Raw genomic sequence first — 41537 nt, 5'->3', positions numbered from 1 at the left:
CGCCTCGACAGCCGCTTGTCCGATGACGAGCGTGCCTACGATGGAGACGGCTGCCCCGATATACTTTGGCATGCGGACGCCGGCTTCTCGTAATATTTCAAAAGTCAATTCCATCATGAGCGCTTCGACAAAGGCGGGAAAAGGAACGGCCTCCCGCTGTGCCGCCAGACCGATCAGCAATGAGGTTGGCAGCATTTCCTGATGAAACGTAGTGATGGCAACATATAAGGACGGACCAAGCAGGGAAATAAAGATCCCAGCGTAACGAAGAAGCCGGATGAAGCTGCTGATGTCGGCACGCTCATAATAATCCTCCGCCGCATGCAGGAAGGAAACAAACAGCGCGGGTACGACAAGCACAAACGGGGTTCCATCCACCAGGATCGCGATCTTTCCTTCCAGCAGCTCGGCGGCGATGACGTCCGGGCGTTCGGAATTGTATACTGTCGGAAAAGGGGTAAATGTTTCGTCCTGGATTAACTCCTCGATATACCCGCTTTCAAGAATGCTGTCTACATCAATGCGATTCAGCCGCTCATGCACTTCTTCGACCAATTTGTTGTTCACGATTCCCTTAATGTACATCACAGCGACATCGGTCTTGGTCACGCGGCCGATTTGTTTTGTTTCCAGCCACAAATTCGGATCTTTAATCTTACGCCGGATCAAGGCCGTATTCGTGCGTAGTGCTTCAGAAAATCCTTCCCGCGGCCCACGGACGACATTTTCTGAGGCAGGTTCGGTGACCCCGCGATCTTTCCATCCTCGTGCGCTGGCCACGATTCCCTGCGTCTCACCGTCAACCAAAACGATTGCATCTCCGGATAACAGAGCGTTATATAAGGTTTCAAAGTCAGTAACATTCCGGATATCTCCGATGGTCAGAGCGTAATCTTTCAAAATTTGCATGACATTAGAGGAGGTTTGAATCTTGTGCTCCACGTCCCCGGACAAGCCGCTATCCAGCATCATCGACTCCATGATGAAGTCGGAGACTACATTCGTATCCGCCAAGCCGTCAGTATAGAGAATAGCAATGTTTTGTTCACCATCCTTGCCGATACGAACTTCTCTTATGATGATGTCGGTGCTGTTACCGAGTGTTTGTCTGATCCGCTGAAGATTTGACCCGATATTTGCACTGAGCTGCGCCTCTGAATGTGCAGGCTTACTCTCGGTGTGCTGGACAGGTGGCTTTTTAAACTTGTTGTGGCTGCTTCTTTTCCGAAAACGCATGAATGTTCGCCCTCTCCTTGCGGATGCTTTTTAATCCAGTATGGACGCATTGGGCTTCTGATAAACTTACTATTCGAATTTCGATGGTATCGGCAGGAAGGATAGCAAACTGAGTTTTTGTAATTAATAATTTTATTAAACAATTCATATAAATATAAAATTAAATATTGAATTTTCCATATTGTTTGCATAATATAGAGGTACGGTTCACAGTCAGGTTTGAGCCGCCCTTCTTAGAGAGAAGGGTTTTCATTTTTAAACAAATTGAAAGCGCTTTAATACCTGCCGGGGGTGATGATGAGTATCTATTTCAAGAGGGAAATAAACGAATCAAAATACAATAGAAGCCTGACCGCTGATTAACCAGGTTTGTTCAAATCGAGAGGAGATTAGTTAATGAAACGATTATTTTTCCGCAAAGTAACGGCAGCTTCTCTGGCAGGTGCTTTGCTGTTACCTGCCTCTTTTGCAGGCGCGGAGCAAACGCTCGACCCGAATACAGATGGGATTCAGAATGCGGGACAGCTTACACTTCAAGATCAGAGTCAGGAGAACGTTACAATTCAGAGCAAAAAGGTGGCGGCCTCTTTCAAGGAAACCTCCGTGCATGATCCTTCCATTCTGAAGGTGAACGATACCTTTTATATTTTTGGCTCTCATTTGGCGGCTGCCAAGTCCAAGGATCTCATGAATTGGGATACGATTGCTACAGGCGTAGCAAATGGCAACGTATTGATTCCGAACGTCAAAGAGGAATTAAAAGAAGCGCTAGAATGGGCGCAGACTGATACGTTGTGGGCAGCCGATGTCATTCAACTGGCGGACGGCAAGTTTTATATGTACTATAATGCCTGCAAAGGTGACTCTCCGCGCTCTGCGATGGGTGTAGCGGTGGCTGACAAAATCGAAGGACCCTACAAGAACAAAGGGATTTTCCTGAAATCCGGCATGTGGGGACAACCGAGTGAGGACGGAACCGTCTATGATGCGACTAAGCATCCAAATGTCGTGGACCCGGACACCTTTTATGATAAGAACGGCAAGCTGTGGATGGTATACGGGTCCTTTTCAGGAGGCATCTTTATTCTGGAAATGGATGAGAAAACGGGGAAGCCGCTGCCCGGACAAGGATATGGGAAAAAGCTGACAGGCGGTAACCATGCCCGTATGGAAGGGCCATACATACAATACAGTCCGCAAACAGACTATTATTACCTGTTCCTGTCTTATGGCGGCTTGTCGGCAGATGGCGGATACAACCTACGTGTGGCTCGCTCCAAAACACCGGATGGTCCTTTTTACGATGCTGAGGGCAACGACATGATCAAGGTCAAGGCGAACCCTGACAAACCTCTTTTTGATGACGCTTCCATTGAGCCATACGGTGTCAAGCTGATAGGGAATTACCTGATTACAAGGGAAGTCGGTGATCCGGGTACAGGACTGGGTACAGGCTATGTTTCTCCCGGACATAACTCGGCTTATTACGATCCCAAGACCAAGAAGCATTTTCTGATCTTCCATTCCCGTTTTCCGGGACGGGGCGAGCAATTTGAGGTACGCGTGCATGAAATGTTCATGAACGCTGACGGTTGGCCCGTAGTTGCTCCTTATCGTTATTCGGGAGATGAGGATTCTCTTAAAAAGTTGTCGGAAAAGGATGTCCTTGGTCAATACTCGTATGTAAATCACGGAAAAGAAATTTCGGCCAATATTAAGCAAGCTCTGACCGTCAGTTTGGATAGCGGTGGCAAACTGTCCGGCGGAGCGAACGGTACATGGAAGCTTGGCACAGGTAACCAGCTGGAGATTACAGCGGATGGTACAAAGTACAAAGGCGTGTTCCTGCGGCACCTTGATCCAGATACGGGCACCAAGACGTTTGCTTTCACTGCGCTATCCTCCAAGGGTGTTGCGGTATGGGGTACGCTAAAGCCTGAACTGAAGGCCAGCAAGATTGTGGCTGCTGTGCAGAAGGATCTGAGTCTGGGCGATTTGAGCAACGTTTTTTATAATCTGACGCTGCCTACTCAAGCTACACAAGATACCACCATTTCGTGGGAGTCCTCACGTCCTGAGAACATTTCCGTGACAGGTGAAGTGTACCGTCCAGAAGCGGGTTCCCAGCCTGCAACGGTCACATTGACTGCGACCATTAAAAAAGGCAAAGCAACGGCGAAGAAAAACTTCCAGGCCGTTGTTCCCGAGCAGGCTCAAGGTCCGCAGCTCGCGCACTATTCATGGAGCGAGGATCAAGGGACACGGGTCGTGGACAGCACATACAACAACTATGATGGCAAGGCATTCGGTGGAGCCACATGGGACAAGGAAGGCAAATCCGGTGGAGCTCTTGCTTTAAACGGCAAGGATGGCTATGTGCAGCTACCGGGCACGGTAACAGATGCGGAGGACTTTACTTTTTCCGCTTGGGTAAACTGGAAGGGCGGCGCAGCCTGGCAGCGAATTTTTGACTTCGGAAATGGGCAGAGCCGCCATATGTTCCTGACCCCATCCCAAGGAAGCGGTGTGCTACTGTTTACGATCCATGAAGGTACGGATCAAAGCTTGCTTTCCAAAGCACCGCTACCCTTGAACCAGTGGACGCATGTAGCGGTTACACTGGAGGGGAATACAGGGAAGCTGTATGTAAACGGTGAAGAGGTAGCTGTTAATGACAGCGTTACCATTAATCCGAGAGAGCTGCTGACGAGCGAGGCTTATCTCGGTAAAAGCCGCTTTGCCGCCGATGCTAACTTTAATGGAAGTCTGGATGAGGTTCAATTGTATAATAAAGCGCTGACAACAGATGAAATTAAGGCATTGGCAGGTCTTTGATGCTGGTTAAAAGGTAACGTAACGGAGTGGATGCAGAAGACGGCTATTTTGAAAAAGTTCGTCTTCTGCATAATGTTTTGTATATTTATTTTTCATTTGCTGGTATAATAAAAAGCAGTTGCGGATATACTGTTTTAAGTAGGCGTTGATGATTGACTATCGCCTGATGAATACAGCTTGAACATATAAATAGAGGACAAGAGCACTCTGCATAATTTAAATTTCACCAGTGCTTGCGTTTTCAATACACTTATGGTAATATGAGTATATTGAAATTGTGACCTGAGATTCGCATATTGTAGAGGGCTATTGTTTTAGGTTGAAATAACCTTGTGCAATATGTGAATTTTTATTTGTAAAAAATAAAGGTCATATAAATACATTTTGGAGGTAATTCCATGCAAACAGGTACAGTAAAATGGTTTAACGCAGAAAAAGGTTTTGGTTTCATCGAGGTTGAAGGTGGAAGCGACGTATTCGTACACTTCTCCGCAATCCAAGGCGACGGCTTCAAATCTTTGGACGAAGGCCAACGCGTAGAATTCAACGTAGTTGAAGGAAACCGTGGACCACAAGCTGAGAACGTTGTAAAACTGTAATTTAAAATTACAGCCTACTTCAGATGCCCCGAACATAGCGTTTGGGGCATTTGTTTTTATCTGTTCACAAGGCCGTTTTTGAACTGATTACATCTTATCGCTTTATAAATCATGAAGAAAGAGGGATGTTTATGTACAATTCACGGAAAAAGCCAATGGATGAGATTCCTGAGGAAATTACAACTGTCTGGAATTGCGCCAGCGATACGTGCAATGGATGGATGCGGGATAACTTCGCTTTTTCTGTCGAGCCGACATGCCCCATTTGCGGTTCTGCCATGGTGAAGGGCGAGAAAAAGCTGGCCGTTTTGAATAATACGAGCTTTAATCATACCAAACAATCCTAATGGGATATATGTTTGTAGTGAAGGATGCCCCATAGCCGCTAACGGCGCTGAGGCGTCTTTTTTGTTTTTTGGAGAACGCACCGCAAGATGCTATTTTTTTTGCACATATGAATGTCCTGGTTCTCCGATTATGGCATAGGGGAAGGTTGAGATAGTATGCTCAGTAAGGTGGAATTAAATACGGGGAGCGCATCGTAGAATACAGCATGACCGCTGCGTTCAAAAGGAATAAGCCTTGACCCGGCAATTCCACCTCGATATAATATCCCAATGCGTTTACCCCTTGGAGTCACAAAAATTCGTTCTTTCTCACATATATGTAGTCAGGGCTTAGCTCATTCTAAAAAGGGATAGCAGCGGTCACGATTTAAACATATTGATTGTTAAAAAATGTATGTCACCCCGTATAGCGATAAGATATAATGATGGGATGAAATAGCACCGGGAGAGTGGAACAATGGCACCATCAAAAACTTTAAAATGGATTACGGGCGGTTTAGAGCTATTTTTAGCTATTCCTGTTTTGGGCGGACTCATCGTTGTAAACTCCGTGTATACCGTGTTGTTCTTTATGATGATTCTCCATATTGTTACATTAGTGCTATCTGTGGTAAACAAGGAGGCCTATTATGGATCTATCTTGGGCATCGTGACCTCTGTTGTTGGATGGATTCCGTTCGTGGGTTGGTTGATGCATTTGCTTTCAGGTATATTTTTGATGGTTACAGCAGCTCAACAGCCGCGTTATCAAGATCGTAACTCCTATGATGATTATCGCTACTAAGTTATACACGGCATGAAATGATGAAAGATCCTGATAATACAGGGTCTTTTTTTTCACCCCTTAAATCTTCCCATTATAATGGTGCCTGAGTTTTGTCTACAATTGGAGCCTTCTCAGGTGTAGTTGAAGCAGTATGGGCTGCGCCAGTGGAGTACAGTGCTGTCTGAGCGCAAGCTGAGCATTTGCTGAATAGGTTTTTGAACGGTATGACTAAAATTTCAACTAAAAATATACTTGTGTTGCGTGTATTAAGTGATATAATACACTATATGCACGATAGATGCAGCGGATTAGGGGGAAATACCCATGGAAGAGCAAAGGGTTGGCTCGCTTCGGTTTTTAATTGATTTTAGCCAGCCATTATATGAACAGATATTAAATCAGGTACGAAGCTCCATTGCCAAAGGGGAGATTGAAATGGGAAGCAAAATGCCGTCCGTTCGTGATCTGGCACAGGAATTGCGTATGAATCCGAATACAGTGATGCGGGCTTATCAGGAGCTGGAGCGGGACGGACTGACCGAGAAGCGGCGCGGCTTGGGAACCTATGTTACGTCGTCCAGTGAGCGGGTAGACAACTTTCGGGAACAACTGGCCCTGACGTATATAGATCAGTTCCTGGGACAGATGAGCAGTCTGGGGCTGTCATGGGAGGATGTGCAGCGGTATATAGCAAGCAAACAGAACAGGAATGATGAGGAAGGAGGCGAAGGGGCATGACGGAATCTATTGTGGTTGCGAACCATATCACGAAGCAATATGGCAGTAAAAAGGCGCTGGATCAATTGGATGTCGTCATTCCTGCGGGCCGCATTGTAGGGGTGCTTGGGCCCAATGGCTGCGGTAAGTCCAGCTTTTTCCGGGCGATCACCGGATTGATTCAGCCGGACGGAGGCAGTCTTGAGGTGCTGGGGCAAAGACCCGGCTGGGAAACCAACCGTGGCATATCCTACCTGCCTGACCGGGCTCGCTGGTACCCCAATCATACGGTGCAGCAGACACTGGAGTGGGGACAGTCCTTTTTGCCTGGCTTTAATATGAAGGATGCGCATAAGCTGGCTGATCATATGGACGTGGAGCTGGAGTTGAAAATGGCCGGGTTGAGCCGCGGGCAGGAGGCACGTGTGCTGCTGATTCTGTGTCTGGCGCGTGAGGTTCCGCTCATGATCCTGGATGAACCGTTTGCGGGTATTGATGTCCTTTCCAGAGAAGCAATCGTGGCTGGTATTATTGATTATTTGGAGGATCGGCAGCAATCCATACTCATGAGTACGCATGATATTCAGGAAGTGGAAGGCTTGTTTGACTACACGGTGATGATGGACCGCGGGCGGGTGATATGGTCCGGTGATTCGGATGATCTGCGTGGAGAGCATGGATCACTGAATCAGGTGTTCCGCAATTTGTACAAAAAGGAGTGGAAGGTGTGAATTCATCAGGGCTGTTCAAAGAATTGATACGCCATGAATTTCGAAATAAAGGTAGCTGGAGAAAGCAGAGCCGGAATCGACTGCCCAGATCATGGAGACTTGTTTATTTCTCGCTATTTCTAATTGCGGCGTTCGTTATTTCCTTGTATTTCGCGCTTCACAACCAACTCGAATTGACAAGGCTGTGGTATGTCACCCTGGGCTTGCCGTACATGATCATTTTTATGGGTGTGGGAAGTTTGAGAAGAGAATGGGAAAATGACACCTACGGATGGTGGCTGACCCTTCCTTATCCGCGCATGTGGCTGATTAGCGCCAAATGGGTTGCTACTATTTTACAAACTATTGTCGTGATATTGCTCCTGTTTGTGGTGGGTTCCCTGTACGCGCTGTTCATCTCATCGACCATACAGCCTTACACGTTTGCGGATGCAGCGTCCTTTGTCATTGCAGGATTTAACTGGTTTGTGGTGATTATCGCGTTCACCCCGTTTGTTATTGCGCTTGGTCTGCTTACAGTTAGTACAAAATTCAGCACATGGAGACCGATCAGCCCGATTCTCTGGATTGTGTTGATGGGTGGAGGGAGCGTCTTTTATTGGTCAAGCGATCAAGGGATTTATAAGCAGTTTGACCATGCCTATGCGGGACAATGGCTTCCCTTTACATGGCACTTCCCGGTTGCTGTGTTGATCAGTTGGTTGGCTGCATATGCAATAATCCGGCTGAACGCTTATTTGCTGGAGAAGAAACTGTCGATTTAGCATCGTCTCAAAAGATATATAGGAAAGGAGTTTCACCATGACGACGATATTCATCTATGCATTGTTGGCTGTTTTGGTGGGGCTGATGATCTGGTTGAGAACCAAAAGACGAGGGGGACCGGTAAAAGGAAACGGAGTCCGTCTTTTGCTCCCCTTATTTATCGCATTCCCACTCATGATGATGTCTGTGTACCAATTGATGCATATTCCCGGTCAAACGCATGCGCTTCCCGCCTTTTGGGAGCTATTGGCTGCCGGGCTGTTAGGTGCGGTGTTTGGTTACGTCATTCTGCTGCATACGGCATACGAGAGACGGGACGACGGCCATATTTATCCCAAGCCAAACAAATATTTTAAATACATTATTATTACCATTATCTTAATTCGCATTATGTTGACCCAATATCTCAGCAGCTTGGGTACGACCGAGATTAGTGTATTGGCGATTACGATGGCGCTCGTCTATATCTCCATCTGGCGAATTGGGAGCTTCATTAAGTTTCGGAGAACGTTATCGGTCTAAAGGGTATATGTCGTGTAAAGAAGCGGGTTTTCTGTTCAAAAGCGTTCATTCGCTTGGTGATAGAACCCGCTTATTTGTGGCTTTATCATAAATTCATCTGTTAGCCCATAAACATACATTGTTATTAACCACGGTATCCTTTATTCTAAGGTTGTAGCTTGCTGTTTTACTGGCTCCAAATATAAGAGTTTGAAAGGAGGGGCATTGAAGTTTCAAAAGAATCCATGGGGGTTTAAAGGATAGGGTAGGATGTTGTAAATTCTTCTTTTTCGTGGTAAGGTGTAACCTAAGTAGTTACATATAAGGAAATCGTTTTCTATATTATTTTACAAGATGAGAGGGGCTTACATTCATGAAAAAACATACGGTTACCGCTGCACTCGCTGGCTTGCTTGTGCTGTCTTCTGCTGTGCCTGCTTTAGCTGCCGAGGTAAAACCCGCTACAGGTATCCAGGTTTGGGTAGATGGCAAGAAAGAGGCTTACAAGATCGCTCCTATCGTGAGAAATAAGCAGGTCTTAATTCCTTTGAGACAACTGGCCTCCAGTTTGGGGATTCCGCTGGATTCCAAGCATATTACGTTCAATACGGCGCGTCAAAGCACGACCATTCGGTATGATCAGGCGACGGTTGTACTGGTGTCAGGCAGTCCGGAAGCGCAAATCAACGGGATTAAGGTACCGCTGTCCACCTCGACCATCTTGACGAAACAAGGGGTAACCTATGTTCCGGTTGATGTCGTCAAAGAAGCGTGGGGTAAGCAAGTGATTTGGGACCCGGCCAGCCAAACGGTGCAAATCGGGGTGAGTAATAAGGATAAGGTCGTTGAAATCCTGAAAAGCTTTGAAACCGGAGATACGAAAGCGGCCGAGACTTGGATCAGCAAGGATCAGTACATTCAGCACAATCTGGGCTTTGCCAGCGGTAGAGATGCCTTGCTGCAAGGAATAAGCCAATTAAAGGAAGCTAATACAAAGGTTGAAATCCACCGTGTGCTTCAGGATGGGAATTTTGTAGCGGTTCATTATAAAACGACAATTGCAGGGAAATCAAGCATTGTCTTTGATATTTTCCGCTTTGATAGCAATGGTAAAATCGTTGAGCATTGGGACAACATTCAGGATTCGGCTCCAGCCAATCCAAGTGGACGTACGATGATTGACGGAGCAACTCAAATCACAGATCGCAATAAAACCGAGACGAACAAAGCGTTGATCCGCAAGTTTGTCGATGATATTCTGGTTGGCAAGAACCGCGCTGCACTGGAAAGCTACTATAATGGTGATCATTACATTCAGCATAATCCCTTTTTTGGTGACGGTGTGTCCAATCTGAAGCAAGCATTCTCCGCAGCGGGAAGCCAGGGAGCTTCCTTTGGATATGATCAGGTCCACATGGTCATTGGAGAAGGGAACTTCGTGCTGGTTGTGAGTGAAATCAAATCGCCCAAGGGAACATTGACCGCTGTCTATGATATGTGGCGTGTAGAGAACGGCAAAGTAGCAGAGCATTGGGATGTAGTTCAGGACATTCCGGCTAAAGCAGAGTGGAAAAATACGAACGGAAAATTTTAAAAACGACATTCACGGCATGACTGATAGTTAAGGTGATTCCCTAACTACCCTATCCCTGCTAAAATGATGGAAACATGATGAGTGGGGATGGGATGATGGGGAGTTTTAAACAGAGGGTAGGCTGCCTGCATGCGCATCACTCGAATATTGCCTATGTGGAACGGGCTTTTGCTCCTTATGAGGTGGAGCTGGAGCATTTTGTGGACCCTGCACTCATGTACAGAGTTTCATCTGATCCAGACTTCTCGGCAGCGGATGCCAGTCGGAAGGTAGAAGAGCAGCTGGAATGGATGGGCCAAAGCGGCGTAGATGTAATTTTGATTACGTGCACGAATTATATAGTCTTGGCGGAAAAGGTTCAACTGACAATACCTACACCCGTGATAACGCTGGATGAGCCCTTTTTCCATGAGATATGCGATGATCTGTTGCCACGGACCTTGGTATTTACGAATCCGGCTACTGTAGAGGGAACGATGAAGCGTCTTTATCATATAGCGGCCCTGTTAGGCAAGCCAGATATCTCTTCGTTGATAGAGGTCAAGGTGGTGGAGCACGCTTTTGAACTGATTATGCAAGGTCGCAAAGACGAATATATGGAAGTGCTGGTTCGTGCATTACATGAAATGAGAGAGGCTGATCCAGACAGAACCCTGGCTGTGGCGCAGTTATCTATGGTTGATGCTGCATTGCAGGTGGAACTGGAGACGGGTCAGGCGATTGGCAATCCCTTACGGTCGTTGATGAATTTGCTTGAGGATTGGTTAGGTTGAAAAATAAGCATGACTAAAAGAACTTCCAACCCGTGTTCCGGGGCAGTGGAAGTTCTTTTTTTTTTGCAGGATAGCGTGTAATTGGGGGCTTCTGCGGCGTTCATCAGGCATTCTGTTGATCTGGATTGCTGAATGCTGCGCCTGCGGATTCCCTTTGGACGAGTGTAACGTACAACCGTTCATGCTCCACGTCTTCTCCTGCAATGATTTTGAGAACCTGCTCGGCAGCTACAGCGCCCCATTTGCGCTTGGAATAATCAATGGTCGTCAGACGGGGCTGAATATATTGTGCCAGCTCGATATTATCAAAGCCGACGATATGAATGTCCTTGCCGATGGTAAGCTCCGACTGAGCCATTCGATTGTAAAAGCCTACTGCCATCTCATCATTGAGACAGAATACCGCGACGGGTCCCGAATCCGGGCTGGCATGTTGCTGCAAAATGATCTCGGCCGCCTGTTCGCCGCCCGATTTCTCAAAATCGCCGCCAATTTCGATCATTTCGGCGGTGCCGCTGCGCTCGATCGTCTGCTTGACCGCCTGCATACGCTGCCATGAATCATAAGAGCCGTCTGGTCCGGTGACAACATACAGCTTGCGGTGTCCCATTTCCAGCAGATGCTCCACCGCGAGAGCGGCACCTGCCTTGTTATCCAGCAGCACCTGGTTAATGTTAGGATGATTTAACTCGCGGTCAAGTACGACAATTTTATGCCCACGCTCGGCGTAGTTCAGCAGTTCCTGACTATCGAACGTCTGATCCAGTATGATGGCTCCATCGATCATGCGCTCCGGCAGCATTCGGTGGGATTGCTTGCCGCTGCATACGATGAGGTCATAGTCTTTTCGGTTCAAAATCTCCTTGATGCCATACAGCAAATCTCCATAAACGTCTCCGCGGAAATCGGTTAGGAAGACGCCGATAATTTTGGTTTCCCTTTTTTTGAGATTACGTGCGGCGGCATTCGGCACATAGTTAAGCTCTTTGGCAATGGCTAAAATACGTGCGCAGGTCTCTTCTGTTACCTTATCACTGCCGTTCAAAGCGTATGAAACGGTAGATATGGAAACGCCCGCCTGTTTGGCGATATCTTTAATGCTGACCACATCGTTTCCTCCTTCTTGACGGGCAAGCAGCAAAGGGCGATCCCGCAAGATCGCCATCGCTTTGTTGCCTCTATGCCTGATTTATAAAATAATCTCCAGACGGTGTACACCGTCATGTTCTGCTAGCGCCTGCTCGAAGGTCTTGCGCTTGATGCGCAGGGCACCCGAACGGTAGCGATTGTCGTCGGCTGGCTCGCTCTCCAGCGGTGTTCCGTTCAATACCGCGCGGCCTTGCTCACCGCTGTTATGCTCTTGCAGCAGGCGGTAAACGAAGGTAACGGGTTTCCCGGCAAAGGAAAATTCAAATTCCAGTCCGTCAAGATCATCTGGAAGTACAGGGTCCAGGATCAGGTCTTCGCCCGACTGACGGATACCAAGGACATTCGATATGAGCTGATTCATATAAATCCCTGGACCGCTGGAGTAGATTCTCCAGCCGCCTTTGACGGGAACGGCTCCTTCACGCAGTTCACCAAACCGCTCTTGTGCTTCGTAGCGGGTATTAAATTTGCCGTCCGAGCTGCTGAAATACGCGTTGCTCTGGCGCCATTCGGCGTTTGGTACGGACGCTCGAATGCCGACTGGGTTGATGAGCCTCAGGCTGTGCCAGGCGTCATCTTTGCGACCGAGCTTGGCCATGGCTTCCGCAAAGCGGATATGGGCATGCACATATTGCAGCCCGACCTCGCGTCCGAAGTTGGCCGCTTGCTCTGCGCGCTTGAAGTGCGAACTCACACCACCATCGTACTGTGCAGGGCGGTTCATCAGACGCACGCCATCCGGGCACAGGAACTGCTCACGGATGAGCTGCTCATGAGCCGATGCTTGCTCCGGCGTGAGCAGCTGGCTGATCATGCTGCGTGTCATCGGCAGCAAGCGGTAGTGAATCCCCGTCTCCGTATCGGACGGATGGAGCATCAGCTTGGGCTGACTGGGCTCTTCCATATACACGAAGCCTGGGATAATACCGCTCTCCAGCATGTAGCGGTTGAAGTCCTTGCGGATGCCTTCGGCCATCTGGTGCAGCTCCTGTGCGATCTCGGCGGCTCCGCTTACGACGCCTGCGGGGGCTTGCTCCAGCGCAGCAGCAAAGTTGCTAACCACCTGATAGGTGAGTGCAACGGTCCAACTGCTCGCCATGTATTGCTTCAATTGAGCGTTGGCTGGCTGGAGCGTGTCATCCCAATCGCCGTCGCCGTAGGCCGACAAATGTGTATCATGAAGGAAATTCGCTCGAATATATTCGATTTCCTTCATCGCGTGTTCCATGAGGGTCGCGGTCTGTTTTGTATAATCAAAACTATGCCGGTTGGTGTAGGGTACATTTTCTTCCAGAATACTGTAATCCCGGGTAGCGGTCAAATAATCTCCCAGTACCTTGAGCGGCCAGACGATAATATCACCGTGGCTCTCTTCTTGTTGAACGCGAGTATAGTTGTCGAACATAAACCATTGCGGCCAGTTTCCGCTATCCTCGTACTGATGGCTGAACACGGTCAGCAGAATGGAACGGACTTCGTCAAACTTTTGTACGGCTGAAAAATATTCCACCGGGCCCTGACATACATCGCGTGTTCCCCAAGCTGCACCACCGTATTGCTCCAGACCATGAGGCACGGAATAGTGGACAAGCATATTGTGGGTATACCACCAGGCCACCGCATTCACACGGAACAGCTCGCTCGTTTCATGTCCGCTACGCGTCAGATGGAAGCCGTTCATCAGCCCGGCAAAATATTGCCGATAGCGCTCACGCTCAGCCTCGAAAGAGGCATCGCGTTCCACGTGTGCTTGGCTCTTCCCGGCCGAATGCCCATGCAGCCAGCCTTGCACGGTGCAGGTCCATTCGCTGCTGTGGCCCAACTCCAGCACGACCAGAGATGCATCGGGGGAGGCTGTACCCTGTAGCAGTGTGTGAGCGTCGCTCACTTGCTGTAACGGAGCGCCTTGTACCTGCATCCGGTACAACAGGTCCGGATAGGCTTCGGCGCTCAGGGAGGATGGATCTGCGCGGAAGAGCAGGGCCTCGCCATCCCGTTCCACATGGAATGGAAGCTCATATTCGTTCACATGCATGGACATTTGCTGAGTCACGAGGAACGGATAGGCTTTGCCGCTTGCCGAGCGCACGTGAAGCCGTACTTCTGGCGTATCGGCGTTGGTATGGTTTGTAATGATGAGCATATCGTCAGTGGTTTTGTAATACCAGCGCACATAGTTAAAGCCGATCTCGAACAGGGAAGGCATCGTGAGCAAACGGTATTTCCCATGGATTCCGACATAGATACGCTGACCGGATGTTTTTGGAATATTGAGCGCATTACGCGCGTTTGTGATCATTTTATTGAAATTCGTGTTGCCGATCACAAGCTGGGAGTTGAACACCCCGTACATATAGGAGGTGGTTGTAATGGTTTCTTCCTTACCTCCCGCGTAATGCCCGCCCATTAAAATATGCCCGTGGGGACGCTCTACACGAAGCTCTTTGGATTTGAGTACGACATGTTCATAGCTGTCCGTGAAAAAGGAGAGCAACGTGTCGCCGTCATGCTCTTCTTCCTGTCGTTTCGGGAAGAGCTGATCCAACTCGGCTGCGGTCATATCCAGCGTGCGTAGCGGCTCCCCGATGTTCCGGGCTGGGGCCACGCGCCCAGTTTGGAGATTCCTTGTGGCGTGCGCCGGGATAGCGGTCTCGGAAGCAGTATCCATAATAGTTGCTACTTCTTCGCGTGCTTTCGTTACCAGTTCCTGGTACTCCAGCTTTGTAACGGCAGTCGGATGATTGGGCTGGAACAGGCCGTAAAAGGTAAAGCGTGCTTCCCCGGCGAGCTTTACCCGCTCGGATTGCAGCGCCGTATAGGCGAATTCGTACTGGTACACTTCATTGGCGAGCGAATCACGGCGCAGTGCTTCCGGCTCGTTCGTTTCTTTGTACGAAAGCCCAAAGAACTGAAATCCGTCCGTCGAATAACCGACGGTGCGAGTCAACGAGCCCTGCTGGATGTAAGGGAACGCCTGACTTTGCGGCTGGTTTTGACGGGAGCAAACCGTATAGCCTCTTTGTTCGTCATGGTAGACGGTATGGTCGATATATTGAGACAGATAAGCTTCATTACTGCGTACAGCCGCTGTATCCGCAATGCCGATATCCTGACCGTACACGATATCAGCTTCCACGTCATCGCCCTGTAGAGTTACATCCCAGAACCATACCCCGAGGCGGCTTAGCGTGAATGTCACCTGATAGCCGACACCTGACGTAATGCCTTCCCAAATAATCTGTTGATCCGTTTGTCGTACTACTCCGGGTGAACGGACTCCAAGCAGGGGAGTGATGCTGACGCCGGACGGACGGTACAGTCGTAAGTACAGGTTGTTCAGGGAACCGTCGACGGAATTGGTCAGCAGTTGATTGATCATGGTTGAGCCGTGGGCGATTTTGTATACATCACCGCTGCTCAAGAAGGTGAAGGACAGGTCGCCTGCCCGCAGCAAAATATTTTGATCCAGACTTGTATTCATCAAAGGTTACGCCTCACTTTCCTGTTTCTTTCACTAAACGAAAACGTCCTTCGGTAGTATCTCGGCTGTTAGGTCCTGTAAAGACGGCGAATTCACCGCTGTCACTATCAAAGCTCAGGTCTGCATGGTGATAGCGCAACTGAGGCTCGGTCAATGCAAATTCCACTTCCTGGCTTTCGCCCGGGGCAAGAAGAACCTTGCGAAAATCTTTCAGCTCTTTCATCGGGCGAACCGTATCTCCGCTGATATCACGGACATAGAACTGAACCGTTTCCTCGACAGGACGTGTTCCTGTGTTCGTTACCCGTACCTTCACGGTCAGTGCTTGACCGGGAGTGAGGGTGTCGCTGGAAAGCTGTACGCTATCATAGGCTATTTTCGTATAGCTCAAGCCATAGCCAAACGGGAATAAAGGTTCGTTCGGTACGTCAAGGTATTGGGAGACGTAGCGTTCTTTTGTATTCGGGTCCAACTGTGGACGTCCTGTATTAAAGTGATTGTAGTACACAGGCACCTGCCCCACCGATTGCGGAAAGGACATCGTCAGACGACCCGTTGGTTCGGCATCGCCGTACAGTAGATCGGCAATCGCCGCGCCGCCTTCGCCACCGGGGAACCAGGCTTCCAGTACGGCGTCTGCTTCTTCAATGACACCGTGCAGATCCAGTGGACGACCATTGAACAGCACGGCTACCATAGGCTTGTTCAGCGTTTTCAGGCGTTTCACCAGTTCCAGTTGGGCTTGTGGCAGGCGAATATCCGAGCGGCTGCCCGCTTCACCACTCATATCCGAACGCTCGCCGAGCGCCAGTACGATGACCTCTGCCTGGCTGGCAGCTTGCAGCGCTTCTGCATATTGTTCTTCAGATATTTCATCTATAGAGCATCCGGTCGCTACCGAGAGCAGCGAGGAGGATATTTTCGATTTGAATCCGTCAATGACTTGAATAGCTTCTTCTTGCGAACCGCTCCACGACCAGGAGCCAAGAATATCACCGCTCTCTGCAAAAGGTCCGATCAACGCAATGTGCTGACTGCGATTCAACGGAAGAACGGAATCGTTTTTGAGCAGCACGCATGATTTGATCGCCAATTCCTTGGCAACCGCCCGGTGAGCTTCACAGAACACGACTTCACGTTCCCGCTCAGGGTCTGCACCGCGCAGCGGATTGTCGAACAAGCCCAGCTTTTGCTTAAGCTTCAATATGCGCATGACCGCTTCATCGACGAGCGCTTCATCCAGCTGCCCGCTGCGAACCAGCTCAGGCAGATGCCCGTTATAGCAGGAGGTCATCATTTCAATGTCTACGCCTGCCAGCAGTGCCTTCTGTGCTGCCTCGCGCTCATCCTCGGCAATGCCGTGGGGAATAAGCTCCTTGATGGCGGCCCAATCCGAGATGAGTACACCGTCAAAGCCCCACTCGTCGCGAAGCAAATCGCGCATCAGGCGCTTGTTGCCCGTCGCAGCTACACCCTCTACGGTGTTGAAGGAGGTCATTACCATTTCGCAGCCTTCATCTAGCGCAGCTTTGTAGGAGGGGAGATAATACTCGCGCAACTGCCATGCAGACAGATCGACGGTATTGTAATCCCGTCCGCCTTCGCCTGCGCCATATGCGGCAAAATGCTTCACGCAAGCCGCCACCCGGTCTGTATCGTTCGTCAGGTCTTTGCCTTGAAAGCCGCGTACGAAAGCACGGGCAAATACACTGTTGAGGTAAGGGTCTTCCCCTGTAGATTCCATTACACGGCCCCAGCGCGGGTCACGCACCAAGTCCACCATCGGGGCAAAGGTGACATGAACACCGGACACAGAAGCTTCTTTGGCAGCAATGGTAGCGCTCTCTTCTGCGAGCTGCACATTCCATGAACAGCCAATAGCCAGCGGTATGGGAAAAATGGTTTTGAAGCCGTGTACAATGTCTGCCATAATGAGAAGCGGAATGCCCAGACGGTTTTTGCCCAGATGTGCTTGTTGAACACGGATAGCTTCCTCGGCTCCTGCGATGCCTAGCACCGATCCGACGTTACGAACCGTTTCTTCTGTGATCCCTAGAGATGCCATCGGTCCGGTAATTTGGCCGTCCGTTTCTGCATCTTCAAAAAAGGCTCCCACGAGTTGGAGCAGTTGATCGACTTTTTCTTCAAGTGTCATATTTTGCAGGTAGGAATTCAGTTGTTGTTCCATCATAATCCTCCGTAGGCTGCTTTGATAGCAGCTTTCTTTTTCAGATCCATGAGATTTTTTTGTTAAGACTGATTCAAAGGAGCGACGAACAGGCTAATACTTTACATAGAAGCTTAATATCCTGTTGTATTATTAATCGAAACGTTTCTATTATTGAACTCAGTTGGATTATATACGCTTTCAAATAGAGAGTCAAATCGAAATGGAGGGTTATTTCACCTGAAAAACAACGATTTATAGATGAAATGAAAGAAAATGAGGCATGATTCTGGACGAATAAAAAATAATATCCCTATTGAATACGGTTTCAATTTGTTTTATAATGACTATCGAAACGTTTCTATTGATGAGTATGGTCCTTATTCTTCCACATATTTTCTATAACGGCAGGCTTTAATTGGCTTTAAACACTGTATGCTTTAATGTGTGTAATTGGATCCGCTATCATATTTGCATGATCGGTAAGCCGGTCATCTCGGGAGGAATTTCTATGATGAAAAGAACGTTAGGGATCATTTTGGCAAGCACCTTATTACTGGGGGGCGCGTTGGCAGGCTGTTCATCCAAGGACGAATCATCCGGTAAGGATGCGAATGGCAAAACGACGATTACACTATGGGGCATGGGGGCGGAAGGAAAGCTGCTGCCTGAGATTGTAAAGGACTTTGAGAAGGAAAATCCCGATATTCATGTCGATGTGCAGGCGCTGCCTTGGGATAACGCTCACGATAAGCTGTTAACAGCAGTTGCCTCCAAATCTGGCCCGGATGTAGTTCAGTTGGGCACGTCATGGGTACCGGAGCTTGCAGCTGCGGGTGCGTTGATGGATATTACTCCTTATGTCAGCAAGCATTCTGAGCTGGCACCGGATAATTTCTTCAAGGGTGCTGTGGATACGGCGAAATTTGAGGGGAAACCTGTAGGTGTTCCTTGGTATACTGAAACGAAAATTTTGTTCTACCGTTCAGATTTATTGAAACAGGTCGGATATAATGAAGCACCTAAAACGTGGGAGGAGCTTTCCGACGCTGCTCAAAAACTGGCGGCTCGCGGCAAAGGCAAATATGGTATCTCCTTTAATGCGAAAGAACAGTCTCTGGGCTTTATGTTTGCTCTTCAGAACGGCTCCAAGCTGGTCGATGAGCAGGGCAATCCGCTGTTCAACCAGCCACCGTTTGTAGAAGCTGTGAAGTATTTGAACACCTTTTTCCAAAACGGCTCCAATGCCCTCGATCTTGGAATAGATTCCGTTCAGGGATTGCAAGGTGATGGTATCGTTCCTATGTTTATCAGTGGTCCTTTTATGATCAAGCAAATCAAGGATAATGCGCCGGAACTTGAAGGAAAATGGAATATAGCTGAGCTTCCTGGCAAAGTAAACAACCTGTCTGTTTTGGGCGGGTCGAACCTTTCGATTATGCAGTTTAGCAAGCATCCGGAGGAATCGGCCAAATTTCTGGCCTTTATGAGTAAACCGGAAACACAGCTGAAATGGATGGAATTGTCCAGTACCCTGCCTGCTGCTACCAAATCATGGGACGATGCCAAGCTGAAGAGTGATCCAATGCTTCAAACGATTCGCAAACAGCTCGAGCACTCTGCATCATTACCGCAACTGGCAGCATGGGAAGAGGTTTCTCAGCAATTCATCAAGAGCTTCGAACGCATTTACCGTGGTCAAGCCGACGTACAGAAGGAATTGGACAGCTTTAACCAACAGGCTGCAAGTATTATGAAGAAATAATGATCCATATCCGTCTTTGTCAAAGGGAGTGAAGGCATGAAAGGGAGCTCGCAGAAGCTTGCGCCATACTTGTTTATCGGTCCCTCCATCATCCTGCTGACGCTGTTTTCGCTGCTGCCGATTATACTGGCACTCGTAATCAGCTTCACGGATATGGATCTGTCGGGACTGGTTAATTATCATAGCATTCAGTTTATAGGGCTGGAAAATTACAAGAACGTGCTGGTAGACCCGTCCTTTCTAAAATCCATTGGGAATACCCTGTTCTTCGTCATCATCGGTGTTCCGCTGGTGCTGCTCTTTTCACTTAGTATCGCGATTCTCATTAATATGGGAAAATCACGTGCCTTCAAAGTATTTCGCGTCGTGTTCTATCTGCCGTCTGTAACGAACGTGGTCGCAGTTGCAGTCGTTTGGAGCTATCTGTACAATCCGACGCTCGGGTTATTCAACTATGTACTCGGTTTGATGAATCTGGGTCCCGTTCCATGGCTGACCGATCCTACGATTGCGAAAATATCGTTGATTGTGCTGGCGGTATGGCGGGGCATAGGCTTGAACATGATCATTTTTATTGCTGCCATTAAAGGGATTCCAGGCTCTTACTATGAAGCGGCTCAGCTTGACGGGGCCAACACATGGCAACAAATTCGTTATATTACACTTCCGCAGCTCCGGTACGCTATTTTCTTCGTATCCATCACGACGATGATTGGCTGGCTGCAATTTTTCGAGGAACCGTTCGTGATGACCAAAGGGCAGCCGCTCGACGGCACGTTGTCGGCATCCCTGTTCATTTATAATAACGGCTTCCAATTTAGTAAATTCGGTTATGCTGCGGCGGGATCATTCATTCTGTTCTTCGCGATCATCGCGGTGACGCTGATTCAGTTCCGTTTGCAGAATAAAGCGGAGTCCTGATAGAGAGAGGTGATGAACGTGAAAACAGCTGTTCAGCAAGTCCGCGCCAATTCGCGCAACGGTGAAAAAACATTTCAGTGGTTCGTGGCGATTCTCCTAACCGTAGGAGGTCTGTTGATGGTGCTGCCTTTTGCGTGGATGATTTTATCCTCCTTTAAGACCGAGGTAGAGGTCATGCAAATTCCTCCAACCCTCTGGCCGCAGCATTTCACACTGGACAATTTTAAAGCACTGTTCGATAGCATGGCTTTTGGTACGTACTTGGCTAATACCCTGGTCATCGTTTTGACTTCCTTTTTCGGTTTGTTCCTGAATGCGATGGCAGGCTATGGATTTGCCAAGTTCAAGTTTAAGGGCAAAGGGTTCCTGTTCTATCTGGTGCTGGCCACGATGATGATTCCAGGACAGGTAACGATGATTCCCGTGTATCTGATTTTGAATCAAATGGGATTGACTAATACCATGACGGGGATTGTACTTCCTGGCTTGGTTGGAGCCTTCGCCATTTTCCTGTTTCGGCAGTTCATGTCCGATATTCCGGAAGAACTGCTGGAGGCGACACGTCTTGATGGAGCAGGAGAGTTTCGTACTTTCCTGCAAATCGTATTGCCGATCTCAACACCGGTTTTGGCAGTACAGGCCATTCTGACCTTTATCGGCGGTTGGAACAGCTTCCTGTGGCCGCTCATTATTGCAAACGATGAGAAGCTGTATACGTTATCCGTCGGACTGTCGCTACTCAAGGGCCAGAATGCGAGCCAATTCGCGCTTCAAATGGCAGGCTCGACCTTCATGGTCGTACCGATCATGATCATATTCATTGTTTTCCAAAAGTATATTATCGAGAATTATACGATTTCAGGTATTAAGTAGTGATGTAGCGGCGGATTGATAAAAAGTAAAAAAACGGAGGACTTTCTGGTTTAAGCCAAGAAGTCCTCCGTATTTTTGTGTTATAGAAAAAAGAGAAAATAATCCTGATCAGCTCATATTTATTCTTAGAGAGCTGCATCAGGATGTTGTTTATATCAGGGGAAACAGGGCCCGACAAATCATACTATACTTTTATTAGATTCAATTGAAAATATTTCAAAAATAATGTTCGATCCTATTAACCAAGCAGCTGAAGGTAGTGTTACTCCTATGACGTGTGTTTTTTGTGATACACGTGATCGTTGTGTAGGTTGTGATGCTACCGATTGGTTTTGTAGCAAAGAAAGTGGTCATTGGTGTACTAATAATGATAGCGTAGGAAATTGAAGAAATATATGAATTACTTAAGCATCGTTCTAGTAGAGAAGAGGTAGATAAGTTATTAGCCAGTCTGGAGGAAGCATCGGTTATATATAATAAAGATTTGTCTTTTCAAAAGGAATGTAAAAGTTGCAATGATGAGCAAGTAAGTCTATCATCTATAATCCTTATGCTGGGCAGTATTTACGCATTAGTTCAAGCAGTATTATTAGCTAATCAAAATATAAATACGGTATCTCAAGGGTTGATTTCATTGTGTGATCACAATCTGTATCTAGATGAATTATTCTCTTTTTTTAACATAAATCATAAACAAGAGAATTCTGGTATGCTGCTAAGAGAATCAGGTGTACGAGCTGATGCAACAATAGAATGCATAGAATTTAAAAATGTTTCATTTGCCTACCCAGATCAAAAAGAATTAGCTCTCAAAGATGTAAGCTTTAAAATGAAGCGTGGAGAATCCCTTGCTCTAGTGGGCAGAAACGGATCAGGAAAGACAACAGTAATAAAACTTTTAACGGGATTATATGAAGATTTTAAAGGAGATATTTTAATCAATTCTATCTCGATTCGGAATTATAACAAAGAAACGATTTACGACAGAATAGGCGTTATATTTCAAGATTTTGTTCAATTCGATTTTTCAGTAAGAGAAAATATAGGTTTTGGCAGTATAGGACATCTTGAACTTGATACTAGGATATGGGAATCAGCACAACATACTGGAGTAGATAAGGTGATACGAGATTTGCCTAATCAATTAGAACAACAGCTAGGAAGAAACTTTGAAGGAGGTATACAGCTTCCAGGAGGTCAATGGCAAAAAATGGCGATATCCAGAGCGCTCTTCAAAGATGCTGACGTTTATGTATTAGATGAGCCCAGTTCATTTCTTGATCCAGAATCAGAAAAACAAGTATTTCGCCAATTTCAAAATTTTGTAAACGATAGACTGTGCCTCTACATTTCTCATCGCTATACATCTGTTTTATATGCAGGTAAAATTTTAGTTCTGGACAAGGGCCAGATTGTAGAAGAAGGAACCCACCAAGAACTAATTAAAAGTCGAGGGCTTTACTATGACTTATTTTCTGATGAAATTAACACATTCCAAGAAGCGCTAGTTACTAATGATGCACGCTAACTGTGTATAGGGATTACGCCAAACAGTTGGAGTGTGAACAATAATGTTTTTTACCTTACGAGAAGTGACTATGTAGAGTATCTCGTGAATACTAATCATGGTCACAATACAAACAGCGGAGCTTCTCTTTGAAAGAGGGCTCCGCTATTTTTGCTTTACATAGACATATTTATATATAAGTTAAACAATATTGATGGGATATTGTACGAATTTTTCTTTTCAATCTGTAGATGCGAGTCGTTGTAGCCGTAACGGAAATATTATATTTGACAGCAAGGAAGGGCACAGGCATATGTTGACAAAAGTAGTCCTGATAGAGCGTATATTCATTTTTGGAAAGCTGCATCAGTATGTTAACGATAACCGTATCTACATCTCCCAGCCTTCGATTCTCCCACTCCTCCTCTACCGAATTTGAAAAACTACATATCTTCTCATATTCAAGCGTAGTTTCATGCTTTTTTTGTGTATAGTAGCACCTGAATGCTTTATATATGAGATTTTTAGCCGTAAGGTACAGCCAACCCTTTACATTGGGGTGATGTTTGAGCTTGACCAATTGCTGCCTTGCCGCTACAAAAGTATCTTGTGTACATTCTTCTGCTATAAATTTAAAGCAAGACTGATTCTTGATTAAATGCATACAGAAACGATATACCTCACTCAGATAAAGTTCACAAATTTTTCTGTAAAAGCATCTGGAACTACCTCTGCATTGATCCTCTTTGCAACAGTCGATAACCATCGTGGTCGGCATTTGTTCAAGCCCCCTTTGGACGGATAAAAAGATAAATGATTTTTATATGTTACAATCATATACATTAATTCCAATTTTCAAGAATGACAAAAATCATATTTAATCTCGTAAATGTGAAGTTACTAGAACGGTTAAGAGATATTTTAAGGTGATTTTGATTCTGATACGGAATTAGTTAATAGGGGGAGAGGGTGTATCAGGTGGAAGGGGGAAAAGGATGAAAGAATCTATAGTATATAAACGTTTGGCCGCAACATTTAGACCTCATCTGAAGACGGTCACTATCATTTTGACATGTCTCATCCTATCAGCGGGCTTGAATATATTATTGCCTTTGACAAGCAAGATTATTGTGGATCAAGGTCTCCTGAAAGGGAATATGCAGGCTGTAATTCTGTACACTTCTGCTGCGTTTTTAATCGTTTGCCTGGACAAACTGCTGAACGTGTGTAAAGAAACCTTTCGGGCAGGCTTAAGCGCACAGGTTACCTTTTCTTTATTTGAAAAGGCGTATCTGCATCTGACAAGAGTCCGAATGAGCTATTTTAGCCGAACCAATGAAGCTGAACTGCTGAACCAAATCAGTACAGATGTAGGCAATGTATCGAGGATCACAGATAGTGGAGTGTTTTTTATCATTATGCAGGCGTTCAGCATGATTGGTGGTTTATGTGGTTTGCTGCTTATTAACTGGAAAATGACTGTAATTGTACTTTGCTTTTTACCCATCAAATATGTTGTGGTGAAGTATTTTGTGAAGCGTAGAAAAAAACTAGTGGGGGATTTAATTGAAGGCAGTAGTGATTTTGCCCAGTGGTTTGGGGAATCTGTCGGGGGCATGAAGGAGCAGCGAATGTTTGGTCTTATTCCACATAAGCATCAGCAGTTCTCATCCAAGCAGCGTCGAATTGTAGAATCAGAACGAAAATTATCACTTCTGGACGCCTGGAATATCGCTTCGGAATCGATTTTAATTCAACTTCTAATGATGCTTTTGTACATTGTTGGTGCTAATCTTATTTTTCGTTTACAGCTCACTGTAGGTGGGATTTTTGCCTTTGTTTCTTACAGTGCTTATGTTACCACTCCTGTTTTCGCTATTTTAAACATTGGCTACATGCTGGCTGAAGTCGTTCCCTCCGCCATTCGGTATTATCAGTTCTTGGATTGGGCAGAGGAAGAAACATCTAATTCAGTCACTCCAGCGTCTATACTAACTGAGCCGCCATTCGAAGATCACATTGCATTTCATAATGTTTCTTTTTCCTATACCAAGGATGAACCCGTACTGCCCCACGTGAGCTTTAGGATTGCCCGAGGGGAAAAAGTAGCTATCATTGGAGCAAATGGGGCAGGGAAGTCTACGCTGCTGGATCTGATTATGAGATTCAGCCAGCCTGATCAAGGGATAATCACCTATGACGGCATTGACATCCAAAGCTATGAGATGGATGAGTATCGAAGTCAAATAGCTTTGGTCAGTCAGCAGGTGTATTTATTTGATACTACTATTTTTGACAATATCCGCATAGGCACAGAAGTCACTAATGATGCAATAGAGGCCATTATCGCGGAGGTTGGTCTGGAAGAATTGGTTCAGAACTCGGAAGATGACTTCCCTATAGGCTCGAATGGCTCCAGATTGTCGGGTGGGCAAAGACAGAAAATTGCTATGGCCCGGGCATTGATCAGGGAAGCGCCATTGTTTATTCTCGACGAGGTGACCTCCAATCTAGACACAGCAGCTAGGCTAAATGTTCAGCAATTGTTGAAGACCCGGTTGCGTGAAAAGACCGTAATCATCGTTACACATCGCAGCGAGATATTAGCGCATGTCGATAGAGTTATTTTGTTGGAGAACGGCGAACCAGCCCAAATAGGATCACACTCCCATTTTATGACCTGTCATGCAGAATACAGAGGATGGGTATTAGGGGAAGAAGAAGTCCCCATAAAATGATGAAAAAAACAAACGCTTTCATAGTGTGATTTAACACCATGTACGGAATTAGTATAGGTGAACACCTTTTTAAATCATATCATGAATGGGAGGAGTAGTTTAACATGCGTAAGCTTGTGAAAAGAAGCACGAATGTAGGCGACACGATTGAGGCATTTGGCTGTGGTTGTTCCTGTTATTGTCCTTGCTACTGTTATTGCGCAGGCAGTTTGACTCGAAGCTCCAATACTCAGCGTGAAAGTGACGGTTCTTATCGCAGAGATAACGGAACTGGAATTGGTAATTATTAAGCTTGTATCTGTATGGAGGAGCCTGGGCATTCCAGGCTTCTGTCCACATCAAAACAGAGTAGGTGTGAATCATGAACATGTGCCAACCCTTTATATACACATTTCAGACGAGACTCCACCATTATGTATATGATGTAAATACCAATTTAATTTTGCGGATTAAAGAGGAGGCTTACCATTTCCTGAATTCGCATTCCAGCTTCGACCTGGATCAGATGGAGGCTACACCGGAATTGCAGCAGTATATCCGTGATTTGCTGGACAACGGATTTTTATCTTCACAGCGTCCGCAGATTATGAATCATCCCAAGACAAAGCACCTGGAGCATATGCTTCAGCATCAGCTGAAGACCCTCACCTTACAGGTAACTCAAAATTGCAATCTTAGATGCTCTTACTGCGTTTATTCAGGAGGATATGACAATCGAGGTCATACCAGTCTGAGGATGGATTTTGAGACAGCGCGCAAGTGTATTGATTTTGTGATTGATAGATCGGTAGATAGTGACCGATTGGATTTTGGTTTTTATGGGGGAGAGCCGCTCATTAATTTTCCGTTGATCCGGCAATGCGTGGAATATATCAAGGAGCAGGTAGCGTATAGAGATGTAGGCTTTCATTTGACGACCAATGGTACGCTGCTTAATGACGATATTTTGGCCTTTCTCGATGAGCATCGTTTTGTGCTTACGATCAGTTTGGACGGAGATCAGGAGAATCATGACAGAAACAGACGGTTTGCTGTTAACGGGCGAGGCTCCTTCGATACGATTATTGCCAATGTGGACAAAATTAAAAGGGATTACCCGGCCCTCTTTGAATGGATTAATTTTAATGTGGTGCTGGATACCCGCAATGATTTTGGTTGCATTAATGATTTTTATACGAATTATGAAACCTTCGAAAGTCTGTACAGTGTAAGGTCGTCCTACATTAACGATGCTTATGTGAAGGATGAGATACGCTACAGGAATGAATTTATTGAGCAGAGAGGCTATGAGGTTTTTAAAATGATGCTCTCCAAGTTTGGAAGAGTGGATGAAGGTCATGTCTCCAAGCTGATTAAGGACTACTATATTCAGATTTACTTCCGAATGTTTCATTATAGAAAGCCTTCTGCGGGGATGCCGATAGAAGCGCATCATGGCGGGCCCTGTGTGCCCGGTGTACAGCGATTGTTTGCGGATGTGCATGGAAACCTGTATCCATGTGAACGGGTCAGTGAGCAGTCGGAGGTGGTGCAGATTGGAAAGGTGGACACTGGCTTTGAAGTGGATAAAATCAGGCAAATTTTAAATGTAGGGACCATCACGGAGGATGCATGTAAAAACTGCTGGAATTTCCGTTTTTGTACGCTATGTGTTGCTGTAGCAGATGATTTGCATACCTTGTCCAAAGAAAAGAAGCTGAGTCACTGCTCCGTAGTTAAAAATGATATCAGACATACTTTACTTGATTATTGCATGATGAATGAACTGGGCTATGATTTCTCCGAGGATACGATCCTCGATTTTGAAAAAGCATGAGGGGTGTCTCCATGACCAATAAATTAATCATTTATCCGTTTGATTATGAAACGATAGCCCTGGTTAGGAACTTGAATCTATTAGGAAGTTATGGGGAAGTTGTCCTTATTTCTTTTCAAGGGTCGGGTATGATCGGGAAAGATGCCTGTGTAACGGACAAGGGGGAAGTGACAGGCTTCATAGTGAAGCCGGATTCTTGCTTGGAGCAGGAAATAGAGCGTTGTGATGCCATATTACTGGTGAAATCCAATTTCAAGCTGGATGTAGCTGAGGTGTATCTCCCCGTGATCCTGAAGGCTGGACAACTTGGCAAAAAAGTCATGTGTAATTTCACTTTGCCAGACCCATGTATGGAATTCATCGAACCCTGTGAGGAGCATGATGACAAGCTGATTTTAAAAAATACATTTGATGTACGCACGAAGGATATTTTACCGCCTGACCCGGGCTCTGTTATTCATGATTTTTTTACACCGGTTCTGTTTGTATTAGGGCTGAACGAGCGAACGCATAAGCTTCATTTGCAGCTTAACCTTCGGCAGAAGCTTGAAGCACAAGGATATCGGGTGTCGCAAATCACATCTAATGGATGCGGGGAGCTGATTGGTGCACATTCTTTTCCACAGTTTATGTTTGAGAGCGGTATGACGGAAGCCCAGAAGATTATCATGTTTAATCGATATTTGAAAAAAATAGAGCAGAGCGAAAAGGCTGATCTAATACTTGTGGGCATACCGGGTGGGATTGTTCCCTTTAACAATACGTTCACCAATTATTTTGGAGTAGCCTCATTTTTGGTATCCCGTGCTGTCAGACCGGATGGCCTGATCTGTTGTCTTCACTATGATGAATACAATATAAAATATTTGGAGCATGTGAAACAGTACATGGAAAACCGTTTCTCCTCTTCATTATTGGGATACGCCATATGTAACAATGTATTCGACAGTTATTCTTCCTCCACGGTGAATATGCAATATGCATCTGTTGATCATCGTTTCGTGGAAGAGAAAAAACAGGAGTTTTCCAATTATTCTGTGCCTGTACTCCATCTGTCCAACGATGAAGATGTGAGCAAGCTGGCGAACGATATTTTACATTACTTTTCGGTTGATCATCATGTAGTTCAGTTGTAATGGAGGGAAGAACATGAACTTTACCCAGGATGTAACGGGAACAGGAGCACAACTGGAAAATATATTTTGGAAGCTTTTTAACATAAAAGCGGACGAGATCAATAAAAAGGCTACTTTGCTGGGTCCTGATATGGGGTTGTTTCCCAGAGATCTGGTGTATTTATTATTTGAGGTGGAAAAAAGCTTCGCTATCCGAATTTCGGAAGAGCGTATATTGGGAGGGGGACTGCTTACATATGACAGCTTGCATGAGACGATAAGGGACTGCATAACAGTGGAAAAGGAATGAAGAATTTGTGAAAATGATGATAAAACATACAAAAACATACAAAAAAATCCGATATACCTCTAGAATCACTTATTAGAAGAGAATTGGAGGTTTTCGGATGAATGTATCATTTACATCATCACACCAATCGTCGTTCCGCACCACAGATAACAACCGACTTGAACTACGGCATCCCACATCCGCTCAGGCTGAAAGGAAAAGTATAGGCAAGCCACAAAACAAGGTTATTCAACAATTGACAGAGCAAAAGCAAAATTTGATGGAGAAGCGTTCGGACTATGTAAGTAATGCTCTCAAGCGTGGTCTCGGTCCGGAAGCTGTAAAAGCTGAAATGGAAGAGATAGATAAGCAGATTCAGCAAATTGACGAGAACATTCAAAAGCAGTCACTGGAAGAACAAAAAAAAGCTTTGGGCATGGATGAGGAAAGTAAAAAAGAAGCTCAGGAAGGTAAAAAGGAACAATATACGCCCCAGACTGCTGAGGAGCAGCAGCAAACACTGATCACCTACACCATGCATAGTGTTGTATCTGCAAACAATGAGTTGAAGAATGCCAAAATAACCAAAATGGCACAAATTACATTGGAAAGCGAAGCTAAGGGGTGGGAGAACACTAACCCTGCAAGATCAGCGGCTTTGCGTGAAAAGGCAGAAGGACTTAATGGAAAGATCATGGACATCGCCGCGAATATTAATGAGCGTATCAGTGAAGCAGTGAATAACGAACCGGCGATTACAGATCGAGATGAACCAAAGGATGAGAAGGAAGCAAGTGCAGAGGCAGGCAGGGTATGGACTGAGCAAGAGCTCAATGCCTATCTGGACTCGGCGAAAGACGGAAAGAAGACTGCAGGCACGAAGGTAAATATTGCAGTCTGATCCGGCTATCATGTACATGGTTCGCTAAATTAGGAGGGTGCTTTCAGACGAACGCTATCGTTCGCAGAGGCACCCTCCGCTTATTCTAATGGAACGGAACAGAGCCGTGAGATTCATTTCGCGATCCGAAGGGGCAGGGGGAGAAAAAATGAATGCCAAGATCCATGTAGCCATTATTGACGACGGGGTTAATGCTGGCTTTTTAAACACCCAATTATTATATAACGTCGAAATGGCTCATGGAGGCGTAGAAGATGGAGGTACCTTAAATCACGGTACGCTATGTGCTGCTATTGTACAAACATATTTTCCGGATGTCATTATTAGCAGTGTGAAAATAATGAATCATAGAAAAGGAAATGCAGTTCAGCTTTGCGCTGCGCTGGACTGGTGTGTGAAGCATGGTGTGCAGGTAGCCAATATCAGCCTGGGAAGCATAAATTATCGCGATCGAGGCATGCTGCGGGAAGCTGTAAATGATGCAGCTATGGCAGGACTAATTATGGTATGTGCTGCACAAAACGGAGGACTTCTTACTTATCCGGCCTCCTTTGCTAATGTGATTGGAGTACGCTGTGATCGTAACGGCATACTCACAGCTGGCCAATATACATATGATCCTGAGATGGCCTTCTCAAGTGGTATCGATTTTACCGCTTTTGCCAAGCATGAGCTATTAGGTGCAGCTGGAGAGGCTGTACAATGTCCAAATAGCAATAGCTATGCCACTCCATTCGTTACAGCACAGGTATGTAAAGTTTTGCAGCAGTTCAAGCATGTTCCTTCTATAGAAAAGCTAAAACATATTTTACATAAGAATAGTTACCGCCCAATACAGGATACGGGTTTACCCGTAATGCGTTACAAACATCCAGATTGGATACGACGTGCCTTTGTGTTTAAGGAAAATTGCACAGTTGGATCGGAAGCGCCTTATTATTTTCAGACCCAATATGAAGCTCGACTCCCTCGCGCCAAAGTTGCTGCGATCATCGAACAAGCAATCCTGCATGAGCGAGAACAACAGAGTACGACGCTCGAAGGTGGACAACAACGGGTAGACCTTACAGATACGATTGTTTTGCTAGGGGATATGGATCCAGTGAATGTGCAGGAAGTGGAGCCATTGGCTTTACGGTATGGAAAGCATGTCGTTTATATCTCTAAAAATCAACGCCACATCCCGACGCTGAATTTTTCCTCTCACCATTTGCGCTGGTGGCAGCAAGAGGAGCGCTTCTTTTTTAAGCAGGAGGAGACTATTGCAGTAGAGGATTCTCATATTCCGCTTATTTGCATTTATTATAACAAGGGCGTTGACATCATTTATTTTTTGCATGTGTTGAGAGAGTCCTTTGCCCGGGATGGATACCAAAGCTGGATCGCGGTGGACCAGGCTGCGGCTGTGTTGCATGATATGGAGTATCTGTCCCTTTCCGATGAAAGCAATGAATTACAGGAACTGATAACCGTTGCGGGTACAATCGCATATAGCGCCTATGCGGATATTGTCATTTTGTGCCTAGAGGCTTCGGATATTACGGATTGCAACAAAGAACGAGGTTTGTCAGGTGTGGATATTGAGCTTTCTGTGAGGGTGAAAGCGGAAGCTGAACGTATTCACATATTGATACGGACAGAGCAGGAATATTTGAAAGAATGGGTCCTCCCAAATTTAAACGTGGACGATATAGATCGTTTTTATGAGTGTTTGGAACAACTGCTGGTAAACTGATATTTAGAAGTGAGTAACCAATTTCTTATCGTTCATTATTTATGTTAATAAATATATTAAGTATTTAATGATAATATTGACCATAATAATTAGGGTGTGTTATATTGAAATCGTAAATAAAACGGCTTGTTAGTCTTAGAGGTACAACGGGTTTTATTTTCGTATTCAGGGAGGATGGTTTAGGTGGCAGCAGCTATAAAAGCAAAGATGATCGTAGACAAGTCTTTCCGTATTGCTGAAGTCGATAAACGCATTTATGGTTCTTTTGTAGAGCATCTGGGGCGTGCCGTATATGGCGGTATTTATGAACCTACTCATCCAACCAGTGATGAAAGCGGTTTCCGTAATGATGTAAAAGAGCTGGTGAAGCAGCTTGATGTTCCTATTATACGCTATCCGGGAGGTAACTTTGTGTCCGGTTACAATTGGGAAGACGGAGTTGGCCCTGTCGCGTCCAGACCTAGACAGCTAGAGCTGGCGTGGAGAACGGTCGAGCCGAATGAAGTGGGTACGAACGAATTTTTCAAATGGGCAAAAGATATCGGCTCAGAGGTCATGATGGCGGTTAACCTGGGTACACGCGGTATTGATGCGGCACGTAATCTGGTGGAATATTGCAACCATCCGGGCGGCTCCTACTGGAGTGATCTGCGTCGCAGTCACGGTGTAGAGCAACCGCACAAGATTAAAACCTGGTGTCTCGGCAACGAAATGGATGGCCCGTGGCAGATCGGACACAAGACAGCGGAAGAGTATGGTCGTCTCGCGGTAGAGTCCGCAAAAGCGATGAAGCTGATTGACCCTAACATTGAGCTTGTAACCTGCGGCAGTTCCAGTTCGACAATGCCGACGTTCCCTGAATGGGAAGCGACGACGCTGGATCATACCTATGAGGTAGCCGACTATATTTCTCTGCATCAATACTATGGCAACCACGACAATGATACGGCCAATTATTTGGCACGTTCCATGGATATGGATCATTTTATTCATACGGTTATTTCGACCTGTGACTATATCAAAGCAAAGAAACGCAGCAAGAAAAAAATGATGCTCAGCTTCGACGAATGGAATGTATGGTACCACTCCAACGATGCGGACAGCAAAATTGATCCGTGGTCTGTGGCGCCGCCGCAGCTTGAGGATATTTACAACTTCGAGGATGCGCTGCTGGTGGGAAGCATGCTCATTACGTTCCTGCGTCATGCTGACCGTGTGAAAATGGCTTGCCTTGCCCAATTGGTCAACGTTATTGCGCCAATTATGACTGAAAATAACGGAAAAGCGTGGAAACAGACTATTTTCTATCCGTATCTGCATGCATCCCGTTATGGCCGCGGTGTATCGTTGATGCCGGTAGTAGACTCGGAAAAATACGATTCCAAGGATTTCACAGACATTCCTTTTCTGGATAGCGCTGTGGTTTATGATGAAGAGGGAGACGCTCTGACCGTCTTTGCGGTAAACCGCCACTTGTCCGAATCGCTGGAGCTGACGATGGATGTGCGTAGCTTCGAGGGCTATCGCATTGTGGAGCATACGGTGCTGGAGCATGACGATCTCAAAGCGACCAACAGCCCGGCAGGAGAAAAGGTTACGCCTCACAACGGTGGTAATGCCAAGCTCGACGATGGCATCGTCAAAGCTCATTTAGGCAAAGCCTCGTGGAACGTAATCCGTCTCGCCAAGTCTCATTAATCCTTTTTCTGCAAAAGGTACAGCCCCGGCTGTACCTGAAAAAGCCCGCATTCTCTCTTGTATGGGTATACAGGAGTAGCAATGCGGGCTTTTAGTATAAAATGAGCCATTTGTCCCTCCATAGATATAGGGTTCTAAGAGAAGGATGGATTTTAAATAAATATTATGTTTATTACTAAATTTAACTAGACAAAGATGATCCTTATTCACTAAGTGCTCGTACTCCGTACATTTTTATGAAGTTAATTAGACCCAGTTCCAGACTTTCCGGGTGAAAAAAGACCCTATTATATCGTTGTCAACGTACTGATACCTGAAATGCAGAGTGTGCAATCCAACTTAAATCCACGTTATACTTTAAAAGACAGTCTATTTAAAACCAGGTGATGGTTGTAGCATTTTGAGAAAGGAATGATTTGTATGAGTCAGACAGACCAATATCGTTTTCAAGTGAACCTGGGCGGTATGATTGATATTTTGGCCAATCATTTATATAGCAGTCCACGCGTGTTTATACGTGAGGTTCTGCAAAATGCAACAGACGCAATTACGGCTCGCAAGGAGCTGCGGAAGGTTGCTGCTGAAAGTAAAGTATTAAAAAAAGACAAGGCCCATGAAGATACAGCTTCTGAGAGTAACGACTATGAAGGTAAAGTCATCGTGGAGTTATCTGGTTTCGGGGAACAACAGGTATTGATGATTCAGGATAACGGCATTGGACTGACGGAAGAGGATATTCACCGCTTTCTGTCGATCATTGGCCAGTCTTCGAAGAAGGGGACGGATTTACTGACCTCGGAGACATCATTTATCGGGCGATTTGGGATTGGCTTGCTGTCTTGCTTTATGGTGAGCGACGAAATCGTGGTGCTAACCCGCTCGGTAAAGGAAGGCGTCTCCATGGAATGGAGAGGGAAACCGGACGGAACGTATACGATCCGTCGATTGGAGACGGAGCTGCCCGTAGGTACGCAAATTTATTTGCGCTGCAAGCCGGGGAGCGAGTTTTATTATGAGCCAGCGCAGGTGGAGGAGTCTCTATTTTATTATGGGGCGTTGCTGCCGTATCCGGTCATGCTGTCTGTTGATGGGGAGACCAAGCGCGTCAATCTTCCATCGACTAGCTGGATGCAGGACCCGGAACAATTGCGTAGTCGACGTGGTGAGGTGCTGGAATTGGGCTATCGCCTGATGGGTGAGCGCTTTGGCGATTTTATTCCATTGCGAACGGCATCGGGCAGAACAGGCGGGATTGCGTTCATTTTGCCACGCAGCATTAATCTGAACAGCAAGCGGCTGCATCGGGTGTATCTGAAGCATATGCTAGTGTCGGACAAAGCGGAAAATGTATTGCCGGAGTGGGCTTTTTTCATTAAAAGTCTGATCTGGACAGATGAATTGCAGCCGACGGCATCACGTGAATATTTTTATGAAAATGAGCAGCTTGACGGTGTTCGCTCTGAATTGGGAACCTGTATTCGGCAAGAGCTGCTACGCATGGCGGAGTATGAGCCGGACCGCTTGCAGCACTGGATTCGTTTGCATGAGTTGTCTATGAAGGCGCTCGCGGTGGAGGATGATGAATTTCTGCGAATTATGCACCGCTGGTTTTCCTTTGAAAGCACATTTGGGCGGCGGGAGCTGAGTGAACTGATCCGCGAGGCGGGCGGGCGTCCGCTCCATTACACATCGACGGTTGATGAGTATCGCCAGATTACCCATGTGGCGGCGGCACAATCCATGCTGGTGATCAATGGCGGCTATATTTACGATACGGAAATTTTGGAAAAGCTGCATTGGATCGACCCTGCTCTGCAAACCGAGCGGCTTAGTCCCGAGGATGTATCTATGTCGTTTACCGGACTGACGCAGGAAGAACGTGAGCAGTATTACAGCGTGCTACGTGTGATGGATGCTGCTTTGCAACCGATGCGCTGCCGTACGGAGTTGAAGCGTTTTGAGCCTGCGAGCTTGCCTGTGCTGTATACCATTTCGCAGGATGCGCTAACCTTGCGCTCGATGGAAAACACCGTCGAGGAAACAACCGCGCTTTTTTCCAATGTACTCGATAGTCTGAAAGCGGGGGTCCAGCAAAATGCGGGCTACTCGACCTTATATTTTAATCTGAACAATCCGGTGGTGGCGCGTATTTTTGAAGCTACCGATACACAGATGATTACGGCTGCAACGGAAATGATGTATGTGAACGCACTTATGATGGGCCATTATCCGATGAATCGCAATGAGTTGGGGCTGATGAATCGGAGTGTACTGCATTTTATCAATTGGGGATTAGGGAACGGACAAAATACGTAATTGCGTAATTACAGGAGGCTAGCCGAATGGAAGATACGATATATGATTTGATGGAACAGGCGCAGGATCTACCCGGAGGGGCGGCAAAGCTGGCGATTTTGGAGGAGGCTGCCCGTTTGGCGGATGCTTCCGGGTTGAAGGAACTCGCTTACGAAGTCCGTGGAGAGATTGTGGACTGCGCTATTTTTAATGGATATCCGTTGAAGGCGCTGATCGCTTTTTCGTGGCAACTGGGTCAATTTGATCAAAACCCGGAGGAGTATGAGCCGGATGAGCTGCTGTGGAATTATAAATGGATACTCGGCAAAGTGTGCAGCTTTCCTAATATACCGAAAACCCAGGTGGAGGATCTTGTAGAGGATATGCGCAAACGCTATGCTGAATACGGGTATAATGAGCGCCCATATCATTATTACAAGTTCCGTATCGCGATGGATATGGGAAAGCTGGAGGAAGCACGTCAGCATCTCGATACCTTCCGTTCGATTGAGCGGGATAGCATGAGTGATTGTGAAGCCTGCGAGCAGAGCCAGATCGTGCGGTTTTATTATTTGACCGGAGAGGACGAGCAGGCGCTTGCCGTGGCAAAACCGATTTTGTCGGGGCGCATGAAATGTGCAGAAGTGCCGCATGTAACGCTCTCGCAGGTGCTATTGCCACTTTATCGTCAGGGAGAAGTGGACAAGGCGAAGGAAAATCATCGTAAGGGATATCGTCTGATTCGGGATGACCGCGATTTTCTGAAAACGATAGCCGAGCATATCGAGTATTTGGCGATTGTGGACCCGGTGCAGGGAATCGAAGTGGTGGAGCGTCATTTGCACATGGCGTTGGACTATGAGAGCGGACTGGAGCAAATGTATTTTTACGCGGCAATGGTGGGGCTGCTGCAAAAGCTGGATACTTCGGGCGGAAATCGGTTGATCCGGTTGCCGGCTTCCTTGGAATGGGGCAAGGAGGATCGCACATTGACAGAAATCATTGCGTATTTTAGACCACTGGCAGAGTCAGCGGCGGCTGATTTTGATAGACGGAACGGGAATACGTTTTATACCGATTGGGTCGGGAAGATTGTTCAAACGGCGTAGAAGAAGAGGCGCCAGTAACGAACATTTTATACAGCCCAAACAATGAGCAGGTATAATATTCCTGTGAAATGACAGGAGGGGTTATGTAGTGACTGTAACCGAGAAAGTGATTAATTTTGCACATCGCGGTGCTTCGGGTGTATGCCCTGAAAATACGATGGCGGCGTTCCGCCACGCTTTGGAGCTGGGGGCAACCGGCATAGAGACGGATGTGCAGCGTACCCGGGATGGGCATTTGGTACTCATTCACGATGAGTCGCTGGAACGCACGACAGGTTGCGCACTGGATGTACGCGATATTACGCTGGAAGAACTGAACACGCTGGATGCAGGTGACTGGTTTGATGAGAAATTCCGGGGTGAGCGGGTGCCGTTGCTGGATGAGCTGCTGGAACTGGCACAGTCTTCGGATGCAATCATTAATCTGGAATTGAAAAATAGCATTTACCTCTATCCCGGTATGGAGGAAGAGGTGATCGCCGCTGTACGGCGTTTCAGATTAGAACAGCGGGTGATTATCTCCAGCTTCAATCATGAATCCCTGGCGCTCTGTGCGCAAGTGGCCCCTGAGATCAGGACGGGAGCGCTGTATATCGAGATTATGGTTCGCCCGGCGGAGTATGCAAGTCGATTCGGGGTCACAGCACTTCATGCCTACAAACAAGTTGTTACACCAGAAGCTGTATCAGAGGCTTTGGCATTAGGCGTCGTCTACCATCCATGGACGGTGAATGAACCGGAAGAAATGAAGCGGCTGCTGGAGGCAGGGGTGAACGGCATCATCACGGACTATCCTGATCGGTTGGCGCACTTATTGGCTGTTCGCTCTTCCTAAGTGAACACACAGCAGAACTGTGACTAAGCTTCGCAGGGTATGAGTGTGGCTATTTATTGAAGTGAAAAAGACTCTCCTGTACGCACTCATTTTTATGAGGCGAAGGAGAGTCTTTTTGGCCTTAGGCGGAAAAGCATATGAGTTTGAACAGCGTTTGAATACCGCCTTGGCTAAGAACAAGCCCAATATAACGAGATGCGTCACATGTACACGCAGCTCGGGCGGAGCTGGTCTCGGTCTGGCGATTACACATTCTATTGTGGAAGCACACGGCGGAAAAATCACCGCTGCAAGTACGCAGGGAGAAGGTAGTGTATTCAAGGTTGCGCTGCCGTTAGCGGGGGCCGTATAACATTGTAAATTATGGTATAACATAAAAACAGCCCCCCGAACGGCAACGTTATTTATAACGCGGCTCGGGAGGCTGTTTGGATTAGTTAATCAATGCAGCCTTTTGTAAAAGCACATGCAGCACCTTGGCAGATGCTTCACGCGTTGTAGGCGCATTCGGCTGGAAGTAGGAGGAGCCCTTGATGGTTGCTCCGTTGATAATGCCTGCTGCGCTCACTTTTTCTATGCTATCCTTGGCATAGCCTGCAAAGGATGAAGCATCATGATACGGTGTGCGCGCAGGGCCATCGACAGACGCTTTGATCTGGAGCAGGTCTACTGCCTTGCTCAGCACGACAGCAATTTCCTGCCGACTGATGTTAGCGTTCGGATCGAACTTGTCGCCGCTGCGACCTGTGATCAATCCGGCCTCATAAGCGGCTGCCACATCGCCAGAATACCAGCTACCTGCTGGAATATCCCCGAATGGTGCGGCAGTACCCGATGTCAGGCCAAGGGCCCGGGTTACCAAGGCTGCAAATTCTGCACGTGTCACGTTCTTTTTCGGTGAGAAGGCCGTGTCTGTGGTGCCGTTGATCAGTAGCTTGTTCGCAAGCGACTGAATCTCGGATTGAGCATACGACGATGAAATATCTTCAAAGCTAACCTGACGAGTCGCCGCTGCATACGTCGAGAAGCCCGGACGACTTACCTTAACGACTGTTGATCCATCTGCCTGCTTGGTAAAGACGGATGGAACCGGGTAGACATTTCCGTTAGCTGTATAGAGAACACCGGCCGTATTCGACTCAATTTGGCCAGGTACGGTAAAGGAACGACTAATGAACTGTCCTGGCGCAACCTTAAGCGGTTCGCTCTTGCCGCCAGTGACAACATTAGCTTCAAACCCTACAGGGGTGCCAATCACAGTCGACCCTTTCAGCTTGCTCGTAAATGTGTTGCTTTCCTGTGCCTGGCTGCTGATTACCACTTCAATGCCTGCACCCGCAGGGGCATTTTTCAGAGCAGATATCGGCAAAGCCAGGGAAGCTCCTGTGTTGCTCACAATCAGGCTGCTTCCTGCTGGAGCCTTGCCCAGTGTTGCCAGTTGGGCGGAAGTCAGCGCTGCTTTGGTCGTTTGACCTGCTTGACTGCTGGCCGACAGGACAATGGCTGCTGGGCTGGAGCCCGCTGCTGTGATAGCTGTCTGCAAGTCTGTATCGCTTACAGTCAGCGACTGTACATTATTGTTAACCACGACGGTTGTGGCTACCGCTTTTACCGCCTGTCCTTGCTTCACCACGGATTGAAGTGAAGGTGCAGATGTAGCGACAGGGGTGGATGTGGTGGTTGAAGCGGAAGGTGTAGTGTTACTTCTGCCGCCACCTCCACCACTGCCTCCACCGCTACCGGAAGCGGCACTATTGTCGATGCGAATGGCCTTCATAGCGGTGAAAAATTTAGGGCCGTCAGTATTGGTCTCGACTTCGCCTTTCGCATTCAGTTCCGGCGAATTAACCTCCAGCTTATACACACCGTCCTTCAAATGCTGAATAACGGGCTGACCGCTGGCATCCAGAACAGGTTTTCCGTTGGCATCGTATTCGACATAGCTTCCGTCAATGTCCTTGAAGGAGTATGCGCCTTGCTTGAGACGAGCGTTAACTCCTTGTTCCTTGGAAGTCGTAATTCCATTAATAAGACCAATTAGCTTATCATCTATGCCGTATACATAGAGTGCAATTTGGTTGGTTTTATCCGTTGTCAGGCGGAAAGTAAGATCTGTTGAGCGTTGGGCACCTGTACGATTCGGGTAGATAATCGGGTTGGTTATACTCAGATCCTGCAAGCCGAAGCCTGTAGTCGGATTTTCCTTGCCGACATGAACGACGAATGGCAGATGCAATGTAGGCAGTCCGGCGCTTTTCAGGATGACTTCTCCTTCATATACGCCTGTAGCTGCACTTGAGCTTGGCTGTACGGACAGGAAGAACGGTTGGGATTTACCCGCTTCTGCCGAGATCGCCCCATTCGTGCCGACACCTTGCAACTGAACAGCGATATTGCTCACGTCAGGCGTGGCAATGGGCTTGGCAGGATCAGAGGTTACATGATCATGCAAAATGTAGCTGGCTTCATACTGTACGCTGTTTGCGGACAGATTTTTAAGCTGCAATTGAATTTGCTTCGCATCACTGCCTGGTTTTAACACCCCGAAGCTGGCGGAAGGATTGTAGTTCACGACCTCCTGCCGATTAAAGTTCTTATCGAGAATCGTAATCTTTTCAACAGTTTCCAGCAGGGCTGGTGTCTGAATCGCATTGGCGATGTTGACAAGTCCTGCACCTTGGGAATACACATCATATTGGATTTGATCCTCATCGTAAAGCGTATCCGACGTGTTCGCCAGAGCAGCGCGGATATCGAACGGCGTCCAGTTTGGATGCTGCTGCTTCAGCAATACAGCAAGTCCGGCTACATGCGGAGAAGCCATACTGGTTCCGTTGCTACGTTTGTAAGCATGATCATAAGAGGCATCCGGATAGAACTTGGCGAAGGCAGGATAGGTTGACATAATACTAACTCCTGGCGCGCTCACATCAGGCTTGATGCTGAGCAGCTCGTCGCCGTTCGGCCCACGGGAGCTGAATCCAGCCATCGTATTGCCTGCATTATCTGTGCGAATAAACTTCTCTCCGAAGGAGACAGAGAACTTTTCTCCGGCGTTGTCGACGAGTTGTTTAGCCAGCGCGCGACCTTCCTTACCTTTCATATCAAAGGTCGGAATAAAATCAAAGCTGTCGCCCTGGTTAGCGTTTACATAGTCATCTCGATCCGGAATGCTGACGCCCAAATCAGCTTTCGTGATGTCGCCTGCTTTTGTATTCCCGTTAAAAATGATTACGGCTTTTGCGCCGTTTTCTTTTGCATTTGCAATTTTATCCACGAATGCCAGGCTTCCACGTGACACGAGGACAATTTTTCCGGCTACATTTTTTCCTTCAAAATCATCAGGCTGCCCCAAATTTGCATATACCAGCTCATAAGGGGCAGTTCCCAGAATTGAAGCAAAATCCTCTTGGCCTGTCCCCCAGCCCATCAGATTAAACCCGTAATGTGCATAAGCATCAGCGGTTACTGTTTTCTTCAATTCACCATTCGCTTCCCAATAGGAATCACGGGTAACTGAAGCTGTGCCTGAGAAGCTTTTGCTCGGCGAAGTGGCAGCACCGACAGAAATCGCCAGCTGGGATGATGCAGGGGAACCCATCGAATAATAATAATTCCCGTCTTGTGCCGCATTGCCATTCGCAATGACAGCAACTACACCGGAAAGCACCGCATTATTGATCGCAATGGAGTCCGGAGAGTTCGGGTCCTTCTCGGAGTCTGAGCCGAGGGACAGGTTAATCACGTTCATGCCATCCTTGACAGCGCGTTCAATACCGTCAATGACCTGTGCGGAGGAACCGGAGGAACGCCCCGTCTTGGTATTACGTCCAAGTACTTTATACACGTATAAGTCCGATTTATAGGCAATACCCTTTTGTACAATATCTGCCGTTTTATTAGCGGCCTGGCCAGCAATCGTACCGGACACGTGCGTACCGTGAGTTGTTCCGGCAAAACCTGTGCCGTACGGATCATTCTCTTTTTCAAGGAAAGGCTCCTCATATGGATCGTTGTCCTGCTCAAAAGAGTCATATCCACCCTTGTAAGCTGCTTTCAAATCCGGGTGCTCATAATCGATCCCGGTATCAATAACCCCAACCTTAATCCCTTCGCCTGTCCAACCTTTAGCCCAGGCTTCAGGAACGCCAATTTGATCCAGCGGTGCGTTATCATACGTTGCTTCGCTGGCGGTGAGTGTCGGCGGGTCCTGTACGGGGATGGAATAGTACGTTTTGTTTTCGTGGATGGATTTTACGCCTGGCAGCTTTGCCAGTTC

31 protein-coding genes and 1 pseudogene are annotated in these 41537 nt (G+C 47.0%); 26 read left to right on the top strand and 6 right to left on the bottom strand.

Annotated elements, in window-relative coordinates:
• The coding region (locus L696_RS0115375) for a spore germination protein (protein WP_025684439.1) at positions 1-1236 on the bottom strand (1236 nt) is incomplete at its 3' end.
• A 396-nt stretch (positions 1237-1632) separates the two neighbouring features.
• Between L696_RS0115375 and abnB the strand changes: the two genes are divergently transcribed.
• The 10 genes from abnB to L696_RS0115320 all read left to right on the top strand — a co-directional run bounded on the left by abnB (position 1633) and on the right by L696_RS0115320 (position 10864).
• A complete protein-coding gene (gene abnB / locus L696_RS0115370) occupies positions 1633-4071 on the top strand; it encodes an arabinan endo-1,5-alpha-L-arabinosidase AbnB (RefSeq protein WP_025684438.1) in 2439 nt (812 codons plus the stop codon).
• Positions 4072-4469: 398 nt separating this feature from the next.
• Positions 4470-4670 carry a cold-shock protein CspD gene (gene cspD / locus L696_RS0115365; RefSeq protein ID WP_013308356.1) on the top strand — a complete coding sequence of 67 codons (201 nt, stop codon included), beginning with the start codon at positions 4470-4472 and terminating at the stop codon, positions 4668-4670.
• A 131-nt stretch (positions 4671-4801) separates the two neighbouring features.
• Positions 4802-5017, top strand: a complete 216-nt coding sequence (locus L696_RS0115360; RefSeq protein WP_013308357.1) for a cold-shock protein — start codon at positions 4802-4804, stop codon at positions 5015-5017.
• A 457-nt stretch (positions 5018-5474) separates the two neighbouring features.
• Positions 5475-5801: a hypothetical protein gene (locus tag L696_RS0115350; protein ID WP_025684437.1), complete on the top strand. Its 327-nt coding sequence runs from the start codon at positions 5475-5477 to the stop codon at positions 5799-5801.
• 306 nt (positions 5802-6107) lie between these two features.
• On the top strand, positions 6108-6521 hold the full coding sequence (locus L696_RS0115345) for a GntR family transcriptional regulator (RefSeq protein ID WP_025684436.1): 414 nt from the start codon (positions 6108-6110) through the stop codon (positions 6519-6521).
• Positions 6518-7231 carry an ABC transporter ATP-binding protein gene (locus tag L696_RS0115340; RefSeq protein ID WP_025684435.1) on the top strand — a complete coding sequence of 238 codons (714 nt, stop codon included), beginning with the start codon at positions 6518-6520 and terminating at the stop codon, positions 7229-7231. Before L696_RS0115345 ends, L696_RS0115340 begins: the two co-directional genes overlap by 4 nt.
• Entirely contained in the window at positions 7228-7995 is a 768-nt protein-coding gene (locus L696_RS0115335) for an ABC transporter permease subunit (RefSeq protein WP_025684434.1), read from the top strand. The genes L696_RS0115340 and L696_RS0115335 overlap by 4 nt, the downstream gene beginning before the upstream one ends.
• Before the next feature lie 37 nt (positions 7996-8032).
• The gene (locus L696_RS0115330; protein ID WP_025684433.1) at positions 8033-8518 is read left to right on the top strand and encodes a cytochrome c biogenesis protein CcdC; all 486 of its coding nucleotides are present in this window, start codon (positions 8033-8035) and stop codon (positions 8516-8518) included.
• 352 nt (positions 8519-8870) lie between these two features.
• Complete coding sequence (locus L696_RS0115325; protein ID WP_025684432.1) at positions 8871-10091, top strand: stalk domain-containing protein; 1221 nt, start codon at positions 8871-8873, stop codon at positions 10089-10091.
• 95 nt (positions 10092-10186) lie between these two features.
• Positions 10187-10864, top strand: a complete 678-nt coding sequence (locus tag L696_RS0115320) for a hypothetical protein (protein ID WP_025684431.1) — start codon at positions 10187-10189, stop codon at positions 10862-10864.
• 103 nt (positions 10865-10967) lie between these two features.
• Here the strand turns inward: L696_RS0115320 and L696_RS0115315 are convergent, their stop codons facing one another.
• The 3 genes from L696_RS0115315 to L696_RS0115305 all read right to left on the bottom strand — a co-directional run bounded on the left by L696_RS0115315 (position 10968) and on the right by L696_RS0115305 (position 17682).
• Positions 10968-11972 (bottom strand): LacI family DNA-binding transcriptional regulator, encoded by a 1005-nt coding sequence (locus L696_RS0115315; RefSeq protein WP_025684430.1) that lies wholly within the window; start codon positions 11970-11972, stop codon positions 10968-10970.
• Between the two features lie 81 nt (positions 11973-12053).
• Entirely contained in the window at positions 12054-15494 is a 3441-nt protein-coding gene (locus L696_RS0115310) for a GH36-type glycosyl hydrolase domain-containing protein (RefSeq protein WP_025684429.1), read from the bottom strand.
• Positions 15495-15507: 13 nt separating this feature from the next.
• Complete coding sequence (locus L696_RS0115305) at positions 15508-17682, bottom strand: glycoside hydrolase family 3 N-terminal domain-containing protein (RefSeq protein WP_025684428.1); 2175 nt, start codon at positions 17680-17682, stop codon at positions 15508-15510.
• A 490-nt stretch (positions 17683-18172) separates the two neighbouring features.
• Between L696_RS0115305 and L696_RS0115300 the strand changes: the two genes are divergently transcribed.
• The 4 genes from L696_RS0115300 to L696_RS0115285 all read left to right on the top strand — a co-directional run bounded on the left by L696_RS0115300 (position 18173) and on the right by L696_RS0115285 (position 22748).
• Complete coding sequence (locus tag L696_RS0115300; protein ID WP_025684427.1) at positions 18173-19426, top strand: extracellular solute-binding protein; 1254 nt, start codon at positions 18173-18175, stop codon at positions 19424-19426.
• A 36-nt stretch (positions 19427-19462) separates the two neighbouring features.
• On the top strand, positions 19463-20347 hold the full coding sequence (locus L696_RS0115295) for a carbohydrate ABC transporter permease (protein WP_025684426.1): 885 nt from the start codon (positions 19463-19465) through the stop codon (positions 20345-20347).
• Positions 20348-20359: 12 nt separating this feature from the next.
• Positions 20360-21220 carry a carbohydrate ABC transporter permease gene (locus L696_RS0115290; protein WP_425339320.1) on the top strand — a complete coding sequence of 287 codons (861 nt, stop codon included), beginning with the start codon at positions 20360-20362 and terminating at the stop codon, positions 21218-21220.
• Positions 21221-21929: 709 nt separating this feature from the next.
• The gene (locus tag L696_RS0115285) at positions 21930-22748 is read left to right on the top strand and encodes an ABC transporter ATP-binding protein (protein ID WP_245233371.1); all 819 of its coding nucleotides are present in this window, start codon (positions 21930-21932) and stop codon (positions 22746-22748) included.
• Positions 22749-22917: 169 nt separating this feature from the next.
• Here the strand turns inward: L696_RS0115285 and L696_RS0115280 are convergent, their stop codons facing one another.
• Complete coding sequence (locus L696_RS0115280; protein ID WP_025684423.1) at positions 22918-23505, bottom strand: RNA polymerase sigma factor; 588 nt, start codon at positions 23503-23505, stop codon at positions 22918-22920.
• Between the two features lie 217 nt (positions 23506-23722).
• Between L696_RS0115280 and L696_RS0115275 the strand changes: the two genes are divergently transcribed.
• The 12 genes and pseudogenes from L696_RS0115275 to L696_RS29615 form a co-directional block, all read left to right on the top strand.
• Entirely contained in the window at positions 23723-25465 is a 1743-nt protein-coding gene (locus L696_RS0115275) for an ABC transporter ATP-binding protein (protein ID WP_025684422.1), read from the top strand.
• Between the two features lie 104 nt (positions 25466-25569).
• Complete coding sequence (locus tag L696_RS29620) at positions 25570-25755, top strand: CLI_3235 family bacteriocin precursor (protein WP_081750749.1); 186 nt, start codon at positions 25570-25572, stop codon at positions 25753-25755.
• Between the two features lie 71 nt (positions 25756-25826).
• The gene (ccpM, locus tag L696_RS0115270) at positions 25827-27281 is read left to right on the top strand and encodes a Cys-rich peptide radical SAM maturase CcpM (protein WP_025684421.1); all 1455 of its coding nucleotides are present in this window, start codon (positions 25827-25829) and stop codon (positions 27279-27281) included.
• 11 nt (positions 27282-27292) lie between these two features.
• On the top strand, positions 27293-28417 hold the full coding sequence (locus L696_RS0115265; protein ID WP_025684420.1) for a TIGR04066 family peptide maturation system protein: 1125 nt from the start codon (positions 27293-27295) through the stop codon (positions 28415-28417).
• A 13-nt stretch (positions 28418-28430) separates the two neighbouring features.
• Positions 28431-28706 carry a peptide maturation system acyl carrier-related protein gene (locus tag L696_RS0115260; protein ID WP_025684419.1) on the top strand — a complete coding sequence of 92 codons (276 nt, stop codon included), beginning with the start codon at positions 28431-28433 and terminating at the stop codon, positions 28704-28706.
• A gap of 97 nt (positions 28707-28803) precedes the next feature.
• The gene (locus L696_RS0115255) at positions 28804-29586 is read left to right on the top strand and encodes a hypothetical protein (RefSeq protein WP_025684418.1); all 783 of its coding nucleotides are present in this window, start codon (positions 28804-28806) and stop codon (positions 29584-29586) included.
• Positions 29587-29734: 148 nt separating this feature from the next.
• Positions 29735-31321 (top strand): S8 family serine peptidase, encoded by a 1587-nt coding sequence (locus tag L696_RS0115250; RefSeq protein ID WP_025684417.1) that lies wholly within the window; start codon positions 29735-29737, stop codon positions 31319-31321.
• A gap of 183 nt (positions 31322-31504) precedes the next feature.
• On the top strand, positions 31505-33019 hold the full coding sequence (arfA, locus tag L696_RS0115245) for an arabinosylfuranosidase ArfA (protein ID WP_025684416.1): 1515 nt from the start codon (positions 31505-31507) through the stop codon (positions 33017-33019).
• Between the two features lie 420 nt (positions 33020-33439).
• Positions 33440-35335, top strand: coding sequence for an HSP90 family protein (locus L696_RS0115235; RefSeq protein ID WP_025684414.1), 1896 nt, complete (start codon positions 33440-33442; stop codon positions 35333-35335).
• A gap of 26 nt (positions 35336-35361) precedes the next feature.
• On the top strand, positions 35362-36423 hold the full coding sequence (locus tag L696_RS0115230) for a hypothetical protein (protein ID WP_025684413.1): 1062 nt from the start codon (positions 35362-35364) through the stop codon (positions 36421-36423).
• An 88-nt stretch (positions 36424-36511) separates the two neighbouring features.
• Positions 36512-37258 (top strand): glycerophosphodiester phosphodiesterase, encoded by a 747-nt coding sequence (locus tag L696_RS0115225; protein ID WP_025684412.1) that lies wholly within the window; start codon positions 36512-36514, stop codon positions 37256-37258.
• A gap of 214 nt (positions 37259-37472) precedes the next feature.
• Positions 37473-37610, top strand: a pseudogene (locus L696_RS29615) (ATP-binding protein); the annotation flags it as partial.
• An 81-nt stretch (positions 37611-37691) separates the two neighbouring features.
• Here the strand turns inward: L696_RS29615 and L696_RS0115215 are convergent.
• The coding region (locus L696_RS0115215; protein WP_025684410.1) for a S8 family serine peptidase at positions 37692-41537 on the bottom strand (3846 nt) is incomplete at its 5' end.

The sequence above is a fragment of the Paenibacillus maysiensis genome (genome assembly GCF_000520815.1).
Lineage (GTDB): Bacteria > Bacillota > Bacilli > Paenibacillales > Paenibacillaceae > Paenibacillus > Paenibacillus maysiensis.
The sequence above is the reverse complement of the archived record's forward strand: the minus strand, read 5'-3'. Positions and strand labels throughout refer to the sequence as shown.

What these genes read in the sequence shown, in the direction of transcription:
- abnB (WP_025684438.1), top strand. Translation starts at nt 1,633, where the DNA reads ATGAAACGATTATTTTTCCGCAAAGTAACGGCAGCTTCTCTGGCAGGT.
- cspD (WP_013308356.1), top strand. Translation starts at nt 4,470, where the DNA reads ATGCAAACAGGTACAGTAAAATGGTTTAACGCAGAAAAAGGTTTTGGT.
- L696_RS0115360 (WP_013308357.1), top strand. Translation starts at nt 4,802, where the DNA reads ATGTACAATTCACGGAAAAAGCCAATGGATGAGATTCCTGAGGAAATT.
- L696_RS0115350 (WP_025684437.1), top strand. Translation starts at nt 5,475, where the DNA reads ATGGCACCATCAAAAACTTTAAAATGGATTACGGGCGGTTTAGAGCTA.
- L696_RS0115345 (WP_025684436.1), top strand. Translation starts at nt 6,108, where the DNA reads ATGGAAGAGCAAAGGGTTGGCTCGCTTCGGTTTTTAATTGATTTTAGC.
- L696_RS0115340 (WP_025684435.1), top strand. Translation starts at nt 6,518, where the DNA reads ATGACGGAATCTATTGTGGTTGCGAACCATATCACGAAGCAATATGGC.
- L696_RS0115330 (WP_025684433.1), top strand. Translation starts at nt 8,033, where the DNA reads ATGACGACGATATTCATCTATGCATTGTTGGCTGTTTTGGTGGGGCTG.
- L696_RS0115325 (WP_025684432.1), top strand. Translation starts at nt 8,871, where the DNA reads ATGAAAAAACATACGGTTACCGCTGCACTCGCTGGCTTGCTTGTGCTG.
- L696_RS0115320 (WP_025684431.1), top strand. Translation starts at nt 10,187, where the DNA reads ATGGGGAGTTTTAAACAGAGGGTAGGCTGCCTGCATGCGCATCACTCG.
- L696_RS0115310 (WP_025684429.1), bottom strand. Translation starts at nt 15,494, where the DNA reads ATGAATACAAGTCTGGATCAAAATATTTTGCTGCGGGCAGGCGACCTG.
- L696_RS0115305 (WP_025684428.1), bottom strand. Translation starts at nt 17,682, where the DNA reads ATGGAACAACAACTGAATTCCTACCTGCAAAATATGACACTTGAAGAA.
- L696_RS0115300 (WP_025684427.1), top strand. Translation starts at nt 18,173, where the DNA reads ATGATGAAAAGAACGTTAGGGATCATTTTGGCAAGCACCTTATTACTG.
- L696_RS0115295 (WP_025684426.1), top strand. Translation starts at nt 19,463, where the DNA reads ATGAAAGGGAGCTCGCAGAAGCTTGCGCCATACTTGTTTATCGGTCCC.
- L696_RS0115290 (WP_425339320.1), top strand. Translation starts at nt 20,360, where the DNA reads ATGAACGTGAAAACAGCTGTTCAGCAAGTCCGCGCCAATTCGCGCAAC.
- L696_RS0115285 (WP_245233371.1), top strand. Translation starts at nt 21,930, where the DNA reads ATGCTGCTAAGAGAATCAGGTGTACGAGCTGATGCAACAATAGAATGC.
- L696_RS0115280 (WP_025684423.1), bottom strand. Translation starts at nt 23,505, where the DNA reads ATGCCGACCACGATGGTTATCGACTGTTGCAAAGAGGATCAATGCAGA.
- L696_RS0115275 (WP_025684422.1), top strand. Translation starts at nt 23,723, where the DNA reads ATGAAAGAATCTATAGTATATAAACGTTTGGCCGCAACATTTAGACCT.
- L696_RS29620 (WP_081750749.1), top strand. Translation starts at nt 25,570, where the DNA reads ATGCGTAAGCTTGTGAAAAGAAGCACGAATGTAGGCGACACGATTGAG.
- ccpM (WP_025684421.1), top strand. Translation starts at nt 25,827, where the DNA reads ATGAACATGTGCCAACCCTTTATATACACATTTCAGACGAGACTCCAC.
- L696_RS0115265 (WP_025684420.1), top strand. Translation starts at nt 27,293, where the DNA reads ATGACCAATAAATTAATCATTTATCCGTTTGATTATGAAACGATAGCC.
- L696_RS0115260 (WP_025684419.1), top strand. Translation starts at nt 28,431, where the DNA reads ATGAACTTTACCCAGGATGTAACGGGAACAGGAGCACAACTGGAAAAT.
- L696_RS0115255 (WP_025684418.1), top strand. Translation starts at nt 28,804, where the DNA reads ATGAATGTATCATTTACATCATCACACCAATCGTCGTTCCGCACCACA.
- L696_RS0115250 (WP_025684417.1), top strand. Translation starts at nt 29,735, where the DNA reads ATGAATGCCAAGATCCATGTAGCCATTATTGACGACGGGGTTAATGCT.
- L696_RS0115235 (WP_025684414.1), top strand. Translation starts at nt 33,440, where the DNA reads ATGAGTCAGACAGACCAATATCGTTTTCAAGTGAACCTGGGCGGTATG.
- L696_RS0115230 (WP_025684413.1), top strand. Translation starts at nt 35,362, where the DNA reads ATGGAAGATACGATATATGATTTGATGGAACAGGCGCAGGATCTACCC.